Origin of the sequence: Pseudoxanthomonas kaohsiungensis (assembly GCF_010211765.1) — a bacterium.
In the GTDB taxonomy this organism is placed as follows: Bacteria; Pseudomonadota; Gammaproteobacteria; order Xanthomonadales; family Xanthomonadaceae; genus Pseudoxanthomonas; species Pseudoxanthomonas kaohsiungensis.
The window spans coordinates 1-55,757 of the sequence record NZ_PDWO01000013.1 but is presented as its reverse complement, the minus strand read 5'-3'; the positions used below and the strand labels follow the sequence as shown (position 1 = coordinate 55,757).

General features: G+C 71.0%; 49 protein-coding genes (1 of these 49 running past the window's edge). 21 read left to right on the top strand and 28 right to left on the bottom strand.

Annotated features, from left to right (window positions below):
- From CSC66_RS13330 to CSC66_RS13320, 3 genes are all read right to left on the bottom strand, one after another.
- Positions 1-601, bottom strand: the beginning of a protein-coding gene (locus tag CSC66_RS13330) for a hybrid sensor histidine kinase/response regulator (protein WP_379655828.1). 2,024 nt of this gene lie to the left of the window's left edge; the window shows 601 of its 2,625 coding nt (coding positions 1-601); the start codon lies at positions 599-601; the stop codon falls past the left edge of the window.
- A complete protein-coding gene (locus CSC66_RS13325; RefSeq protein WP_162377892.1) occupies positions 601-2,460 on the bottom strand; it encodes an EAL domain-containing protein in 1,860 nt (619 codons plus the stop codon). The genes CSC66_RS13330 and CSC66_RS13325 overlap by 1 nt, the downstream gene beginning before the upstream one ends.
- A gap of 73 nt (positions 2,461-2,533) precedes the next feature.
- On the bottom strand, positions 2,534-3,124 hold the full coding sequence (locus CSC66_RS13320) for a DUF4126 domain-containing protein (protein WP_162377891.1): 591 nt from the start codon (positions 3,122-3,124) through the stop codon (positions 2,534-2,536).
- 123 nt (positions 3,125-3,247) lie between these two features.
- Here CSC66_RS13320 and CSC66_RS13315 point away from each other — a divergent pair, with 123 nt between their 5' ends.
- Genes CSC66_RS13315 through CSC66_RS13295 form a run of 5 tightly spaced genes read left to right on the top strand, consistent with a single transcriptional unit; the run spans position 3,248 to position 6,697 of the window.
- The gene (locus CSC66_RS13315; protein ID WP_162377890.1) at positions 3,248-3,979 is read left to right on the top strand and encodes a DUF6776 family protein; all 732 of its coding nucleotides are present in this window, start codon (positions 3,248-3,250) and stop codon (positions 3,977-3,979) included.
- A 2-nt stretch (positions 3,980-3,981) separates the two neighbouring features.
- Positions 3,982-4,419, top strand: coding sequence for a bactofilin family protein (locus tag CSC66_RS13310; RefSeq protein ID WP_162377943.1), 438 nt, complete (start codon positions 3,982-3,984; stop codon positions 4,417-4,419).
- 40 nt (positions 4,420-4,459) lie between these two features.
- Positions 4,460-4,819 carry an iron-sulfur cluster insertion protein ErpA gene (erpA, locus tag CSC66_RS13305; RefSeq protein WP_162377889.1) on the top strand — a complete coding sequence of 120 codons (360 nt, stop codon included), beginning with the start codon at positions 4,460-4,462 and terminating at the stop codon, positions 4,817-4,819.
- A gap of 5 nt (positions 4,820-4,824) precedes the next feature.
- Positions 4,825-5,754, top strand: a complete 930-nt coding sequence (gene nudC, locus CSC66_RS13300) for an NAD(+) diphosphatase (RefSeq protein WP_162377888.1) — start codon at positions 4,825-4,827, stop codon at positions 5,752-5,754.
- A 52-nt stretch (positions 5,755-5,806) separates the two neighbouring features.
- On the top strand, positions 5,807-6,697 hold the full coding sequence (locus CSC66_RS13295; protein ID WP_162377887.1) for a hypothetical protein: 891 nt from the start codon (positions 5,807-5,809) through the stop codon (positions 6,695-6,697).
- A gap of 140 nt (positions 6,698-6,837) precedes the next feature.
- Here CSC66_RS13295 and CSC66_RS13290 read toward each other — a convergent pair whose 3' ends face one another.
- The 3 genes from CSC66_RS13290 to CSC66_RS13280 all read right to left on the bottom strand — a co-directional run bounded on the left by CSC66_RS13290 (position 6,838) and on the right by CSC66_RS13280 (position 9,694).
- Complete coding sequence (locus CSC66_RS13290) at positions 6,838-7,251, bottom strand: DUF2752 domain-containing protein (protein ID WP_162377886.1); 414 nt, start codon at positions 7,249-7,251, stop codon at positions 6,838-6,840.
- Between the two features lie 6 nt (positions 7,252-7,257).
- Positions 7,258-7,599 (bottom strand): CD225/dispanin family protein, encoded by a 342-nt coding sequence (locus tag CSC66_RS13285; RefSeq protein WP_162377885.1) that lies wholly within the window; start codon positions 7,597-7,599, stop codon positions 7,258-7,260.
- A gap of 184 nt (positions 7,600-7,783) precedes the next feature.
- Positions 7,784-9,694, bottom strand: a complete 1,911-nt coding sequence (locus tag CSC66_RS13280) for an MFS transporter (RefSeq protein ID WP_162377884.1) — start codon at positions 9,692-9,694, stop codon at positions 7,784-7,786.
- 171 nt (positions 9,695-9,865) lie between these two features.
- Here CSC66_RS13280 and ygiD point away from each other — a divergent pair, with 171 nt between their 5' ends.
- Positions 9,866-10,744: a 4,5-DOPA-extradiol-dioxygenase gene (gene ygiD, locus CSC66_RS13275; RefSeq protein WP_238394396.1), complete on the top strand. Its 879-nt coding sequence runs from the start codon at positions 9,866-9,868 to the stop codon at positions 10,742-10,744.
- Between the two features lie 25 nt (positions 10,745-10,769).
- Here the strand turns inward: ygiD and purD are convergent, their stop codons facing one another.
- The 12 genes from purD to cutA all read right to left on the bottom strand — a co-directional run bounded on the left by purD (position 10,770) and on the right by cutA (position 22,808).
- Positions 10,770-12,059 carry a phosphoribosylamine--glycine ligase gene (purD, locus tag CSC66_RS13270; RefSeq protein ID WP_162377883.1) on the bottom strand — a complete coding sequence of 430 codons (1,290 nt, stop codon included), beginning with the start codon at positions 12,057-12,059 and terminating at the stop codon, positions 10,770-10,772.
- An 88-nt stretch (positions 12,060-12,147) separates the two neighbouring features.
- Positions 12,148-12,654, bottom strand: a complete 507-nt coding sequence (locus CSC66_RS13265; RefSeq protein WP_162377882.1) for a GNAT family N-acetyltransferase — start codon at positions 12,652-12,654, stop codon at positions 12,148-12,150.
- Between the two features lie 179 nt (positions 12,655-12,833).
- Entirely contained in the window at positions 12,834-14,417 is a 1,584-nt protein-coding gene (purH, locus tag CSC66_RS13260) for a bifunctional phosphoribosylaminoimidazolecarboxamide formyltransferase/IMP cyclohydrolase (protein ID WP_162377881.1), read from the bottom strand.
- Positions 14,418-14,551: 134 nt separating this feature from the next.
- Entirely contained in the window at positions 14,552-14,827 is a 276-nt protein-coding gene (gene fis, locus CSC66_RS13255) for a DNA-binding transcriptional regulator Fis (RefSeq protein ID WP_162377880.1), read from the bottom strand.
- A gap of 96 nt (positions 14,828-14,923) precedes the next feature.
- The gene (locus CSC66_RS13250; RefSeq protein ID WP_238394395.1) at positions 14,924-15,697 is read right to left on the bottom strand and encodes a DUF3426 domain-containing protein; all 774 of its coding nucleotides are present in this window, start codon (positions 15,695-15,697) and stop codon (positions 14,924-14,926) included.
- Positions 15,698-15,748: 51 nt separating this feature from the next.
- Positions 15,749-16,666, bottom strand: a complete 918-nt coding sequence (prmA, locus tag CSC66_RS13245; RefSeq protein WP_162377879.1) for a 50S ribosomal protein L11 methyltransferase — start codon at positions 16,664-16,666, stop codon at positions 15,749-15,751.
- Between the two features lie 314 nt (positions 16,667-16,980).
- Complete coding sequence (accC, locus tag CSC66_RS13240; protein WP_162377878.1) at positions 16,981-18,348, bottom strand: acetyl-CoA carboxylase biotin carboxylase subunit; 1,368 nt, start codon at positions 18,346-18,348, stop codon at positions 16,981-16,983.
- Positions 18,349-18,438: 90 nt separating this feature from the next.
- Positions 18,439-18,927, bottom strand: a complete 489-nt coding sequence (gene accB, locus CSC66_RS13235) for an acetyl-CoA carboxylase biotin carboxyl carrier protein (RefSeq protein ID WP_162377877.1) — start codon at positions 18,925-18,927, stop codon at positions 18,439-18,441.
- Positions 18,928-18,984: 57 nt separating this feature from the next.
- Positions 18,985-19,425, bottom strand: a complete 441-nt coding sequence (aroQ, locus tag CSC66_RS13230) for a type II 3-dehydroquinate dehydratase (RefSeq protein WP_162377876.1) — start codon at positions 19,423-19,425, stop codon at positions 18,985-18,987.
- 140 nt (positions 19,426-19,565) lie between these two features.
- Positions 19,566-20,159 carry a TlpA family protein disulfide reductase gene (locus tag CSC66_RS13225; protein ID WP_162377875.1) on the bottom strand — a complete coding sequence of 198 codons (594 nt, stop codon included), beginning with the start codon at positions 20,157-20,159 and terminating at the stop codon, positions 19,566-19,568.
- Positions 20,156-22,480, bottom strand: coding sequence for a protein-disulfide reductase DsbD family protein (locus CSC66_RS13220; RefSeq protein WP_238394394.1), 2,325 nt, complete (start codon positions 22,478-22,480; stop codon positions 20,156-20,158). Before CSC66_RS13220 ends, CSC66_RS13225 begins: the two co-directional genes overlap by 4 nt.
- Positions 22,481-22,490: 10 nt before the next feature.
- Positions 22,491-22,808, bottom strand: coding sequence for a divalent-cation tolerance protein CutA (cutA, locus tag CSC66_RS13215; protein ID WP_162377873.1), 318 nt, complete (start codon positions 22,806-22,808; stop codon positions 22,491-22,493).
- A gap of 325 nt (positions 22,809-23,133) precedes the next feature.
- On the opposite strand from cutA, the gene groES reads away from it, so the two are divergent.
- The 5 genes from groES (at position 23,134) to glnE (ending at position 32,761) form a co-directional block, all read left to right on the top strand.
- A complete protein-coding gene (groES, locus tag CSC66_RS13210; RefSeq protein ID WP_052631102.1) occupies positions 23,134-23,424 on the top strand; it encodes a co-chaperone GroES in 291 nt (96 codons plus the stop codon).
- Positions 23,425-23,480: 56 nt separating this feature from the next.
- On the top strand, positions 23,481-25,121 hold the full coding sequence (gene groL / locus CSC66_RS13205) for a chaperonin GroEL (protein WP_162377872.1): 1,641 nt from the start codon (positions 23,481-23,483) through the stop codon (positions 25,119-25,121).
- 958 nt (positions 25,122-26,079) lie between these two features.
- Positions 26,080-27,156 (top strand): 3-deoxy-7-phosphoheptulonate synthase, encoded by a 1,077-nt coding sequence (locus CSC66_RS13200; protein ID WP_162377871.1) that lies wholly within the window; start codon positions 26,080-26,082, stop codon positions 27,154-27,156.
- 140 nt (positions 27,157-27,296) lie between these two features.
- Positions 27,297-29,537, top strand: a complete 2,241-nt coding sequence (locus tag CSC66_RS13195) for an AsmA family protein (RefSeq protein WP_162377870.1) — start codon at positions 27,297-27,299, stop codon at positions 29,535-29,537.
- Between the two features lie 365 nt (positions 29,538-29,902).
- Positions 29,903-32,761 (top strand): bifunctional [glutamate--ammonia ligase]-adenylyl-L-tyrosine phosphorylase/[glutamate--ammonia-ligase] adenylyltransferase, encoded by a 2,859-nt coding sequence (gene glnE, locus CSC66_RS13190; protein ID WP_162377869.1) that lies wholly within the window; start codon positions 29,903-29,905, stop codon positions 32,759-32,761.
- A 7-nt stretch (positions 32,762-32,768) separates the two neighbouring features.
- Here glnE and CSC66_RS13185 read toward each other — a convergent pair whose 3' ends face one another.
- Complete coding sequence (locus tag CSC66_RS13185; protein ID WP_162377868.1) at positions 32,769-33,773, bottom strand: mitochondrial fission ELM1 family protein; 1,005 nt, start codon at positions 33,771-33,773, stop codon at positions 32,769-32,771.
- A 121-nt stretch (positions 33,774-33,894) separates the two neighbouring features.
- On the opposite strand from CSC66_RS13185, the gene CSC66_RS13180 reads away from it, so the two are divergent.
- The 5 genes from CSC66_RS13180 (at position 33,895) to CSC66_RS13160 (ending at position 37,966) form a co-directional block, all read left to right on the top strand.
- Positions 33,895-34,482, top strand: a complete 588-nt coding sequence (locus CSC66_RS13180; RefSeq protein WP_162377867.1) for a malonic semialdehyde reductase — start codon at positions 33,895-33,897, stop codon at positions 34,480-34,482.
- A gap of 50 nt (positions 34,483-34,532) precedes the next feature.
- Positions 34,533-35,117 carry a YceI family protein gene (locus tag CSC66_RS13175; RefSeq protein ID WP_162377866.1) on the top strand — a complete coding sequence of 195 codons (585 nt, stop codon included), beginning with the start codon at positions 34,533-34,535 and terminating at the stop codon, positions 35,115-35,117.
- 210 nt (positions 35,118-35,327) lie between these two features.
- Entirely contained in the window at positions 35,328-35,525 is a 198-nt protein-coding gene (locus tag CSC66_RS13170) for a zinc-finger domain-containing protein (RefSeq protein WP_162377865.1), read from the top strand.
- Positions 35,526-35,556: 31 nt separating this feature from the next.
- The gene (locus CSC66_RS13165; protein WP_162377864.1) at positions 35,557-36,672 is read left to right on the top strand and encodes a glycosyltransferase; all 1,116 of its coding nucleotides are present in this window, start codon (positions 35,557-35,559) and stop codon (positions 36,670-36,672) included.
- Positions 36,653-37,966, top strand: coding sequence for an O-antigen ligase family protein (locus tag CSC66_RS13160; RefSeq protein ID WP_162377863.1), 1,314 nt, complete (start codon positions 36,653-36,655; stop codon positions 37,964-37,966). The genes CSC66_RS13165 and CSC66_RS13160 overlap by 20 nt, the downstream gene beginning before the upstream one ends.
- 99 nt (positions 37,967-38,065) lie before the next feature.
- Here CSC66_RS13160 and CSC66_RS13155 read toward each other — a convergent pair whose 3' ends face one another.
- Positions 38,066-38,989 (bottom strand): LpxL/LpxP family Kdo(2)-lipid IV(A) lauroyl/palmitoleoyl acyltransferase, encoded by a 924-nt coding sequence (locus CSC66_RS13155; protein ID WP_162377862.1) that lies wholly within the window; start codon positions 38,987-38,989, stop codon positions 38,066-38,068.
- Positions 38,990-39,049: 60 nt separating this feature from the next.
- Between CSC66_RS13155 and waaA the strand changes: the two genes are divergently transcribed.
- A complete protein-coding gene (waaA, locus tag CSC66_RS13150; protein ID WP_162377861.1) occupies positions 39,050-40,396 on the top strand; it encodes a lipid IV(A) 3-deoxy-D-manno-octulosonic acid transferase in 1,347 nt (448 codons plus the stop codon).
- A 63-nt stretch (positions 40,397-40,459) separates the two neighbouring features.
- Here waaA and CSC66_RS13145 read toward each other — a convergent pair whose 3' ends face one another.
- The 3 genes from CSC66_RS13145 to CSC66_RS13135 all read right to left on the bottom strand — a co-directional run bounded on the left by CSC66_RS13145 (position 40,460) and on the right by CSC66_RS13135 (position 43,371).
- Complete coding sequence (locus CSC66_RS13145) at positions 40,460-41,824, bottom strand: TolC family outer membrane protein (RefSeq protein ID WP_162377860.1); 1,365 nt, start codon at positions 41,822-41,824, stop codon at positions 40,460-40,462.
- A 90-nt stretch (positions 41,825-41,914) separates the two neighbouring features.
- A complete protein-coding gene (locus CSC66_RS13140; RefSeq protein ID WP_162377859.1) occupies positions 41,915-42,577 on the bottom strand; it encodes a protein-L-isoaspartate O-methyltransferase family protein in 663 nt (220 codons plus the stop codon).
- A 140-nt stretch (positions 42,578-42,717) separates the two neighbouring features.
- Positions 42,718-43,371: a TetR/AcrR family transcriptional regulator gene (locus CSC66_RS13135; RefSeq protein WP_162377858.1), complete on the bottom strand. Its 654-nt coding sequence runs from the start codon at positions 43,369-43,371 to the stop codon at positions 42,718-42,720.
- A 79-nt stretch (positions 43,372-43,450) separates the two neighbouring features.
- On the opposite strand from CSC66_RS13135, the gene CSC66_RS13130 reads away from it, so the two are divergent.
- Entirely contained in the window at positions 43,451-44,578 is a 1,128-nt protein-coding gene (locus CSC66_RS13130; RefSeq protein ID WP_162377857.1) for an efflux RND transporter periplasmic adaptor subunit, read from the top strand.
- A gap of 3 nt (positions 44,579-44,581) precedes the next feature.
- The gene (locus CSC66_RS13125; protein WP_162377856.1) at positions 44,582-47,746 is read left to right on the top strand and encodes an efflux RND transporter permease subunit; all 3,165 of its coding nucleotides are present in this window, start codon (positions 44,582-44,584) and stop codon (positions 47,744-47,746) included.
- Positions 47,747-48,126: 380 nt separating this feature from the next.
- Here the strand turns inward: CSC66_RS13125 and CSC66_RS13120 are convergent, their stop codons facing one another.
- Positions 48,127-49,002 carry a LysR family transcriptional regulator gene (locus CSC66_RS13120; protein WP_162377855.1) on the bottom strand — a complete coding sequence of 292 codons (876 nt, stop codon included), beginning with the start codon at positions 49,000-49,002 and terminating at the stop codon, positions 48,127-48,129.
- Between the two features lie 152 nt (positions 49,003-49,154).
- On the opposite strand from CSC66_RS13120, the gene leuC reads away from it, so the two are divergent.
- Together leuC and leuD are read left to right on the top strand one after the other, a co-directional pair.
- Positions 49,155-50,582, top strand: coding sequence for a 3-isopropylmalate dehydratase large subunit (leuC, locus tag CSC66_RS13115; protein WP_162377854.1), 1,428 nt, complete (start codon positions 49,155-49,157; stop codon positions 50,580-50,582).
- 13 nt (positions 50,583-50,595) lie between these two features.
- Positions 50,596-51,243: a 3-isopropylmalate dehydratase small subunit gene (leuD, locus tag CSC66_RS13110; RefSeq protein ID WP_162377853.1), complete on the top strand. Its 648-nt coding sequence runs from the start codon at positions 50,596-50,598 to the stop codon at positions 51,241-51,243.
- A 65-nt stretch (positions 51,244-51,308) separates the two neighbouring features.
- On the opposite strand, the gene gdhA is transcribed toward leuD, so the two are convergent.
- The 4 genes from gdhA to CSC66_RS13090 all read right to left on the bottom strand — a co-directional run bounded on the left by gdhA (position 51,309) and on the right by CSC66_RS13090 (position 55,729).
- Positions 51,309-52,649 (bottom strand): NADP-specific glutamate dehydrogenase, encoded by a 1,341-nt coding sequence (gdhA, locus tag CSC66_RS13105; protein ID WP_162377852.1) that lies wholly within the window; start codon positions 52,647-52,649, stop codon positions 51,309-51,311.
- An 84-nt stretch (positions 52,650-52,733) separates the two neighbouring features.
- A complete protein-coding gene (leuB, locus tag CSC66_RS13100) occupies positions 52,734-53,792 on the bottom strand; it encodes a 3-isopropylmalate dehydrogenase (protein WP_162377851.1) in 1,059 nt (352 codons plus the stop codon).
- 61 nt (positions 53,793-53,853) lie between these two features.
- Entirely contained in the window at positions 53,854-54,042 is a 189-nt protein-coding gene (locus CSC66_RS13095; RefSeq protein ID WP_162377850.1) for a hypothetical protein, read from the bottom strand.
- Positions 54,043-54,202: 160 nt separating this feature from the next.
- Complete coding sequence (locus tag CSC66_RS13090) at positions 54,203-55,729, bottom strand: 2-isopropylmalate synthase (protein WP_238394399.1); 1,527 nt, start codon at positions 55,727-55,729, stop codon at positions 54,203-54,205.
- Positions 55,730-55,757: the final 28 nt, after the last annotated feature.

Below are 55,757 nucleotides of genomic sequence, written 5' to 3'. Positions count from 1 at the left end.
GGCGTTGCATCAGCTGCATCACCGCTTCCAGCAGCTCGCGCAGGTTGAAGCTGGTGATCTCCAGCTCCAGCCGGTTCGCCTCGAGCTTGGAATAGTCGAGGATGTCGTCGACGATGCGCAGCAGCTGCTGCGAGGACTCGTGCGCGGTGCGCAGCATCTCGCGCTGGTCCGGGGCCAGGCTGCCGCGCGCGATCAGGTCCAGCATCGGGATGATGCCGTTGAGCGGCGTGCGGATCTCGTGGCTCATGGTGGCCAGGAACTCGCCCTTGGCCATCGCCGCGGACTCGGCCGCACGCTTGGCCTGCAGCAGCTGCTGCTCGAGCTGGTCGTGGCGGTTGACGTCGCGCTGCAGCAGGTTGCACTCGTCCTCGGCGGCGGTCGCGCGCGCGCTGGCCTCGTTGAGGTCGCGCGCCAGCGCGGCATTGGAGAACAGCGCGAACATCGCCGACACCATGGTCAGCAACGCCAGTCCGGCCGACACCAGTCCCCAGGACGTGCCGCCGTTGCCGCTCAGTCCCAGGCCCATGGCCAGCAGCGTGCAGGCCCCGGACATGGCGGTGACCACGGGCCAGAATCGGCGCTGCGCCGGCATCGCCGCCATCACAGCACCGCGTTCTGGAAATCGAAGTCCAGTTCGCTGCCCACCGAGCTGACCAGGTTGCCCTGGATGTAGTCGATGCCGCCCATCCACATCGCCGCGGCGGCCTGCGGATCCTCGATCTGCTGCCCGATCACCTGCAGGCCCAGGCGATGGGCCTGGTCGATGACGCCGCGCAACTGGTCGCGCAGGGTGGCGTCGGCATGGGCGCCGGCGAAGCGGGCGGCCATGCGCACGTAGCCCAGCGGCAACTGGTTGAGCAGGGCGTCGGCCTCGGTCCCGGGCTCGAACTGGCTCAGGCAGAACTGCACCCCGGCTGCCATCAGCCGGCGGCAGAATTCGCCCAGGGTCACGCTGTGGATCAGCGCGTCGCCCAGGCGCAGGTCGATCACCACCGAGGTGCCGTCGATCCCGCGCTGCGCGATCGTCTGCAGCAGCCAGTCGGCGAAGGCTTCGCGGGCCAGCGTCCTCGGCGACTGCGAGACGAACAGGCGCAACGGCCGGCCTTCGGCGCCGCGCTGCGCGATCATGTCCAGCGCGTGCTCCATCACCTGCTGGTCGAGGTCGGCGATGCGGCCGCTGGCCTCCGCGGCCGGCACGACCTGGCCGGCGGACAGCAGGGTGCCATCGGGCCGGCGCAGGCGCAGCAGCACCTGGTACTGGGCCTGTTCGTTGCCGGCCACGGCCACGATCGGCTGGTAGGCCAGCTCCAGCTGGCCTTCGAGCAGGGCCAGGCGCTCCTGCGCCTCGGTGTCGCTGGGCGGCACGTAGGCGGCCACGCCTTCGCTGTGCAGGCGCGCCTGCAGCGCGCTGCGCTCGGTCGCCTCCAGCGCCGAGCCGGCGTCCTCGAATCCGAGGGAAAGCGCGGTATAGCCGACCGCGCTGCGCAGCTGCACCTGTTCGTCCTCGCGTACGGCGAAGCCATGTTCGGCCAGGCCTGCGCGCAGGCGTTGCGCATGGGATTCGAGCGCCGATTCGTCCAGCCCGCGGGCCAGGGCGAGGAAACTGTTGTCGTTGAGGCGGGCCAGGGGCGCGCTCGCGTCGATCCGCGCCAGGCACATGCCGGCCTGGGCCATGAGGCGCTCGAAGGCCGCATAGCCGTAGCGCTCGCGCAACCCCAGGGCGCTGGCGATCTCGATGAAGAACAGGCCGCCGCTGGCACCTGCGCGCAAGGCTTCGTCGACCTGCTGCAGCAACCAGCCGCGCGTGGCCAGTCCGGTTTCCGGGTGGCTGCGCAGCACCGCGCTGGCCTGCGGCGACGGCTGGCGCTGCTGCGCCCGCGAGCGCTGGATGCGGTTGGATACCGCGGCGATGAGGTGGCGCGGCCGGATCGGCTTGGTCAGGAAATCATCGGCCCCGCTCTCGAGCACTTCGAACTGGCGTTCCGGATCCGGGTCGCCGGTCAGGAACACGATCGGCAGCAGCTGGAACTCCGGCTGCTGCCGGATCAGGGTGGTCAGGCGCATGCCGTCCAGGCCGGGCATGTGCAGGTCCATCAGGATGAGGTCGGGGTCGAAGCGGCCGATCGCATCGATCACGCCGTCCGGCTGCATCTGCACCTCGGCCTTCATGCCGGCGCCGTGCAGCACGCTCTGCGCGAACAGGGCCTGGGTGCGGTCGTCCTCGACGATGAGGATGCGGAAGGGCGATTCGGCGTTGCTGTCGCGCGGCGCCTCGCCGCCCGTGGAAGCGGCTGCAGCCGGTGCCGGGGGAGTCGGGTCGGCGGCGGGCGTTGCCGCGGCCGGCATCGTGGCCGCGTCCCCGGTCCAGCGCCGCCAGTAGTGCGGGGGCGGCGCTTCCGCGCGCATGCGCTGGCGCGCGGCCGCATCCTCCGGCAACGAAGCGGGTTCTCTCACGGCCATCAGTCTTCCCCCTGCTGGGACCGCATTATGTGACCAACTGCGCGGGTGAGGACAAGTGCGCGGGGCATGCGCTTCAGGCCGGTGGCGAGGCGAACAGGCGCCGCACGCCGCGGCTGAGGGTGCGCCAGACCCACCACACCAGCAACGCGCCCAAGAGGCTGGCGCCGACCACCAGCAACAGCGCGATCCACGGATGGGCGATGGCCAGGGCCAGGCCGCCGACCACCACCGTGTCCTCGGCGGCCGATGCGACCCAGTTGCTGGCCGGCTCGGGCGAGGTGTTCAGCAACGCGCGCGTGCCGGACTTCAGGCCATGGCTGACCAGGGCCACGCCGGCGCCCGCCGCCAGCGCGCCCGCCCCCAGCTGGCCGTCGGGCGAGAGCGTGGCCGCGGCCAGGAAGGCGCCGGCGGGTACCCGGGCCAGGGTCTGCAGCAGGTCCCAGACCGAATCCACGCCCGGGATCTTGTCGGCGAAGAACTCGGCCAGGGCCAGCGCGCCGGAGGTGCCCAACACCCACCAGGACTGGGTCGGCGCCAGCGCCGGCGGCAGGTCGACCCAGCCCATCAGGCCGGCCAGGCCGACGCCGAACACCGTCAGGTAGGCGCGGATGCCCGCCATCCAGGCCAGCAGGATCCCGATCACGTAGATGTGGGCATCGGTCATGGGCACTCCTCCCGGGTCCGCCGCGGTCGCGGGGTGGGGTCAGGAAACACGGGCTACACTAGCCGGCCCGGTCGATCCGCAGTATAGGCAGAATCGGTCCGACGCCGGCCTGCCCAGTCCCCCATGACAGAACCCGTTCCCCGCTTCCGCGTGGTTCCGCGCCATCCCGGATTCCCGGCCCGCGGCTGGATCATCGCCATCGCCATCGCCTGGCTGTTGTCGCTGGCGGGCGCCTGGGCATTGGCGACCTGGTTCGCCGCCCCGGGCCTGGGCGACACCCGCGGCCAGTTGCGCACGGCCGAGCGCACCGCCGCCCAGCAGCAGCGCCAGCTGGAGGAACTGAGCCAGCGCATGGTCACCCTGTCGCGTTCGGACCAGATCAGCCGCGCGGCCAACACCGAGCTGCAGTCGTCCCTGGCCGAGCGCGACGAGGAGATCGCCGCGTTGCGGGCCGACGTGGCCTTCTACGAGCGGCTGGTCGGCGCCACCGCCCAGCGCAAGGGCCTGAACGTGCACTCGATCGAGTTCGCGCCCACCGAGGCCGGCAGCTGGAACTACCGCGCGGTGCTGACCCAGAACCTGAACCGCGGCGCGATCAGCCAGGGCCAGCTGCGCTTCTCGATCGAGGGCGTGCGCGCCGGCAAGCTGGCCACCCTGGACTGGGGCGACCTCAACCAGCGCGACGACGCGCCCGGCCAGGACTATTCGTTCCGGTATTTCCAGGAACTGACCGGCAACGTGATGCTGCCCAAGGATTTCACCCCGCAGCATGTGCGAGTCTCGCTGCGAGGCGGCGCGGGGGGCACCGAGCAGACTTTCGACTGGAAACTCGCGGGTAGCGGGGGAGCGAGATGAACATGTTCAAGAACAAGTCCACCCAGCGCGACGGCTTCGCCATCGACACCCTGATCGGGCCGGAAGTGGTCATCCGGGGCGACCTGGAGTTCAGCGGCGGCCTGTACGTGGAGGGCCGGATCCTGGGCAAGGTGGTCGCGGCCGAGGGCAAGCCGGCCAGCCTGCTGCTGGCCGAGCAGGGCACGGTCGAGGGCGAGATCCGCGCCCCGGTGGTGATCATCAACGGCACCCTGGTGGGCGACGTCCATGCCGGCGAGCGGATCGAACTGGCGCAGAAGGCGCGGGTCGAGGGCAACGTGCACTACTCGGTGGTGGAGATGAGCGCCGGCGCCCAGCTCACCGGGCGGCTGGTCCATGTCCAGTCGCAGGAGGCGCGCGCGCTGCAGGCGCAGGACACCGGCGCCACGCCGATCACCGCGGCCAAGGCCGCCAAGGCGTGAAAGACTTGATCGGGGCGCCCGCCGCCCCCATCTTGGCGCCATGGAAATCCTGCCCAGCTACCAGCAACTCGAGCAGCCGCTGCGTTTCAGCCTGGCCGCCGCCTCCAAGGTCCGCGAGCTGATCGCCGAGGAAGGCAACGGCGACCTCAAGCTGCGCGTCTACATCCAGGGCGGCGGCTGCTCCGGCTTCCAGTACGGGTTCGAGTTCGACGAGAACCAGGCCGAGGACGACATGGCCGTCAACACCGACGGCGTGACCCTGCTGGTCGACCCGCTGAGCCTGCAGTACCTGATGGGCGCCGAGGTGGATTACAGCGAGGGCCTGAGCGGCGCCCAGTTCGTGATCCGCAACCCGAACGCGAAGACCACCTGCGGCTGCGGCAGCAGTTTCAGCGTCTGAGCCGCATGGGCGACGCGGTGCCATTCCCGCAGCGCCTGGATGGATTTGCTTTCGCGGGCTCCCCCGCGTTCGATCGCGCCGATGCGCTGCGCGCCGATGCCGCGGCCCTGCGCGGCCTGTGGCCCGATGCGCGGCTGCTGGTGCTCGATGGCGAAGGCCGTGCCGCCGCCGATGCCGAGGGCAGGGTGCTCGACCTGGGCGGCGCGCGGCTTGGCGGCGGGCCGGGGGCCTCGACTTTCCTCGGCCTGTCCGCGGGACAGGCCTGGTTCGCGCTGGAGGCGGCCACCCTGTCGGGCGTGGACGTGCCGCGCTGGATCGACCTGCGCAGCGCCGCGGCGCAGTGGCCCGCCGACCTGGCCAGCCTCTTCGCCTATGCGCGCGGGATGCTGTACTGGCATGCGCGCAACCGCTATTGCGGGGTATGCGGAGGCAGCGTGGCCTTCGATCGCGCAGGCTTCCTCGGCCACTGCGCCAAGTGCGGCAACGACCACTACCCGCGGGTCGACCCGGCGGTGATCGTCGCGGTGAGCGATGGCGAGCGCCTGCTCCTGGGCCGCCAGCCCGGGTGGCCGCCACGGCGCTGGTCGGTCGTGGCCGGCTTCGTCGAACCCGGCGAGGCACCCGAGCAGACCGTGGTCCGCGAAGTCCATGAAGAGACCGCCGTGCGGGTGCGCGCCTGCCGCTACCTCGGGGCCCAGCCGTGGCCATTTCCCGGTGCGCTGATGCTCGGGTTCGAGGCACTGGCCGAAGCGGACGAGCCACGGGTCGACGGCGAGCTGGAGGATGCGCGCTGGTTCACCCGCGAGGAGATCGGCGAGGCGCTGTCGCGCGACGGATCGGAACCCGAGGGCCTGCTGCTGTCGCCGCCGATCTCGATCGCGCGGTCCCTCATCCGCCATTGGCATGCGAACGGGGCGATGCTCACGCGCGCTTAGCTTCCGCGATACCGGCCTGCGGCTAGAATCGGCGCAGGGAGGGTCCACACCGATGTTCACTACGCTGGTCGCCGTCATCGCTGCGCTGGTGCTGGGGCATGTCGCACCGGCGCTGGCCCGGTCGCTGCGCGAACACCCCTGGTACGCCCGGTGGCTGCTGTGGCTCGGGTCGCACCCTGATGACGGTGGCCTCTGGTACGGCCGGCATGGGATCTGGCTGGCGTTGCTGCCACTGGTGCTGCTGGTGGGCGCCGTGCAGCTTGCCCTGTCCGGTTGGCTCATGGGACTTCCGGCCCTGCTGTTCGGCGTGGTCGTGCTGGTCTGCACCTGGGGTCCGCGCGACCTGGACATCGACGTCGAGTCGGTGCTCGATGCCTCCGATCCGCAGGCACGTGCCGAGCGCCTTGCACGGTTGGCACCGGAACCGGGCGTCGCGGTCGTCGAAGGCCCGGCGTTGCCGGGCGTGGTGATGCGCAGTGCGCTGCGCCGCTGGTTCGCGCCGCTGTTCTGGTTCCTGCTGCTCGGCCCGGCCGGCGCGGTGCTGTACCGCCTGGTCGAGCGTGCGGTGGTCGTCGATGGACCGGTGCTCCCGGCGGAGAACGCGGCCGGTGCACGCGTCCTGTTGCAATGGCTGGAGTGGCCGGTGGCGCACCTGATGACGCTGGCCCTGGCGCTGGCCGGCAATTTCGACCTGGTGTTCCGCGCCTGGCGCGCGGCCGGCGGCGACCGCTGGCAGCCGGCGAGCGGTTTCCTCGAGGCCAGCGGCCGCGCCGCGGTGCGCGGCGAGCTGGCGGAGGAGATCGAGGATTACCGCAGCGAAGGACTGGTGCCGGTGATGGGCGAGCTGGTCGAGCTGCGCGATGCGATGAGCCTGGTCTGGCGCATGCTGCTGCTGTGGCTGGCCCTGCTGGCGCTGCTGGTCATCGCCGGCTGGGTGAGCTGATTGCGCTCATGCCGATCGAGCCGGGTCCGGTCCGGCTATCCACGCATTGATGGAAAGGTGGTGCGTGCGGGCAGCGGGGCGAGCCCCGCTCTACGTGGTACGGATCGAGCGTGCCGCCGCAGCGCGTGCGATGCCGCGCCTCAGCCCGGTGCCAGCAGGGTGAACGGAAGCCACGGCAGGTTGCGCGCCACCCAGTAGCCCGGCAGCACCCACAGCCACAGCTTCGGCTCCATCGCCACATCCATCAGCGGGCGCAGCACGCGCGGTTGCCAGCCCTGCGACCAGGCGACCATCAGCGCCATCAGTGGCAGCATCAGCACGCCGAGTGGGTTCATGGCCATGGCGCCGGCGAGGTCGCCGTGCACCAGCGCGTGCAGCGCGCGGGTCAGCCCGCAGCCGATGCAGTACAGGCCGGTGAAGGCATGGAACATGCACGGCGGGAAGGGACTTCCCGCCGCGTTGGGGTCGAACGTCCGCAACAGCCAGACGCCGGCACCGGCCGCGACCGCGGCCGATGCCACGCCTGCAATGCGCAGCGTGCGCGAGACTGCCATGGACCGTTACTGCATCGACTCGATCTGCTCGAGCATCTGCTGGTACTCGGCCATGCCACCGGTCGAGAAGAAGTAGATGTTCATCAGCAGGCCGATGATGGCCAGCGCGGTGGCGACCCAGCACCAGGTCTTGGCGTTGGCCGAGGCGCGGCGCGCGCCGTCGAGGTCGCCCGCGCGCAGCAGGCCGTTGACCTTGGCCGAGAACACGATGGCGACGATGCCGACCAGGCCCAGCGGGCAGCACAGGCAGGTCGCCAACACCGTGGACACGATCGCCCAGGCCAGGTGGTTCGGGATCGGCTCGTGGACCGGCGCGGCGTTCGGAGTGGGCGGCGGGACGTAACTCATGGCAGTGCCTCCTGGCGGTTTCGGGTGATGGAATCGGGCGCTACGGCGGTGCGTCCGCGCCGCCGCGTGGTGCGACGGGCGGGTAATCCATGGCGCCGGGCCCCCCGGTCGCCGCTCCGCGTCCCCTGGCGCGTCCTGGCAAGCCTAACCGACCGGCTGCCGGCGGCAAAGGCGGGCGCGCCGTTCAGGCGGCATCGCCGCGCAGTTCGCGCACGCGCGCTTCGATCTCCTGGGCCGACGGTTGTCCGTCCAGAGGTACGCCGGCGACCACTTCCACCTGCGCGCGGAAGCGGCGCGGCACGCGCATGCGGCCCAGCCGGCCGTCGCGCCGGCTCCACATGCTCGACCACATGCCGCGCAGGGCCATCGGCACGACCGGCACCGGCCGGCCGGCCTGGGCGGCGCGCTCGAGGATCTTCTCCACGCCGGACTTGAACGGGGCGATGGCGCCGTCCTTGGTCAATGCGCCTTCGGGGAAGATGCACACCAGTTCGCCTTCGGCCAGGGTCGCGTCGATCTCGTCGAACGCGCGCTGCATCAATGCCGGGTCTTCGCGCGCGCCGGCGATCGGGATGGCCCTGGCGGTGCGGAAGATCCAGCGCATCACCGGGATGTTGAAGATCCGGTAGTACATGACGAACCGCACCGGCCGCGGGATGCTCGCCGCCAGGATCAGCGCATCCATGTAGCTGACGTGGTTGCACACGATCAGCGCGGCGCCCTCGTCGGGTACGTTGTCCTCGATGCCGCGGGGCCGCATGCGGTACAGCGCGCGCACCATCAGCCAGCTGAGGAACCGCATCAGGAACTCGGGCACCAGGGCGAAGATCCAGCCCGCGACCACGAGGTTGGCGATGGCCAGGGCGAGCAGCACCTGCGGAATCGTCCATTCCAGCACCTGCTGCAGGGCGATGCCGACCAGCGCGGCGGACACGATGAACAGCGAGTTCTGGATGTTCACCGCGGCGAACACCCGCGACATCTCCGATGCGGGGGTCCGGCTCTGGATCAGCGCGAACAGCGGCACGACGAAGAGGCCGGCGAACAGGCCGATGCCCATCAGGTCGACCACGATGCGCAGGCTCCCCGGTTGCGCGAGGAAGCCGGCCAGGTCGAGCCCGGCCACCGGTGCCGCGCCGGAGCGGGCGAAGTACAGGTCGAGCAGGAACGCGCTCATCCCGAACGCGCCCAGCGGTACCAGTCCGATCTCGACCGTGCGCGCCGACAGCTTCTCGCACAGCAGCGAACCGGCGCCGGTGCCGATCGAGAACAGGGCCAGCGCACCGATGTACAGCGCCGCCGAGCCGGATGCGCCGCCCAGGTTCACTTCCGCGTAGGCCGGCAGCTGCGAGGTCAGCAGCGTGCCGAAGAACCAGAACCAGGACACGCCGAGGATCGCGTTGCGCACCGCCGGCTGGCGCCGGGCCATGCGCAGCACCGCCAGCGATTCGGGCAGCGGGTTCCAGTGCACCTTCAAGCCGGGGGCGCCGGCATCCACGCGCGGGATCCGCCGCGCGACCAGGTTGCCGGTGACCGCCAGCAGCACGATCGCGGTGGCGGCCACCGCCGGGCCCTGCGCGCCGGCCAGCTGGAAGATCAGGCCGCCGAAGATCATGCCGAACAGGATCGAGATCGACGTGCCCATCTCGACCAGGCCGTTGCCGCCGGTCAGCTCCTCGGGCTTGAGGATCGCGGGCAGCACCGAGTACTTGACCGGGCCGAACAGGGTCGACTGCACGCCGGTGCAGAACAGCGCCACCAGCAGGACCGGCATGTTCTGCAGCAGGAAGCCGGCCGCGGCCAGCGACATGATCGCGATCTCCATGGCCGTGGTGATCACGATCAGGCGTTGCTTCTCCAGCTTCTCGGCGACCTGGCCGGCGATGGCCGAGAACAGGAAGTAGGGCAGGATGAAGATCGCCGGCGCCAGCATCGCGTACAGCGAACGCTGTTCGGTGGTCACCCCGAGGAAGAACAGCAGGCCGATGATCGCCTGGCGGTAGACGTTGTCGTTGAAGGCGCCCAGCGCCTGCACGATGAAATAGGGCAGGAAACGGCGCTGGGTCAGCAGCGCGAACTGGCTGTGGCCGGACATGCAGGTCTCCGCGGGGCTGCGCGGAGCCTAGCAGACCGCAATGGCCGCGGTGCGTCGGCGGCGGGGCACCGGCCGCGCGCGGCCGGACTGGCACGGTGCGTTGCGCCGCGCATGCGCCCCGCGGCCGCGCGTTTGGCTAGAGTGGTGGCCCCCATGCGTCGCGAGGTTCCCATGAGTATCCCGACCACGGCCGCAGCGCGGCCGATGCCGGCCGCGTTCCTCGGCCACGGCAGCCCGATGAACGCGCTGGAGCGCAACCGCTTCACCGAGGCCTGGCGCGCCTTCGGCGCGGCGGTGCCGCGGCCGCGCGCGATCCTGGCCGTGTCGGCGCACTGGTACGTCAACGCGACGGCGGTGACGGCGATGGCGCGGCCGCGCACCATCCACGACTTCTACGGCTTCCCGCAGGCGCTGTTCGACGTGCAGTACCCGGCGCCGGGCCTGCCGGACCTGGTGGACGAGGTCGCCGATGCGGTCAGTCCCGACCATGTCGGCGCCGACGTCGACGGCTGGGGCATCGACCATGGCACCTGGTCGGTCCTGGTGCATGCCTTCCCCGAGGCCGACATCCCCGTGGTGCAGCTGTCGATCGACGCGCGCAAGCCGCCGGAGTGGCACCTGGCGCTTGGCGCGAAGCTGGCCGCGCTGCGCGAGCATGGGGTCCTGGTGGTCGGCAGCGGCAACGTCGTGCACAACCTGCGCGCGATCGACTGGCAGCAGCCCGACGGCGCGTTCGACTGGGCCCGCCGCTTCGACGAGCATGCGCGCCAGCTGATGCTCGAGCGGCCGCACGACGTGCCCTCGCTGGGCTCGCACCCGGACTTCCGCCTGGCGGTGCCCACGCCGGACCATTTCCTGCCGTTGCTGTACGTGGCGGGGCTGTCCGCGGCGGCCGGGCGGGCCGCCGAGGTGCTGGTCGACGGGTACGCGTACGGCTCGCTGTCGATGACCGCCTACACGCTCGACGCGCGCTGCCCGGAAACCGCTGCCGATGCCCCCGGCGCAGCGCCGCTGGCCACGGGCCTGCCTCCCGAGGACGCCAACGTCTGAATGCCTGCGTGGCGGGCGCCGCGGCTCAGCCGCGCTCGCGCCCGATCGCGCGCCAGCCGATGTCGTTGCGGTGGAATTCGTTGGCCCAGTGGATGGCGTCGACGCCGGCGTAGGCGCGCCGCTGCGCGTCGCCCACCGAGTCGCCCAGCGCGGCCACGCACAGCACCCGGCCACCGGCGCTGACCACGTTGCCGGACGCATCCAGCGCGGTGCCGGCATGGAAAACCTTGGCCCCCGCCGGAACGGCGTTCAGCCCGTTGATCACGTCGCCGGTGACTGGCGTTTCCGGATAGGGCCGCGCCGCCATCACCACGCCCAGCGAGGGGCGCGGGTCCCATTGCGCCCGGGCTTCGTGCAGGCGGCCATCGATCGCCGCCTCCACCAGTTCGACCAGGTCCGACTGCAGGCGCAGCATCACCGGCTGGGTCTCCGGATCGCCGAAGCGCACGTTGAACTCGATCACCTTCGGCGCCCCGGAGGCGTCGATCATGAGGCCCGCGTAAAGGAAGCCGGTGAACGGGACGCCGTCGGCGATCATGCCCTGGACGGTCGGCTCGACCACCTCGCGCATCACCCGCGCGTGCACCGCGGGCGTGACCACCGGCGCGGGCGAGTAGGCGCCCATGCCGCCGGTGTTGGGGCCGGTGTCGCCGTCACCGACACGCTTGTGGTCCTGGCTGGTGGCCATCGGCAGCGCGGTGCGGCCGTCGACCATGGAGATGAAGCTGGCTTCCTCGCCCTCCAGGAACTCCTCGATCACCACGCGGGCGCCGGCGTCGCCGAAGGCGTTGCCGGAGAGCATGTCGCGCACCGCGTCCTCGGCTTCCTCCAGGGTCATGGCCACGATCACGCCCTTGCCGGCGGCCAGGCCGTCGGCCTTGACCACGATCGGCGCGCCCTTGGAGCGGATGTAGGCAAGCGCGGCGTCGACATCGGTGTGCACCGCGTAGAACGCGGTCGGGATGCGGTGGCGGGCGAGGAAATCCTTGGCGAAGGCCTTGCTGCCTTCCAGCTGCGCGGCCGCCGCGGTGGGCCCGAAGATGCGCAGGCCGGCGGCGCGGAAGCGGTCGACCACGCCGGCCACCAGCGGCACCTCCGGGCCGACCACGGTCAGGCTGACACCTTCGTCCCGGGCGAGCGCCAGCAGTCCCTCGATGTCGGTGACCTTGACCGCCACGTTGCGGCAGCGCGCCTCGGTGGCGGTGCCCGCGTTGCCCGGGGCGACGATCACTTCGGTCACCCGCGGCGACTGGGCGAGCTTCCACGCCAGCGCGTGCTCGCGGCCACCGGATCCGATCACGAGGACTTTGGACATGCGGGCGGGCTCGATGGCTGGGGAGGGAGCGCGATTCTACCGTGCCCGCCCGTGCCGCCCAGCCGCCGCGGCGAGGCCGTCGATCGTTTCAGTCGTACTCGTGGTGGCCGAACGCCGCGTGCAGCACCACCTCGCCGGCCGAACCGGCGTCGGTGAACCGCAGCGCCTGGAAGGCGCCGTCCGGTGCGGCGGGCAGGGTCAGCAACGGGTCGGGCCGGAAACCGAAGCGCGCGTAGTACGCCGGATCGCCCAGCACGACGCAGCCATTGGCCTCGCGCTCCTCGAGGATGCGCAGGCCGGCGCGCACCAGCGCGGCGCCGATGCCATGGCCCTGGTCGGCGGGGTCGACCGCGATCGGGCCGAGCACGTACCAGCGATCGCCATCGCGCGAGGGCCGCGCCGGCGAGAAGGCGACATGGCCGGCGATGCGGCCGTCGATGTCGGCCACCAGCGACACGGCCAGCGCGTGGTCGGCGCGCAGCGTGTCGACGGTACGGCTTTCCAGCTTGCCTTCGCCCGGATAGGCGGCGAACGCCTTGCGCACGAGGTCGTGGATCGCATCGACGTCGTCGGGGCCTTCCTCGCGGATCCACATGGCGCCGCCTCCCTGGATGGACAGGCAGCCAGCCTAGCCGGTCCGGCGTCAAGGCGCGTTATGCGCCCGGCGGACGGGCACGCCATGTGCGCGCAGTCGCTGGCCGCGCGCCGGGCCGGCGCTGCCGCCGCAGCGCGCCGAAGATGAACCCGCGTCGCGACCGTGCCGCGTTCGCCGCCTCAGTGGCGGAAGTGGCGCACGCCGGTAAACACCATGGCGATGCCGTGCTCGTCGGCCGCGGCGACCACCTCGGCGTCGCGCATCGAGCCGCCCGGCTGGATCACCGCCTTGATCCCGGCCGCGGCCGCGGCATCGATGCCGTCGCGGAACGGGAAGAACGCATCGGACGCCATCACCGAGCCCTCCACCACCAGGTCGGCGTCGGCCGCCTTGATCCCGGCGATGCGCGCCGAATACACGCGGCTCATCTGGCCGGCGCCCACGCCAATGGTGCGCAGGTCCTTCGCATAGACGATCGCGTTGGACTTGACGAACTTGGCCACCCGCCAGGCGAACAGCAGGTCGCCCAGTTGCGCGTCGGTCGGTGCGAGCTTCGTCACCACCTTCAGTTCGCCGGCGCTCATGCCGCGGTTGTCCGAGGACTGCAGCAGCAGCCCGGAGCCGACGCGCTTGGAGTCGTAGTTGTTCAGGCCGGCGCCGTGGGGGATGCGCAGCACGCGCACGTTGGCCTTCTTCTTCGCGTAGTCCAGCGCGCCTTCCTCGTAGTCCGGCGCGATCAGCACCTCGACGAACTGGCGGTCCAGGATCGCCTTGGCGGTGGCCGCGTCGAGCGTGCGGTTGAACGCCAGGATGCCGCCGAACGCCGAGGTCGGGTCGGTGGCGTAGGCCAGCTCGTAGGCCTGGCCCACGTCGGCGGCCACGGCCACGCCGCACGGGTTGGCGTGCTTGACGATCACGCAGGCCGGCACGTCGAACTGGCGCACGCATTCCCAGGCCGCGTCGCTGTCGGCCAGGTTGTTGTAGCTCAGTTCCTTGCCCTGCAGCTGGGTGAAGGTGGCCAGCGTGCCGGGCACCGGGTACAGGTCGCGGTAGAAGGCGCCGGACTGGTGCGGGTTCTCGCCGTAGCGCAGGTCCATGACCTTGACGAAGGTGGAGTTCATCTGCGCCGGATACTCGGCGCGCACCGGTACCTGTACGGCGGTGTCGGTCACCGCCGACAGGTAGTTGCTGATCGCCGCGTCGTACTGGGCGACGCGGTTGAACGCGGCCACCGACATCGCGAAGCGGGTCGCCGCCGACAGCGCGCCGTTGTTGCCCTGCAGTTCGGCCAGCAGCGTCGCGTACTGGTCCGGCGAGGTGGCCACCGCCACGCGGGCGAAGTTCTTGGCCGCCGAGCGCAGCATCGCCGGGCCGCCGATGTCGATGTTCTCCACCGCATCGGCCAGCGTGCAGTCGGCCCTGGCGGTCACCGATTCGAACGGGTACAGGTTCAGCACCAGCAGGTCGATCGCGCCGATGCCGTGCTGGGCCATCACCGCATCGTCCACGCCGGCGCGCCCGAGCAGGCCGCCGTGCACCAGCGGGTGCAGGGTCTTGACCCGCCCGTCCATCATTTCCGGGAAGCCGGTGACGTCGGCCACGTCCTTCACCGCCAGGCCGGCTTCGCGCAGCGCGCGGGCGGTGCCGCCGGTGGAGAGCAGTTCGACGCCAAGCGCGGCCAGGGCGCGGGCCAGTTCAAGCAGGCCGGTCTTGTCGGAAACGGACAGCAATGCCCGGCGGACGGGCAGGAAATCGGCGGTCATGGGGAAGGGGGCAGCGGAACGGGGCCGGTATTGTACCGGGCCGGATCGCTCCGCTCCGCTGGACATGGCTACCGTTGGGGCCGGGGTCGCCTGGCCGGAATCGCCGGCAGGGGCCCAGCCCGGCAAGCCGGGCTCTACGCCAGGCCGTAGTCCTTCAGCTTCTTGCGCAGCGTGGCGCGATGGATCCCCAGCAGCGCCGCGGCGCGGCTCTGGTTGCCTTCGCAGTGGTTGAGCACTTCCACGAACAGCGGGATCTCCATCTCGCGCAGCACGATTTCGTACACGTCGTTCGCGTCGACGCCATCCAGGTCGCGCAGGTAGCGGCGGACCGACTGGGCCACGTGCTCGCGCAACGGCGGACGGGAAGCGGTGCGGCCGGTATCGGCGCGGGCGGAGGCGTTCTGCTGCACGGGGGTTCCGGGAAAGTGCTGGCCGCGTCGAAGCGGGCAGGGGAGTCTAGCGCGGGATTCCCGCCGCTGCCATTGGCCGGATGCGCTTGCGCGCGTTCAGCGGAACTCGAACGAGAAGGCGACCGTGCCCGGCGACGGTTCCTGCACCAGAAAGGTGACTTGCGCACTTTGTCCAGGCGACAGCAACGTCCCCGGCTCGGCGCCGAGGTAGTCGCCGGGCGCGAACACCCGGCTGCCGAGCACGCGCCCGTCCGCATCCGACAGGGCCAGCTGCAACGCCGGCCAGGCTTGCGGCCAGCGCGCATCGTTGCGGAACGTCGCGTCCACGCGCAGCGCTCCGGGACGCCCGGCTTCGGGCCGCACTTTGCGGTCGAGCATGGTGAACGCGGTCGGCTCGTGCCAGGCCGGCAACTCGCAGCCCAGCGCGTCGCAGAGCGTTCCGACAAGCGGACGCCAGCGCGGGTCGGCGGCAAGGTTGGCGCGGTCGGCCAGCAAGACCTGCAAGGCCAGCAGCAGCGCGAGCAGGGCGACCAGCGGCCACTGCCAGCGTTCCCAGCCCCGGCGGTGCAGTCGTCCTGCGAAACCGGTGCCGGCTGCAGGCGCGGGCGCCGCCGGGTTGGCCTGCGCTTCGGTCGCGATCGATGCCTCGCCGGGCACCGCATCGGCGTCCCGGCCGGATCCGGGCATCGGCGCATCGACGGGCGCGGCGCTGTCCTGCGCCTGTCCGTCCAGTGGCCCCTCGCTGGTGCCAGGTGTCGTGTCGATGTCCTCCTGCAACGGCCGGCCGCAGCGCGGACATTGCGCAGGCAGCGGCCGCGACTGCGGGTGGTAGGCGACCAGGAACTGGCAGTGCGGGCAGGGGAAGAACATGCGGCTATTCAAGCATGTCGACGCCGCTTCCCGCACCCGTTTGCCGGCAGGTCAGCGGCGGACGCCGTCGATCCGTACCCAGTCACCGTCGACGGCGACCTGCAGGTCGTCGAACCAGGCGGCGTAGCGCTGCAGCAGCTCCGGCTCCTGGCCTTGCAGGATGCCCGACAGGGCGATGCGCCCGCCGGGAGCCACGCGTGCGGCCAGCACTTCGGCCAGCGCGTCCAGCGCGGTGGCCAGGATGTTGGCCACCACCACGGGGTATGTCGAAACCGGCTCGTCCTGCGGCAGGTACACGGCCAGGTGCGCGTCGACCGCGTTGCGCTGCGCATTGTCGTGGGTGGCGAGCACCGCCTGCGGGTCGTTGTCCACGCCGACCGCGGCCGCGGCCCCGAGCTTCAGCGCGGCCAGGGCGAGGATGCCCGAGCCGCAGCCGAAGTCGAGCATGCGCGCATCGCGCAGCAGGCCATCGCCGGCCAGCGCATCGAGCCAGCGCAGGCACAGCGCGGTCGTCGGATGGGTCCCCGAGCCGAATGCCAGGCCCGGGTCGAGCCTCACCACTGCCGCGCCGGGGACGTCGGCCTCCGCCGGCAGTTCATGGTTCCAGGGCACGATCCAGGTGCGATCGCCGAAGCGCATCGGCTGGAACTGGTCCAGCCAGGCGCGCTCCCAGTCCTCGTCCTCGACCTTGCGGAACCCTGCACTGGCCCAGTCCAGCCCGGGGTCGAAGGCCTCCAGCGCCGCCAGCAGGGCCAGTGCGTCGGTGTCGGCGTCGAACAGCGCGGTCAGCACCAGCGATTTCCAGATCGGGGTCTCGCCCACGCCCGGTTCGAGGATCGCGCGCTCGTTGGGCGTGTCGGCGTCGGCGTCGAGCAGGGTCACCGACAGCGCGCCGACGTCCTCGAGTGCACGCTCGTAGCGCGGCTGCTCGGCCTCGGTGCTGCGCAGGCTCAGTTCGAGATAGGGCATGTCGGCGGCAGTGCGGGGGGGCGGGCGCCGATTGTCTCACGCGGCCCGCCCGCCGATCTGCTGTAGGAGCCCATCCTCATGGTCGACACGGGCGCCTGGAGCGCGGGCGGCGTCGCCTGTGCCTGCGGCGTCGGGTCGCCGATGAATCGGCTCCTACCCAGGGCCGCCATGTCGGCATTTGTGTAGGAGCCCATCCTCATGGGCGATACGGGCGCCTGGATCGCGGGCGGCATCGCCTGTGCCCGCGGCGTCGGGTCGCCGATGAATCGGCTCCTACAACAGCGTACGCGGGGAGCTGGTCCCCGCTACACCGCTCAGCCCAGCGCGATCGACTTGTTCTTGCGCTCGGCCAGGCGCTTTTCCAGGTAATGGATGTTCTGGCCGCCGGCCTGGAACCCCTGGTCGCGCATGATCCGCTGCTGCAGCGGGATGTTGGTCTTGATCCCGTCCACGACCATCTCGCTCAGCGCCACGCGCATGCGCGCGATCGCGGTGGCGCGGTCGGGCGCGTGCACGATCAGCTTGCCGACCATCGAGTCGTAGTTCGGCGGCACGCGGTAGCCCTCGTAGATGTGGGTGTCCACGCGCACGCCCGGGCCGCCGGGGGCATGGAAGTGCTGGATCAGGCCGGGGCTGGGGATGAAGGTCTCCGGGTCCTCGGCGTTGATCCGGCATTCGATCGCATGGCCTTCCAGGACCACGTCCTCCTGCCGGATCGACAGCTTGTTGCCGGCGGCGATGCGCAGCTGCTCGGCGACCAGGTCGATGCCGGTGACCATCTCGGTGACCGGATGCTCGACCTGGATGCGGGTGTTCATCTCGATGAAGTAGAAGCGCCCGTCCTCGTACAGGAACTCGAACGTGCCCGCGCCGCGGTAGCCGATGCGGATGCAGGCCTCCACGCAGACCTTGCCGATCTGCGCGCGCTGCTCGGCGGTGATGCCCGGCGCCGGCGCTTCCTCGACCACCTTCTGGTGGCGGCGCTGCATCGAGCAGTCGCGCTCGCCCAGGTGGATCGCGTTGCCCTGGCCGTCGGCCAGCACCTGGATCTCCACGTGGCGCGGATTCTCCAGGAACTTCTCCATGTAGACTTCGCCGTTGCCGAACGCGGCCTTGGCCTCGGTCTTGGTCGTGGTGATGGCGTTGGCCAGCGCGGCTTCGGAATGGACCACGCGCATGCCGCGGCCGCCGCCGCCACCGGCGGCCTTGATGATCACCGGATAGCCGATCTCGCGGGCGATCTTGGTGTTGGCGACGATGTCCTCGCCGAGCGGGCCGCCGGAACCCGGCACGCAGGGCACGCCGGCCGACTTCATCGCGCGGATCGCCTCGACCTTGTCGCCCATCAGGCGGATCGTGTCGGCCTTGGGCCCGATGAAGACGAAGCCGGACTGCTCCACCCGCTCGGCGAAGTCCGCGTTCTCGGACAGGAAGCCGTAGCCGGGATGGATGGCCTGCGCGTCGGTGACCTCGGCCGCGGCGATGATCGAGGCCATGTTGAGGTAGCTGTCGGCCGAGGGCGCAGGGCCGATACAGACCGACTCGTCGGCCATGGCCACGTGCTTGAGGTTGCGGTCCACCGTGGAATGCACGGCCACGGTGCGGATGCCCATGGCGTGGCAGGCGCGCAGGATCCGCAGGGCGATCTCGCCACGGTTGGCGATGACGACTTTATCGAGCATGTTCGTTTCCCAGTTCGTTCTTCCAGCCCGCCGGCCAGCAGGCCGGTGGGCGTTCGCGGGCTCGGCGCCGGTGGCGCGCGAACGTCCCGCTTACCCGATCACGAACAGCGGCTGGTCGAACTCGATCGGCTGGCCGCTTTCGCACAGGATCGCGACCACCGTGCCGGCGACGTCGGCCTCGATCGGGTTGAACATCTTCATCGCCTCGATGATGCCCAGGGTCTCGCCAGCCTTGACCTGCTGCCCGACGGTGACGAAGGCCGGCTTGTCCGGCGCCGGCGCGGCGTAGTAGGTGCCGACCATCGGTGCGCGCACGACATGGCCCGGCGGCAGGTCGGCGCCGGCCTTGGCGGTGCCGCCGGTGGCCGATTCGGTGGGCGAGCTCATCGGCATCGGCGCGGCGGCCGGCGCGGCGGCCGCCGGCGAGCGCACTTCCAGCGCGGCGGCCGGGGCGGCCACGGCCACGCCGGTCGGGATGCGCGACAGGCGCACGCTCTCCTCGCCCTCCTTGATCTCGATCTCGGCGAGGTTGGATTCTTCGAGCAGGTCGATGAGCTTCTTGATCTTGCGCAGGTCCATGGTGGCCTCTGTGGTGGGAGCGTCGCGCCGGGGGCGCGCGGTTTACAGGGGGAAACGTCAGCCGGTCAGCCGCGCCAGCGCGGCATCGAGGGCGTAGCGGTAGCTGTCGGCGCCGAAACCGCAGACCACGCCGACCGCCTTGTCGCTGAAGTAGCTGTGCTGGCGGAACGGTTCGCGGGCATGCGGGTTGGACAGGTGGATCTCGATGAACGGGATCGCCACCGCCGCCAGCGCGTCGCGCAGGGCGACCGAGGTATGGGTGAAGGCGGCGGGATTGATCAGGATGAAGGCGGTGCCGTCGCCGCGGGCGGCCTGGACCCGGTCGACCAGGGCGTGCTCGGCGTTGGACTGGAACGACTCCAGCACATGGCCGGCCGCGGCGGCCTGTGCGCTGAGGCCGGCATCGATGTCGGCCAGCGTCGTGCGCCCGTAGACCTCCGGCTCGCGGCTGCCGAGCAGGTTGAGGTTGGGGCCGTGCAGGACCAGCAGTCGGGCCATCGGGGTTGCGGGACCGGAAAGGGCGGCAGTCTGCGCGAAGGCGCCATTACTGTCCAGTTCGGCGAAGTTAAGCGCGTTTCAAGCGAATGATTGAATCCGGGTGAACTGCGGACGGGTGCGCACTCCGCCTGCGCAGGCCGTCAATGCACCGCCCAGTCCGCGACCTCGCCCTCGGCGAACGGACCTAGCTTCTGCTTCCGCACCCGCCCCTGGGCGTCGACCAGGACGGTGTACGGCAGCAGGCCACGGGTGTTGCCCAGCCAGACGCTGGCATCGGCCGGTCCCGGCGTCTCCAGCAGGATCGGGTAGTCCACCGGCACCCGCGCCAGGAAGCCGCGCACGCCCTCCGGCGTGTCCAGGGCCAGCCCCACCACCTGCACCCCATCCGCATGCTGGGAGCGGGCGAAGCGCTGCAGCTCCGGCATCTCGTCCACGCAGGGGCCGCACCAGCTGGCCCAGACATTCACCAGCAGCGGCCGGCCCGGCGCGATCGAGGCCAGATCGACGGCGTTGCCGTCCAGGTCCGGCAGGCGGATCGGCGGCAGCGGATCGCCCGGACGTGCCGGATGTACCCCGGCGGGCGGGGCCGGCGCGCTGGCGTTGGCGGCCGCCTGCAAGGCGCGCTGCCCCGCTTCGCTGTCCTGCAGCGGGCTGCGGCCGTGCCACAGGCCGGCCACCAGGCCGAGCGCGGCGGCCGCGGCGGCGACCACCAGCAGGCGGCGCCCGGGCGTCATCGCGCCGCCGCGCGCAGCAGCGCGTCCTCGACGATGGCCGGGGTCAGCACGGGCGGCAGGACCGCCGGCGGCGCGCCGGGTCCGTAGACCACGTACAGCGGCACGCCGACCGCGTGGTGCTGTTCGAGGAACGCGCTGATCGCCGGGTCGGTGTTGGTCCAGTCGCCGCGCATGTAGACCGCCTGCGTGCGCTCGAGCAGGCCATGGAAGGCGTCGCTGGAAAGCACGTTGCGTTCGTTGGCCTTGCAGGTGACGCACCAGTCGGCGGTCATGTTGACGAACACCACGCGGTTGCCGGCGCGCAGGCGGTCGAGCGCGTCGGCGGAGTAGGCGACGACGCCGTCGGCCGGCGTCGCGGCGGCCGCCGGGGCGATCCGGGTCACGCCCCACACCGGCACCAGGGCCAGCAGCGCCAGCGCCGCCGCCAGCGCGGTACCGGCCCGGCGCCCCTGCCAGCGGCTGCGCTCGAACCACCACAGCGCCAGTGCCAGCAAGGTCGCCCCGGCCAGCACCAGCGCGATCGCATCGGCGCCGCGCTGGCGGCCCAGGATCCACAGCAGCCAGATCGCGGTCAGGTACATCGGGAAGGCGAGCAGCTGCTTGAGCGTTTCCATCCACGCGCCAGGCTGCGGCAGGCGGCGGGCCAGCGCGGGCACGAAGCCGATCAGCAGGAACGGCAGCGCCAGGCCCAGGCCCAGGGCCAGGAAGACCAGCATCCCCGTCCATGCCGGTGCGGCGAAGGCGTACGCCAGCGCCGGGCCCATGAACGGCGCGATGCAGGGGCTGGCGACGACGCAGGCCAGCACCCCGGTGAGGAAGTCGCCGGCCGGTCCGCTGCGCGTCGCCGCCAGTCCGCCGCCGATCCCGCCGCCGAGGGTGAACACGCCCGACAGGCTCAGGCCGACGGCGAACATCAGGTAGGCCAGCGCGGCCACGAACCAGGGCTGCTGCAGCTGGAATCCCCAGCCGGCCGCCTGCCCGGCGGCCCGCAGGCCGACCACCAGCGCGCCGACCGCGGCGAAGGCGACCAGCACGCCGGCCGTGTACCAGAGGGCATGGCGGCGCGCGCGGTGCGCGCTCTCGCCGCTCTGCGCCAGGCCCAGCGCCTTGAGCGAGAGGATCGGCAGCACGCACGGCATCAGGTTCAGGACCAGGCCGCCGAGCAGGGCCAGCAGCAGGATCCCGGCCAGTCGCGGCGCCTGGACCGGCGGCGGTGCGCGCGTGCGTTGCGCGTTGCCGGCGGATGCATCCATCGACGGGCCGGTCTCTGCCTCGCCTGCGGTGGCGGCGACCGGTTCGCCTTCGCCGGCTTGCGCGGCCGGCGCCGTATCAGGCGCATCGGCCGGGGCAACGGGACCGGCCTGCACCGGCACCAGCGCGGCGGCATCGATCCGTCCGGCCGGAAGGTCGACCGGCAGGCGGCGCGTCATCGGCGGGTAGCAGATGCCATCGGTCTGGCATCCCTGGAAAGTCGCCACCAGGGTGGCCTGGGCCGGGTCGGCATGGGCCCGCCGCACGGGCACCTGGACCTCCACCGGGTCGAAGAACACCACCACTTCGCCGAAGTGTTCGTCGTGGTGGCGCGTGCCTTCGGGCCAGCGCGGCGCCTGCGCCGCCAGGCCCGGATCCCCCTCCAGCACGAACCGGCTGCGGTCACGGTAGAGGTAGTAGCCAGGGGCCGGTTGCATCCGCACCAGGATCCGGTTGCCACCGTCGGCGATCGCCTCCACGACAAAGGCCTGGGCGTCGGGCAGCGGCGCCTGGCCGGGCAAGGCCAGACCGCGTGGCGCACCGGCGGCGGTGCCGCCGAAAGCGGCCAGGCCGGGCAGGCCCGACGGCGTCCCCTGCGCCGGCCCGGTGGATGCGGCCGCGGGCAGCGCCACCTGCAGGCGCCGCGTCTGCGGCGGGTAGCAGATGCCCACGTCGGCGCAGCCCTGGTACTTGACCTCCAGCTGCACCGGGCCGTCGCCCAGCGCCTTGCCGTCGAGCGTGGCGACCAGTTCGCGGCGGTAGGTCTCCACCGGGCCGAAGAACTCGTCGGTGTGGCGGGTGCCGTCGGGCAGGCGCAGGGCGCCGCCGCTGAAACCGCCGCTGGCCGTGACCGCGGTCCGGTGCCGGTACAGGTAATAGCCGTCGGCGATCTTCCAGCGCACGTCGATGCGGTCGCGCGAGGGGGCGCTGGCGGTGAGGACGAAGGCCTCGTCGACCGGCAGCAGGTCGTCCTGGTCGATCGCGGCGGCGGGCAGCGCCGCCAACAGCACGGGAGCGGCCAGCAGGCAGTGGAGCAGGACCGGGATCAGGCGACGGAACGTGGATGGCATGGGGCGGGGTTCACTCGCGGGTGGCATCGGCCACCCAGTCCAGGTAGGCGGGCAGGCCGGCGGCGGCTTCGACCGCCACGATCTCGGGGAGTTCATAGGGATGCAGCTCGCGCAGCCGGCTGACCAGGGCCGGCGTGCGGTCGGCCGCGGTCTTGGCCAGCAGCAGGACCTCGTCGGCCTGCTCGATGGCGCCCTGCCAGCGGTATACCGAGCGCATCGGCGGCAGCAGGCTCACGCACGCGGCCAGCCGGGCCTCGACCAGGGCGGCGGCCAGGCGCTGGGCGGTGTCGGAGTCGGGGCAGCTGCAGAACACGAGGTGGACCGGCATGGCGGAAGTGTACCGGGCCGGGCGCGCGGGGCTCGCCCGCGGGCGCCCGGCTTGCCGGCAACGCTGGGCCGTGGGCGCAGGCGACGCGCGCGGCCTTCCCACCGCCCCGGCCGGGTCCTCCACGGGAGCCGGCATCACCCCGGACCGTCCGGGAGAAACCTCGCCGGGCTGCCCTTGAAAGCCCGGCGTCCGCGCCCCATCTGCCCTTTCATCCCGGTCCCCGATCCGGGTTTTCTGCGCCCGCGGTGCTGGCAGTCGCAACAGGCGAGTGCTAGAGTTACCGCCCTTTTTCCAACCCAGTCAATCACTTGAGAGGGATTGAAACATGAGCAACATCAAGCCGCTGTACGACCGCGTCGTCATCAAGCGCACCGAGGAAGAGAAGGTCTCCGCCGGTGGCATCGTGATCCCGGATTCGGCCACCGAGAAGCCGATCAAGGGCCAGGTCGTCGCCGTGGGCGAGGGCAAGGTGTTCGACAACGGCAACGTGCGCGCGCCGAAGGTCAAGGTCGGCGACCAGGTGCTGTTCGGCAAGTACGCCGGCACCGAGGTCAAGCTCGACGGCACCGAGTACCTGGTGGTGAAGGAAGACGACATCTTCGCCGTGCTGGGCTGAGCCCGCCGCTTCGCCGCATCCCAAACCCGCAATCACAGAACTGAGGTAATTCCGCAATGGCTGCCAAGGATATTCGTTTCGGTGAAGACGCCCGCGCCCGCATGGTCCGCGGCGTGAACGTGCTCGCCAACGCCGTCAAGGCGACCCTGGGCCCGAAGGGCCGCAACGTCGTGCTCGAGAAGAGCTTCGGCGCCCCGACGATCACCAAGGACGGCGTGTCCGTCGCCAAGGAGATCGAGCTGGCCGACAAGTTCGAGAACATGGGCGCGCAGATGGTCAAGGAAGTCGCTTCCAAGACCTCCGACAACGCCGGCGACGGCACCACCACCGCCACCGTGCTGGCCCAGGCGTTCATCCGCGAGGGCATGAAGGCCGTGGCCGCCGGCATGAACCCGATGGACCTCAAGCGCGGCATCGACAAGGCCGTCGTGGCCGCCGTCGCCGAGCTGAAGAACCTGTCCAAGCCGACCGCCGACGACAACGCGATCGCCCAAGTCGGCACGATCTCGGCCAACTCCGACGAGTCGATCGGCAACATCATCGCCGAGGCGATGAAGAAGGTCGGCAAGGAAGGCGTGATCACCGTCGAGGAAGGCTCGGGCCTGGACAACGAGCTGGACGTGGTCGAGGGCATGCAGTTCGACCGCGGCTACCTGTCGCCGTACTTCATCAACAACCAGCAGTCGCAGAGCGCCGACCTGGATGACCCGTTCATCCTGCTGCACGACAAGAAGATCTCCAACGTGCGCGACCTGCTGCCCGTCCTCGAGGGCGTGGCCAAGGCCGGCAAGCCGCTGCTGATCGTCGCCGAGGAAGTCGAGGGCGAGGCGCTGGCCACCCTGGTGGTCAACACCATCCGCGGCATCGTCAAGGTCGTGGCCGTGAAGGCCCCGGGCTTCGGCGACCGTCGCAAGGCGATGCTGGAAGACATGGCCACCCTGACCGGCGGTACCGTGATCTCCGAGGAAGTCGGCCTGCAGCTGGAAAAGGCCACGATCAAGGACCTGGGCCGCGCCAAGAAGGTGCAGGTTTCCAAGGAGAACACCACCATCATCGACGGCGCCGGCGACACCGCCGCCATCGAGTCGCGCATCAAGCAGATCAAGGCGCAGATCGAGGAGACCTCCTCGGACTACGACCGTGAGAAGCTGCAGGAGCGCGTGGCCAAGCTGGCCGGCGGCGTGGCCGTCATCAAGGTCGGCGCGGCCACCGAGGTCGAAATGAAGGAAAAGAAGGCACGCGTCGAAGACGCCCTGCACGCGACCCGTGCGGCGGTAGAAGAAGGCGTGGTCCCGGGCGGCGGCGTCGCCCTGATCCGTGCCAAGGCGGCCATCGAAGGCCTGAAGGGCATCAACGAAGACCAGAACCACGGCATCCAGATCGCCTTGCGCGCGATGGAAGCGCCGCTGCGCGAGATCGTCACCAACGCCGGCGAAGAGCCGTCGGTGATCGTGAACCAGGTCAAGGCCGGTTCGGGCAACTTCGGCTACAACGCCGCCAACGGCCAGTTCGGCGACATGGTGCAGTTCGGCATCCTGGACCCGACCAAGGTCACCCGCACCGCGCTGCAGAACGCCGCTTCGATCGCGGGCCTGATGATCACCACCGAAGCGATGGTGGCCGAGGCCCCGAAGAAGGACGAGCCGGCGATGCCGGGCGCCGGTGGCATGGGCGGCATGGGCGGCATGGATTTCTGATCCGCTCCGCCTCTGTTGCAAGCACCACGGAAAACCCCGCCACCTGGCGGGGTTTTTCTTTGCCTCTTCTCACGGTTGCGGCGCGTTGCGGCCGGAGGGCGGATGCGCATGCGTTGCCGGGCCGGATCGAAATTTGTTGGGGGGCGATCTAGCTCCGGAGCGGGCCGCCGTCCTGCCGCCATGGGGGTCGTCGCTCGCGCCGGCGTCCTGCCTCAGCTCGCGACCGCGGCACATCCCTGTGCCGCTCGACCCGCATGGCGACAGGACGGCGTCCTTTCGGCGCGTCGAGCGCGTGGCTTCGCTCTTCCTTGCACAGCCCGCACTCGCAGGGCGACCGGCGGCGTGGCTCTCATTACCCTCTGCTTCCTCCGTGGCCATATGCACCTGAAGCCACGCTCTGCGGACCCGCACCCGACGCCCGGCGTCGCCCCGAATCCGGATCGAAGCCGCGACCTCGAAGATCGCGAAGGACGCCGCACCCCGGGGCCATGGACCAAGTGGCACAGGGATGTGCCACGGCCCTTCGTAAAGACAGGATGTCGTCCCGAAGGGTGGGCCATGGCCCCGGGGTGCGGCGGCCCCTTCCGGAGCTGGCGCTTCAGCAGCCAGCCACGCCCTAGCCGAAAGTCGGAGTCGGAAGCCTCGACCAGCCCTGGTGGCCAACGCCCCGCATTAGAAGGCCGCCTTTTCTACGCGCAGACGTTCGCTCGCACCCCGGCCACGTTGCCGCTGAAACGGTTGCGCGCCCCGGAACCGACTGTTATCAATGGCGCCGTGAACACGCAGCGCGCCCGCTTTTACTTCTGGTATTACTTTCCGAAGCCACTGGCGGAGGAAGGGGTACGCGCGTTCTGAGTTGATCCGAAGAACACATCCCCTGAAAGCCGCCAGAGATCCTGGCGGCTTTTTTGTCGCCAGCCTCCGGCGGGAAGCGAACACGATCCCAGGAGTTTCCCCCATGGCCCCCCACACCGACGACCTGCGCATCCGCCGCATCGATGCACTGGTTCCACCCGCCCAGCTGATCGCAGAACTGCCGTGCTCGGAGACCGCCTCCGAAACGGTGGACGGCTCGCGCCGGGCGCTGCACCGCATCCTCCATGGCCAGGACGACCGCCTGGCGGTGGTGATCGGCCCATGTTCGATCCACGATCCGGACGCCGCGCTCGAGTACGCGCGCCGCCTGCGCCCGCTGCGCGACGCGCTGGCCGGCGAACTGGAGATCGTGATGCGCGTGTACTTCGAGAAGCCGCGCACCACGGTGGGATGGAAGGGCCTGATCAACGACCCCGACCTGGACGGCAGCTTCAACATCAACAAGGGCCTGCGCGTGGCGCGCGGCCTGCTGGAGCGGATCAACGAACTGGGCCTGCCGGCGGGCGTGGAGTTCCTCGACGTGATCTCGCCGCAGTACATCGCCGACCTGGTGGCGTGGGGCGCGATCGGCGCGCGCACCACCGAGAGCCAGGTGCACCGCGAGCTGGCGTCGGGCCTGTCCTGCCCGGTCGGATTCAAGAATGGCACCACCGGCGACGTGAAGATCGCCGCCGATGCGGTCGGCGCGGCCTCGCATCCGCACCACTTCCTCTCGGTGACCAAGGCCGGCGGCACGGCGATCGTGGCCACCCGCGGCAATCCGGACAGCCACGTCATCCTGCGCGGCGGCAAGGCCCCCAACTACGACGCCGCCAGCGTGCAGGCGGCCAGCGACGTGCTGGTCAAGGCCGGGATCGCGCCGCGGATCATGATCGATGCCAGCCACGCCAACAGCGGCAAGAACCCGGACAACCAGCCGGCCGTGGTGGACGACATCGCCGCCCAGGTCGGTGGTGGGGACGGGCGCATCATCGGGGTGATGGTGGAAAGCCACCTGGTCGGTGGCCGCCAGGAACTGGTCGACGGCCGCGCGCTCGTCTACGGGCAGAGCATCACCGACGGCTGCCTGGACTGGGAACGTTCGGTGCAGGTGCTCGAGCGCCTGGCCGCGGCGGTGCGCGAGCGCCGCATGCAGGCCGCAGCTGAGGCGGCGGCCTGATCGCTGTCGGGTTGCGGCGCGACGGCGGCCGGCGGTCCGGGTCGCCACCGGGCCGTCGCGCCAGGCGCTTCCACGCAGGTGCGCGTCGCCCGCATTCGCGGTAGCGTGCGCTGGCCCCCGCTGCAGGAAGGTCGCCGGCCATGGAAGCACGCACGCGGACGTTCGATTCGATAAGCGGAGCGATCCGGCGGGGATGGGCCGGCTGGCTGGATTTCTGGCGTAGCCGGCCACGTTGGCTGCGGCGCACGCTGTGGACGCTGCTGGTCGTTTACGGCGTCTACCTGCTGCTGGGCAACCTGTTCCTCAACACCCCGCTGGGGCCCTGGACGGCCAACCGCCAGCCGGAAAAGTTCCAGGCGCAGTGGGGCCGGGCATTCACCCTCTATCCGGGCCATGTCGTGGCGCGCGACGTGCGCCTGCAGGGCCAGGTCCGGCAGATCTACTGGGACGTCCAGGCGCAGCGGATGCGCGGCCGGCTGGCGTTGTGGCCGCTGCTGCGCAAGGAGATCCGCGTACCCGAGGTGGTCGCCTCGGGCGTCACCGGCGGGGCGCGCCACGTGGAGCGCAACGGCGAGCCGCCGCCACCACGCCCGGGCGGCTGGACCCTGCTGTTCGACCGGATCGCCGCCGACCACGTCCTGCGCGGCCATTTCGACGAACTGGTGCTGGAAGGCGATGGCCAGGCGGTGTTCGGCTTCTCCAAGCAGCTGCGCGGCGGACCGATGCAGATCCTGCCCTCGTCGCTGCATTTCGACGGCGCGCGCCTGCTGGCCGACGGCGACCCGTTGCTGGACCGCATCCGGGTCGACGGCAGCTTCGCGATGAAGCGCCATACCCGCGCCCAGGCGCCTGGGATGCGCAAGCTGCTGCTCACCGACGGCAGCGTGTCGATCGATGGCGAGGGCTCCTCGCTGCGGGGCTACTTCGACCCGCAGGGGCGCTTCCATGTCGCCACCACGCCCGGCGGCGGCCAGCTGCATGCGCGCCTGGAAATGCGCGATGGCGTGCTGCAGCCGGGCGGAACGCTGAGCTGGACCGCACCGATGCGGGGCGTCGGCATCACCGGTGCACCGCTGGGCGGCCAGCTGCAGGTGCAGGCCAGCGTCGACGACGACATTGCGCTGCGCCTGCAGGTGCCCCAGCGCGACGGTGGCGTCCTCGACGTCGACGCGGAGATGCGGCTGCAGGGCCGCGAGCTGCCGACCCAGGGCGGATTGCCCGCCGTGCTGCCGCGCGCCTCGGGACACGTCGTCGGCCACTGGCGCTTCCCGTCGCTGGCCTGGGTGACCACGATGTTCAACGCGCCGGACTGGCTGCAACTGGACGGCTCGGGCGACCTGGTCGCCGACCTGCGGCTGGACCAGGGCCGGCCGGCGCCGGGCAGCCACGTGGAGCTGCCGCAGGTGGCGGTGACGGCGGTGGTCATGGACAACCACATCAGCGGCCAGGGGCGGGTGCGTGCCGACCTGGTCGCCCAAGGCGACGGTCCGCTGCAGACCCGCCTGGCGGTGCAGCTGGACGGGTACTCGATCGCCGGCGCCGCCGGTACCGGGGCGCCCTATGCGAAGGGCGACGACCTGCAGCTCGACCTCACCATCGAAGGCCGGCCGATGCAGGGCGCGGCCATGGGTGCGACCAGCGCGCACCTGCGCTTCACCGACGCGCAGGTGCCGGACCTGCGCGTCTACAACCGCTTCCTGTCCGAGCAGATGCGGATCGACGGCGGCAGCGGCACTGCCAGCGCCGACCTGCGGCTGGACGGCGTCGGCAACATCGGCCACGGCACGGTGGGCGTGGAAGGCCATGCAGCGCGCATGTCGATGGGTGGACGGCAGCTCAAGGGCGACGTGGCGCTCGACGCGCAACTGCGGCGCGCCGACCTGGCCCAACGCGAGTTCGTCCTCGACGGCAGCCAGGTGCGGCTGCGCAACGTGAACTTCCAGTCCGCGGACGGGAAGGCGCGGCAGGGCTGGTGGGCCAACGTCGACCTGCCGAGCGCGCGGATCGACCTGGCCGCGCCGGACTCGGTGTCCGGCAAGGTCAAGGTGCAGGCGCGTGACGTCGGTTTCCTGCTGGACCTGTTCGGCAGCGGGCAGGGGTATCCACGCTGGATGGACCGGCTGGTCGACTCGGGCCAGGTCCAGGCGCGCGCGCAGGTGCAGTGGCAGGGCGACACCCTGGTCCTGGACAGCGTGCATGCCAGCAACGACCGCTACGAAGTGCAGGCGCGCCTGCGCCTGGCCGATGGCCAACGCCAGGGCCAACTGCTCGCGCGGATGGGCCTGCTGTCGGCGGGTGTCGACCTGCGTAACGGACAGCGCGACATGCACCTGGTCCGCGCCCAGGAGTGGTTCAAGGGCCAGCCGGCCATGCTGCGCTAGTGCGGCTGGTATCCGTGGCACCGGTGTCATCCCGGCGGTTGTCCGTATTCAGTTTTGCCCGGAAAAAAGCGGGAAATTGAACCTCCCGGTGCTGTTTTGCAGTGCAGCGTGCAAAGCGCCTAACGGCTCCTTCACGATGGCCCCGCATCCCGACGTGGGGGAGGGAGCAGGCCCGCTGGCAGTTCGCTGCAAGCGGGCTTTTTTTGTTGCCTGGCGCCTGCGGGGCGCACAGGCGCAGGGTGGCGTCCCGCAGTGGGCGCGTCTAGAAGTAGCGGCGCCGATGCACGCCGAAGCGTGGTCCGGCGCCCGGTGCGGGCCGCGGCGCGCGGCGGAGGGCCGCGGAGGCGCGTGCCACAATCGGCGCGATGAGCCTGCCACCCGACGACGCTTCCGCAACGCCATCCGCCAGTCCTGCCGTGCTGCGTGAGCGCATCGGTGCCCGCGCGCTGGCCACCCTTGGCGCCACTTCGCCGCAGGTGGAATTGCTGCTCGAAGATCCCGGCCTGCGCGAGCGGATCGCGCGGGTGGCACTGGCCAGCGACTTCGCGATCGAAACCCTGCGCCGCCAGCCGGCGCTGCTGGCGCACCTGGCGGCGGCCGATCCGGGCCCGTGGCCGGAGCCGGAGCTCGATCCGGCGCAGCCGCTGGCCTGGCCCACCCTGTTGCGCCTGTACCGCACCGCCGAATCCACCCGGCTGGTATGGCGGGACGTGCTGGGCCTGGACGACGTGGATGCGACCCTGGCCGGCAGCACCCGCCTGGCCGAATCGTGCCTGCGCCTGGCGCTGGCGGCGGTCGAGGGCGAATTCGAGGAACGCCATGGCGTGGTCCGCGATGCCGACGGCCGTGCGCAGCGCCTGGTCGTGTTCGGGCTGGGCAAGCTCGGCGGCGGCGAACTGAATTTCTCCTCCGACGTCGACCTGGTCTACGCCTACCCGCACGACGGCGAGTCGGACGGACGCCGCGCGCTGGCGGCCGAGGACTATTTCGCGCGCCTGGGCCAGCGCCTGGCGAAGCTGCTCGACGAGGCGACCGCCGACGGTTTCTGCCATCGGGTCGACCTGCGGCTGCGTCCGTTCGGCAACGCCGGCCGGGTGGCGTGGTCGTTCGCGGCGATGGACCAGTACTTCCAGCGCGAGGGCCGCGACTGGGAGCGCTATGCCTGGCTCAAGGCGCGTGCCGTGGCTGGCGACACCGCCGCCGGGGAAGCATGGCTGGAGACCTTGCGTCCGTTCGTCTACCGCCGCTACCTGGACTACACCGCCCTGGACGGCCTGCGCACGATGAAGGCGGCGATCGTCGCCGAGGTGCAGCGCCGCGACATGGCCGACGACCTCAAGCGCGGTCCGGGCGGGATCCGCGAGATCGAGTTCCTGGTGCAGTCGCTGCAGCTGATCCGCGGCGGTCGCGAACCGGAACTGCGCGGCCGGCGCCTGCTGCCCGCGCTTCGCGCGCTGGTCGCGGCCGGGCAGATCGCGCCGGACCACGGCCGGGACCTGGAAGACGCCTACCGCTACCTGCGCCGGCTGGAGAACCGCGTGCAGATGCTGCGCGATGCGCAGACGCACGCGCTTCCGGCCGACGCGGAAGACCGCTCGCGGGTGGCGCTGGCGCTCGGTTACGACGACTGGGATGCGCTGGCCCGGGCACTGGCGCGATGCCGCGCGCAGGTGTCGGCCGAGTTCGACGCGCTGCTGGTGCCGCGCCGCGGCGAAGCCGCGCCGGACGCGCTCGAGAGCTACTGGCGCGGCCTGCCGGAAGCGGGCCAGGCGCAGGTGCTGGCCGATGCGGGCTTCGGCGATGCGGAAGGGGCGGACGCGTCGCTGCGCGACTTCGCCCGCGGCAATGGCGTGCGCGCGCTGTCCGATGCGGCGCGCAAGCGGCTCGACCGCGTGGTGCCGGCCCTGCTCGCCGCGGCGGCGCGCTCGGCGCAGCCGGAGGCTGCCCTGCGGCGCCTGCTCGGATTGCTGCAGGCGATCCTGCGCCGCGCGAGCTACCTGGCGCTGCTCGACGAGCAGCCCAGCGCACTGGCGCGGCTGGTCGACGTGCTCGCACGCAGCGCGCTGCTGGCCGAGCGCATCGCCAGCTATCCGCTGTTGCTGGACGAGCTGCTCGATGCGCGCGTCGCCGGCACCATGCCGGACGAGGCGGCGATGCGCGCCGCCTGCGTGGCCGCGGTCAAGGCGCAGGACGAGGGCGATCCGGAAGCGGCGTTGCGCGCGCTCAACGAGGTGCGGCAGGCCCTGAGCTTCCGCATCGCGCTGGCCGCGCTGGATCGCCGCCAGCCGGCAGAGGACAGCGCCCGGCAGCTGGCGGCCCTGGCCGATGCGGTCGTGGACGAGGTGCTGCGCATGGCCGAGGCCGAGGTGCTCGCCGCGCATGGCGCGCTGCCCGGCGGCCGCTTCGCCGTCATCGGCTACGGCAGCCTGGGCGGACGCGAGCTGGGTTTCGGCTCCGACCTGGACCTCGTTTTCCTCTACGACGCCGATCCGGCCGCGGTCTCGGAAGGCAGGCGCCCGCTGGAGGCGTCGCGCTGGTACGCGCGGCTGGCGCAGAAGGTCGTCGCCCTGCTCGGCGCGGTGACCAGTGCCGGCCGGCTCTACGAGACCGACATGCGCCTGCGCCCCGACGGCGGCAAGAGCCTGCTGGTCTCGACCCTGTCCAGCTACGAGGACTACCAGCGGCAACGTGCCTGGACCTGGGAGCACCAGGCCTTGGTGCGGGCGCGACCGGTGGCAGGCGATGCTTCGCTGCGCGAAGCGTTCGAGCGGGTGCGCGCGCAGACGCTCGGCCGCCACCGCGACGTCCCGGCGCTGGCCGGCGACGTGATGCACATGCGCCGGCGCATGCGCGCCGAGCTGGACCGCAGCGATGCGGCGCGCTTCGACCTCAAGCAGGGCGCCGGTGGGCTGGTCGACCTCGAGTTCCTTGTGCAGTTCGGCGTGCTGGCGCAGGCATCGGCCCATGCCGGCCTGCTGCAGCCGCGCGACACGCCGGCGTTGCTGGACGCGCTGGCCGCCTGCGGATGGCTCGCGCCGGACATCGCCCGTTCGCTGCACGCGGCGCACGCGGTACTGCTGGACGTGGGCCTGGCCTGCACCCTCGACCGGCGCCCGCGCCTGGCCGCGCCCACCGAGGCGATCGCGCAGGCACGCGCGGCGGTGGACGAGGCGTTGCGCGCATGCGGTCTCGATTTCGAGCCGGCCGCCGGTAGCGACGCCTGAGCTTCGCTCAGCAGCGCCATGCCCCGTCGCCGTCGACCGGCTGCGGCCACAGCCGCCTGCGCACTTCCGCGGCCACCCGCGCGGTCTCGCGCAGCGCCGGTGCGGCGAACGATGGCAGGCTCCCGTCGCCAACCGCGCGGACCCGCCCCCGGTCCTGCAGCGCCCCCAGGAACTGGCCGATCCGGCCGCTCGCGCAACCGGGATCCAGCACGAACACCGGGGCCGCGGTGGCGCAGGCCTCCGAGAGCATGTTGACCGAGTCCGGGGTACACACCAGCCGGTCGGCGCAGGCGAGCAGGCCCGCATAGGGATTGTCGCCGGCACCGTCCCACAGCAGGCCGGGCATGTCGCGCAGGCCTTCGCGCAGGCAGGCGGCCACCGGAGCCGGCGTGCGCCGCGAGACCGTGGCGAGCAGGCTGCCACCCTCGGCGCGTATCCGCTCGCGCAACCGCGCCAGCAGCACCTGCAGCGCCGCGGTGGTCCAGGGCGCGTGCCGGGTGGGTCCGCCCACGAGCAGCACGATGCGTGGCCGCGGCAGCGCCAGCAGCGCGGGGAAACGCGCGCTCGCGTCGGCCAGCCAGGCGTCGTCGACCGGATTGAGGCTACCGAGCATCGGGACCACGTTGGCGCCGCGCAGGCGGTCGTGGCTGGGCGCGACCACCAGGTCCCAGTGCCGCGGATCGATGCGTGGATCCAGCACCTGCACGGTGCGCGCGCCACGCGCGCCCACCAGCCGCGTGGCCAGCGCGCCCTGGCGGCCGCAACCGATGGCCAGCGCGGGGATCGTTCCGGCCAGTGCTGCCGCGAATGCCGGGCCGAAGGCGCGAGCGGCCCCCGGCAGGCGCCGTGGCGCCAGCCAGCGCCAGGGTGCGGCGGGGTCCAGCGCCGGCGTCACTGGCGCGGCGACGCCCAACGCACGGGCCAGCGCCGCGGCCTGGCGGACGTTGCCGGCATGTCCGTCAGTCAGCAGCCAAGTCGTGGAATCCAGTGCTTTTTGTTGCGGAAACGACATCAATTCGTTCCGGAATGGGTTCACAAAATCATGGATGCAACACTCTACACTGGCCGCCTGCCTGGAGGCCGGGCAGGGGACGCACCACCGGCCTCCCGACCCGCCATTCCAAGGACCGATCATGCCGCACCCGTTGAACGATGCCGCGCTGGACCAGCTGTTCCGCACGGCCCGCACCTACAACGCCTTCACCGGCGACGTCAGCGACGCCACCCTGCGCCAGCTCTACGACCTGTTGAAGTTCGGCCCGACCCAGGCCAACACCACCCCGGCCCGGTTCGTGTTCGTGAAGTCCGCCGAGGCCAAGGCCAAGCTCGGCCCGGCGCTGGCGGAAGGCAACTACAAGAAGACCATGGCCGCGCCGGTGACCGTCATCATCGGCCGCGACGAGGACTTCCACGAAAAGCTGCCGTACCTGTTCCCGCACGCAGACGCCAAGTCCTGGTTCGACGGCCCGCGCGAAGGCCGCGAAAAGCCGTCGCTGCGCAACAGCTCGCTGCAGGCCGCCTACCTGATCGTCGCCGCCCGCGCGCTGGGCCTGGACGCCGGCCCGATGACCGGTTTCGACAACGGCAAGGTCGACGAGGCGTTTTTCGCCGGCACGAACATCAAGTCCGACATCCTGGTCAATCTCGGCCAGGGCGATCCCGCCAGCATCTACCCGCGCTCGCCGCGCCTGTCGTTCGACGAGGCCGCGCGCATCGAGTGACGCGCGCGCCGCCTCGACCCACCCCGTCCGCTTTACACAAGGAGCATCCCATGCGCATCCGCCTGCTTTCCGCCGCCGCCCTGCTCGCTTTCGCCGCCGCCCCGGCGTTCGCGGCCCCGGTGACCTACAAGATCGACCCGACCCACACCACCGTGCTGGCGCAGTGGAACCACTTCGGCTTCTCCAACCCCTCGGCCAGCTTCGGCAACGTCCAGGGCACGCTCGTCTACGACGCGGCCGACGTCGCCAGGTCCAGCGTCGAGGTGACCCTGCCGCTGTCGGGCCTGGAAGGCTTCAGCGCCAAGTTCAACGAGCACCTGCGCAGCGCCGACTTCTTCGACGCGGCCAAGTTCCCGAAGGCGACCTTCAAGAGCACCAAGGTCGAGGCGGCGGGTGAAGGCAAGCTCAAGGTCACCGGCGACCTGACCGTCAAGGACATCACCCGCCCGGTCGTGCTCGATGTGACCCTCAACAAGGCCGCCGACCATCCGATGACCAAGGCGCCGACGATCGGCTTCGATGCGACCACCACGCTCAGCCGCACCGAGTTCGGCGTCGGCAACTACGCCCCGGCGGTCAGCGACGAAGTCGAGCTGCGCATCACCACCGAAGCCTCGGTGCCGAAGGCCAAGTAAGCCGGTCCACGCAAGCCGGCGGGTTCTCCCTCCCCACCGCCGCGCGCCAGCCCGTTCGACGGGCTGGCGTTTTTTATGTCGCGGCGGAACGGTTTTCGCCGGCGGCAGCGGGCACCGGCATCGCGGCCGCGCCTTTTTCCCGGGCACCGGCCCACCGCGACCGGCGGGGGGCTAGAATTGGCGCCTGCTCCCGCATCGTCGACCCCCGCCATGACCACCACCGCCAACGCGCCCGCCAATGCCGAGAAGCGCTACACCGTGCACCGCGCCGACCTGCCGCTGAGCTGCCCGACGCCGGAAATGGCGCTGTGGAATTCGCACCCGCGCGTGTACCTGCCGATCCAGGACGACCCGGACCACCAAGCGCAGTGCCCGTACTGCGGCGCGGTCTACCAGCTGGCCGACTGAGGCCGCGGCCCGGACGCAGGCCGGCCACCCCGTGCCACGCCGCCTGACTGTGGTCCAGCTGCTGCCGGCGCTCGAGTCCGGCGGGGTCGAACGCTCCACCCTGGAAATCGCCGCCGCGCTGGTCGCCGCCGGGCACCGCGCCATCGTCGTTTCCGCAGGCGGGCGGCTGCTGCCGGCCTTGCGCGAATGCGGCGGCGAACACGTCGCCCTCGACATCGGCCGCAAGTCGCCGGCGGTGCTGCGGCATGTGCCGGCACTGCGCGCGTTGCTGCTGCGCGAAGCCGCCGACATCGTCCACGCGCGCTCGCGCCTGCCGGCCTGGCTGGGCCGGATCGCGCTGCATTCACTGCCTGCCCGGCGGCGTCCGCGCTGGGTCACCACCGTGCACGGGCTGAACTCGCCGGGCCGTTACAGCTCGGTGATGGCCAGCGGCGAACGCGTGGTCTGCGTGTCGCAGACCGTGCGCGAGCACGTCCTGCGACATTACCCGGCCGTCGAGCCGGCCAGGCTGCGGGTGATTCCGCGCGGCATCGATCCGTTGCAGTTCCCGCGGCGCACGCATCCGGATCCGGCGCGCGCGCGGGTAGCAGAAGATCATCCCGTGCTGGCCGGGCAGGGACCACTGCTGCTGTTGCCCGGCCGTGGCACCCGCCTGAAGGGCCACGCCGACGCACTGCACCTGTTGGCCGCGCTGCGGGCCGGGCCCTTCCCCGGGGCGCGGCTGTGGTTGCCCGGCGCGCGCGAGGCCGGGCGCGACGCATACGTAGGCGAGCTCGAAGCGCTGGCCGCGCAGCTGGACGTGGGTGACGCCGTGCTGTTCACCGCGCCCACCTCGCGCATCGCCCAGGCGTACGCGGCCAGCGACCTGGTGCTGCAGCTCTCGCGCAAGCCGGAAGCCTTCGGCCGGACCGTGCTCGAGGCGCTGTCGGTCGGTCGTCCGGTGCTGGGCTGGGCGCACGGCGGCGTCGGCGAACTGCTCGGGCAACTGCAGCCGCAGGGCGCGGTCGCGCCGTTCGACGCGGCGGCGCTGGCCGTCACGGCGACCAGCCTGCTGCGCGCACCGCCGCGCCCGCCGGACACCCTTCCCTACACGCTGCAGGCGATGCAGCACGCGACACTGGAGCTGTATGCCGAACTGGCCGGCTGAGCACGACACCGCGCGCCTGCGCGCGTTCGCCTGGACGCCGTACTGGGTACTGGCATTCGTCGCGCTGTGGCCGTTACCCGGGTCGGCCGAGGGCGTGCTTGCGCTCGGCGCGCTGGCAGTGCTGGTGCAGCTGGCGGTCACGCTCGGCAAGGCCCGCATGTTGCCGCTGGACCGCCGTGCCGCAGGCCTGGCGACCGCGCTGTTCGCCGTGTACTGGCTGCCGGAGCTGCTGTCCGCACCCGACGCGCTCGACCGGGGCCGCGCCTGGAAGGAGGTGGCGGCCGACCTGCGCTACCTGCCGTTCCTGTGGGGGGTGGCGATCGCGCTGCAGGCGCCGGCGGGGCGGCGGCTGGTGTTGAGTGGCCTGGCGGCCATCGTCGCGCTGTGGACGATGGATGCGTTGCTGCAGGCAGCGTCGGGCACCAGTCCGTTGTTCTGGAGCCTGGACGCGCTCAAGCGTGCGACGGCCGGGGCGGGTTTCTGCACCGCCGCCGAGGTCGCCGCGGTCGACCGCCTGGGTGGCGTGTTCGGTCCGTGCAACCTCAAGCTCGGACTGGTGCTGGCGAGCCTGTCGCCGTTCGCGCTGGAAGCGGCGTCGCGGCGCTTCGGCGTGGCGGGCTGGTGCGTGGCCGCGCTGGCGCTGGGCATCGCCATCCTGCTCGGTGGCGCGCGCGCGGCCTGGGTCGCCTATGCATTGGTGCTGCTGTTCTCCGGCTGGCGCGCGCTGGGTGGTCGCAAGCTGCTGGCCTTCGCCGCGGCCGGCCTGGTCGGCCTGGTCGCGCTGTATGCGGCGTCGCCGCAGCTGCAGCAGCGCGCGGAGCGGACTGCGCTGGCGTTCCAGTCCGGGCAGGGCGCCGGCGTCGATGGCGCGCTGTCCGGCCGCGGCAGGATCTGGACCGGCGCGGCCTGCATGATCGAAGCGCATCCGTTCAATGGCGTCGGCGTGCGCGGCTTCCGCGTGGCCTGGCCCGCTTGCGATCCGGCACCGGGACAGGCGCCGGCCTGGGGCGGTGGCGAGGCCTACCACGCCCACCAGCTGCTACTGGAACTGCTCAGCGAGACTGGCGCGATCGGCCTGCTGCTGTGGTTGGCGGGCGCCTGGATGGTGTGGCGGAGCTGGCGTCGCGCCGACGCCGTCGCCCGCGATCGCGCCCGTCCCGCGCTGCTCGCGCTGGCGGTCACCGTGTTTCCGCTCAACACCCACCTTGCGTTCTACTCGACCTTCTGGGGTGGGCTGGCGCTGCTGCTGGCGGGGCTCTATGCCGGCGCCCTTCATGGGCGCGAGCGCCCGTAGAGCGGGCCTTGGCCCGCTGCCCGCAGGTCCGCCGATCACTTCACGGTGAAATCAGCGGGGCAAGCCCCGCTCTACGGAGCACGGTTGCCGCGGCGAGGCTCAGTCGCGCTCGTAGAACGTGCTGCGTCCTTCCGGCTGGCGCTTGAAGCGGCGGTGGATCCACAGGTACTGCGCGGGCGCCTCGCGCACCATCGCCTCGATCGCCGCGTTGACGCGGCCGGTATCGGCAACCACGTCCTCGCCCGGGAATGCCGGCAGCGGCGGCGCCACGCGCAGGATGTAGCGCCCGCCTTCGCGGCGGTGGAAGAACGGCACCACCGCGCACCCGGTCAGCCGCGCGAGCTGGTGGGTGGCGGTGATGGTCGAGGCCGGCATGCCGAAGAACGGCGCGAATACCGTGTCCTTGCCGCGCATGTCCTGGTCCGGGGCGTACCAGAGGAAGCCGCCGCGCTTGAGGTGGCGCACCGCGCCGCGGATGTCGCCGTTGCCGAACATCGCCGATGCGTAGCGCAGGCGGCCGCGCTTGACCGCCCATTCCATCACCGGATCGCGGTGGCGGCGGTACATGCCGGCCAGCGGCACGTGGTCGCACATCAGCCGGCCACACATCTCCAGGGTCATGAAGTGTCCCGACACCAGCAGCACGCCACGGCCTTCGGCCTGCAGTGCGCGCAAGTGCTCCAGTCCTTCGATGCGAAGGTCGCGGCGCATCGGTCCGATGCCACCCCACCAGGCGCGGGCGAACTCGAACAGGCCGATGCCCAGCGCATCGAAACTGTCGCGCAGCAGCCGGGCGCGCCACTGCGGGGTTTCGGCCGGGAAGCACAGCTCGATGTTGACCTGCGCCGCGCGCCGGCGGGTACCGGCCAGGTGCAGCGCCAGCCAGCCGACGCCGCGGCCGATCGCGCGCTGCCACAGCCAGGGCAGGCGCGCGGCCACGATCATCACGCCCAGGCCCAGCCACATCGGCCAGTGGCGCGGGGTGAGGGGCGGACGCGGCGGCGGGGTGTCGGGCGCGGTCATGGGGCCGATTCTACGGCTTCGTGCACAGCCCGCGCCCATCGCCTCGGCTATGCTGCGCGCATGCCGAACGTAGCCAAGCGGAAGGAACCGGGCGAGGGCGTGCTGCGCGCGCTCTATTCGTTCGCGCTGTACGTGCTCTCGCCGTTCACCCTGTACCACCTGATCTCGCGTGGATTCCGCGTCCACGAATACTTCCGCCGCTGGGACGAGCGCTACGCCACCTACGGCAGCCAGCCGCGGCGCCCGTGCGTGTGGCTGCATGCGGTGTCGGTGGGCGAGGTCAATGCCGCCGCGCCGCTGGTGAACGTCCTGCTGCGGCAGCGGCCCGACATCCGCTGGGTCATCACCACCATCACCCCCACCGGCTCCGAGCGCGTGCGCGCGCTGTGGGGCGAGCGGGTCGAGCATGTCTACCTCCCCTACGACCTGCCGGGGAGCACCGCGCGTTTCCTGCAGCACTTCCAGCCCAGCCTGGGCCTGATCATGGAAACCGAGCTGTGGCCGAACATGCTCTTCGGCTGCCGCGACCTGGGCATCCCGGTCTACATCCTCAATGCACGGCTGTCGGCGCGCTCGCTGCGCGGCTACCGCCTGCTGCGGCCGTTGATCGGTCGCGCACTGCGCACGGTCAAGTGCGTGGCGGCGCAGTCCGCGGCCGATGGACGCCGCTTCCAGAAGCTCGGGGCGACCGCCGCGCAGGTGCAGGTCATCGGCAACCTCAAGTACGACGTCGCCGTGCCCGACTGCCTGGACGCGGTGCGCGCGGCGTTCTCCGCCGCATTGGCCAGGCCGCGCCCGGTGTGGCTGGCCGCCAGCACGCACGAGGGCGAGGAAGCGGCCGTGATCGCGATCCACCGGCGCCTTCGCGCGCGCTGGCCGGACCTGCTGCTGCTGTGGGCGCCGCGGCACCCCGAGCGGTTCGCGCGGGTCCAGGCGCTGGCCGCCGAGGCTGGCTGGAAGGTCGGCACCCGCAGGGGCGGGCACTGGCCACGGCCGGACGACGACGTGTTCGTGATCGACACCCTGGGCGAGCTGATGGCGTTCTATGGCTGCGCGGACGTCGCCTTCGTCGGCGGCAGCCTGCAGCCGATCGGCGGGCACAACCTGCTGGAGCCGGCGGCCGTGGGCACGGCGGTGGTTACCGGCCCGCACCTGCACAACTTCGCCGAGATCTCCAGGCGCATGGACGAGGCCGGGGCGCTGCGCATCGGCGCGGATGCCGAGGCGGTCGGCGCCGCGCTGGAGGCGCTGCTGGCCGATCCCGGGACGCGCCAGGCGATGACCGAGGCCGGCGCCACCCTGATCGAACAGGGCCAGGGCGCATTGCAGCGGACCCTGGCGCTGGTGGCGGCCGACCTGCCTGCCTCCGCCGACGAGCTTGCCGGCGCGGCGGTCACCGCCTCCTGAGCACCCATGAACGACGAGGCCGCCCTGAGGCGGCCCCGTGGTACGGACGGCTGTCGTCCGCGCTTACTGCTGCGACGGCGGGTTGGCCAGCTGGGCCTCGGCGTCGACGGTCAGCATCGCGTTGATGTTGCGCAGCTGCTCGATGTCGAGGTCGCCGGTGGCCTGGGTCAGCAGCAGGCGGTTGAGCAGGAAGTTGTAGCGCGAGCGCGCGTACTCGACCTGCGCCTGGAACAGCGTGCGCTGGTTCTGGACCACGTCCAGCACCGTGCGGGTGCCCACCTCGAGGCCCACCTGCGAAGCGTCGAACGCGCTCTGCGCCGACACGACCGCCAGGCGGCGCGCCTCCACTTCGCTGACGCCGGCGACCAGTGCCTGGTACAGGTTGCGGGTATTGCGGTCCAGCGCGCGGCGCTGCTGCTCGTAGCCGTCCTGGGCCTGGTCGCGCTGGGCCAGCGCCTGGCGCACGCGCGACTGGGTCGCGCCGCCGCTGAAGATCGGCACGCTCAGGGTCAGGCCGATGCTGGTGCCGGTGCTGTCGCCGGTGGCGCCGCCACCGCCGCCGATGCTGTCGCCCCACGCCGCGTCCTTGCCCCAGCCGCCGCCCAGCGACAGGGTCGGGTAATGGCCGGCGCGCGCGATCTGCACGCTGGTCTCGGCCGCGTCGGTCTGCAGCTGCGAGGCGCGCAGGGCCGGATTGTTCTCGACCGCGCGGGTGACCCAGCCGTCGGCGTCGGCATGCACGGCCGGCAACTCGGGGCGGAAGTCGGCCGGCAGGCCGCGCAGGTTCTGGACCGGCTGGCCGGTGAGCTCGGCCAGCGCCTGGTAGGCGTCGGCCAGTGCGTTGCGCACGAGGATGGTGTTGGCGCGGGCGTCATCGTACTGGGCGCGCGCTTCGTGCACGTCGGTGATCGGCGCCAGGCCGACCTCCAGGCGCTTGTCGGCGTAGTCGAACTGGCGCTTGCCCGCGGCCTCGTTGGCCTCGGCGGCGGCCAGCGACTCGATCGCCACCAGCACGTCGAAATACGCCGCGGCGGTGCGCACGACCAGGTCGTCGTTGGCCGCTTCCAGGGTGAAGTCGGCGGCCTGGCTCAGGGAGCGCTGCGCGCGCAGGCTGGAGAACTGGCCCCAGTTGAACAGGGTCTGGGTCGCGTTGACGCCGTAGCTGCGCGAGGTGGTGGTGAAGGTCCCGCTGGTGCCTTCGTACTCGGTGCGGGACCTGCGCAGCGACGCGTCACCGGTAACCTGCGGCAGCAGGGCGGCGCGCGCCTGGACCTCGCCTTCCTTGTCGTACAGGGTGGAGGATTCGGCGATCGCCAGCTGCGGGTCGCCATTGCGTGCCATCTCGTAGGTCTCGAGCAGGTCGGTGGCCTGCGCGGAGCCGGAGGCGAGGGCGGCGGCCAGTGCCAGGGCGAGGGAACGGCGGATCATCAGCGGCTTCCTTTCTAGGTGTGCGGCCAGCGCTGGGTTGCCGGCCGTCGAGGGGGAATGTCGGTGCTGGCCACGCCGCCTGGCGCGACCTCAGAACAGGAACTTGGGGACCGGGCCGGCGCCGTGCAGGTAGCCCAGCTCGGTCTCGAACAACGATTCGGCGGCCACGGCGTTGACCGCCTCGCCCTTGACCAGGCGCACGGCTTCCATCGACGGGGCATGGCCGCGGACCACGAACAGGCGCCCGCCGGGACGCAGCCACTGCAGGAAGCGCTCCGGCACTTCGGCCACCGCGCCGGTCACGCAGACCGCATCGAACTGGCGGCTGCCGTCGTAACGCAGCGCGTCGGCGACCTCGATGCGGACATTGTTTCCCAGGCCGGTGGCGTCCAGGCGCGCGCGCGCGGCGGCGGCCAGCTCCGGCACCAGCTCCAGGCTGACGACCTCGCGGGCCAGCATGCCCAGGCAGGCGCTCAGGTAGCCGCTGCCGGTGCCCACTTCCAGGACGCTGTCGCCGGGGCGCAGCTGCAGTGCCTGCAGCGCGCGGCCCTCGACCACCGGCTTCATCATCTTCTCGCCATGGCCCAGCGGCAGCTCGATGTCGGCATAGGCCAACGCCTGGTGTTGTTCGGCCACGAAGGCTTCGCGCGGCAGGCGCCCGATCACGTCGAGCACGGCCATGTCCAGCACGTCCCAGGGGCGGACCTGCTGCTCCACCATCAGTTCGCGGGCGCGGGCGTAATCGATCGTCATGTGGGGGTCATCCAACGCGGGAGGCCGGGCATTCTACCGGGCCCGGCCGCGGCTTGCCGGCAAGGATCGCCGTGGGCGCCGGGCGCCTCGCAGTGCCGGAAGTCACCGCGACCTCCGTCCCCGAGGCCTGCGTGGCCGGCTCAGGCCGCATAGGCGCGCAGGAAGAACTCGACCGTGGCATCGATGTGCCGCGCGACCTCCGCCGGGGTCGGCTGCGTGCACAGGCCGCAGGCCATCATCGGGTGCAGCTCGCCCTTGAGCAGGCTGAAGAACTGCGACGAAGCCAGCGCGGTGTCGTCGATCCGCAGCTGGCCCTGGTCGATCCGCGCCTGCAGGAACTGCGCGAACACCTCCTGCACGCGGCGCGGACCGGCATTCCAGAACAGCTCGCGCAGCGTGTTCTCCGTGGTGCCGGGGGTGTTCATCATGCGGTGCATGCTGATCGCCTCCTCGCTGGTGATCAGCCGGAAGAAGGCATGGCCGATGGCGCGCAGCTGCTCGTCCAGCGGGCCTTCCGGCGGGCGCACGAACAGGTCGTCCGGCAGCACTTCCTGGCACTTGTCGGTAATGGCCGCGGAGAACAGCGACTCCTTGTCGCCGAAGTGGCTGTAGACGGTCAGTTTGGAAACGCCGGCGGCGGCGGCGATCTGGTCCATGCTCACGCCCTGGTAGTCCTGTTCAAGGAACAGACGCTTGGCGGCGGCGAGGATCGACGCGCGCTTGCCCAGGTCCTTGGGGCGGCCGGGGCCGGGGGACCTGGCAGGAGGGGGCGTGGTGGCGTGCTTCGGGGTCATGCGGGAATACTAGACTACTCGGTTTTCTATTTATACCATACCCGTTGGTTCAATATTGAACAGCAGGATGGCGGCGGTGATGAAGAACGGATTCCAGGCCCTGCGCGGCACGGCCCTCGCGGTGATGGTGGCACTGATGTCCGCCTGCGGCAGCGACCATGCGCCGGTCGATGCGCGACGTCCCGTATGGGTGGTCCAGCCCCAGCCCGGCGGCGGCGCGGCCCTGGCCTTTCCCGGCGAGGTGCGTGCGCGCGAGGAAAGCCCGCTGTCGTTCCGTGTCGGCGGCAAGCTGGTGCGGCGGGCGGTGGACGCCGGCGCGCGGGTCGAACGCGGCCAGGTGCTGGCCGAACTGGACCCGGCCGACCAGGCGCTGCAGGCGCAAGCCGCGCAGGCGCAGCTGGCGGCGGCCGAAGCCGGGCTCGTGCGTGCCAAGGGTGACCTGGACCGCTACGCACGGCTGGTCGACCAGCAACTGGTCAGCCGCTCCACCTACGACGCGCAGAAGGCCGCCTACGAGGCCGCCGTCGGCCAGGCCCGCGCCGCGCGCGCGCAATGGGAAGTGACCCGCAACCAGGCCGGCTACGCCGAACTGCGCGCCCCGGACGCCGGGGTGATCGCATCGCGCCAGGCCGAGGCCGGCCAGGTCGTCGCCGCCGGGCAGACGATCTTCGTGATGGCGGCCGACGGTGGCCGCGAGGTCGCGATCGACCTGCCCGAGGATCGCATCCGCCAGTTCAAGGTCGGCGATGCGGCGCAGGTGGAGCTGTGGAGCGCACCGGGCCGGCGCCTGCCAGGCACGATCCGCGAGATCGCCCCGGCCGCCGACGCCCAGACCCGCAGCTTCGCCGCGCGCGTCGCGCTGGATGCGGGCGCCCGGGACCAGGTGGAACTCGGCCAGAGCGCGCGCGTCTACCTGGCGCAGGCCGGCGGCGACGGCAGCCTGCACGTGCCGCTGTCGGCGCTGCAGCGCGGGGAAGGCGATGCGGCGGCGGTATGGGTGGTGCGCCAGGGCAAGGCGTTGCGCATCCCGGTGACCGCCGGCACGTTCGGCAGCGACAGCGTGCCGGTCAGCGGCGGGTTGCAGGCCGGCGACTGGGTGGTGGCCGCCGGCGGCCACCTGCTGCGCGAGGGCGAGGCGGTGGCACCGGTGGACCGCGACAACCGTCCGGTCGCCGGGGCCGCCGCTGCGCAGCCGAAGGCGGACTGAGCCATGCGCCGCTTCAACGTTTCCGAGTGGGCGCTGCACAACCGCGGCCTGGTGCTGTACTTCATGGTCGCGCTGGCGATCATCGGCAGCTGGTCGTACCTGCGGCTGGGGCAGAGCGAGGATCCCCCGTTCACCTTCAAGGCGATGGTGGTGCGCACGTTGTGGCCGGGCGCCACCGCCGAGGAGGTGTCGAAGCAGGTCACCGAGCGGGTCGAGAAAGCGGTGATGAACACCGGCAAGTACGAGTTCGTTCGCTCGTACTCGCGGCCCGGCGAGTCGCAGGTGATCTTCATGGCGCGCGACTCGATGCCTTCCAAGGACGTGCCCGACCTGTGGTACCAGGTGCGCAAGAAGGTCGGGGACATCCGTCCGACCCTGCCCGAGGGCGTGGTCGGTCCGTTCTTCAACGACGAGTTCGGCGACACCTTCGGCAACATCTACGCGCTGACGGGGCCGGGTTTCGACTACGCGATCCTCAAGGACTACGCCGACCGCATCCAGCTGGACCTGCAGCGGGTGGCCGACGTGGGCAAGGTCGAGCTGGTCGGCCTGCAGGACGAGAAGGTCTGGATCGAGATCGACAACACCAAGCTGGCCACCCTGGGCATCCCGCTGCAGGTGGTGCAGCAGGCGCTCGAAGGCCAGAACGCGGTCGTGCCGGCCGGCTTCTTCGAGACCGCCGGCGAACGGGTGCAGCTGCGCGTGGACGGCCCGTTCCGCAGCGTCGAGGAAATCCGGGCGTTCCCGATCCGCGCCGGCGGCCGCACCATCCGCCTGGAGGACGTGGCGCGGGTGCACCGCGGCTTCTCCGATCCGGCCGCGCCGCGGATGCGCTTCATGGGCCAGGATGCGATCGGCATCTCGGTGGCGATGAAGGACGGCGGCCACATCCTGCGCCTGGGCGATGAGCTGGAGGCGCGTTTCGCCGATCTGCAGGAAACCCTGCCCGCCGGCATGGAGCTGCGCAAGGTCTCCGACCAGCCCGAGGCGGTGCGCGATTCGGTCGGCGAGTTCGTGCGCGTGCTGGCCGAGGCGGTGACCATCGTGCTGCTGGTCAGCTTCTTCTCGCTCGGTTTCCGCACCGGCCTGGTGGTGGCCGTGTCGATCCCGCTGGTGCTGGCGATGACCTTCGCGGTGATGCACTACTTCGGCATCGGCCTGCACAAGATCTCGCTCGGTGCCCTGGTGCTGGCGCTCGGCCTGCTGGTGGACGACGCGATCATCGCCGTGGAGATGATGGCCATCAAGATGGAGCAGGGCTTCGACCGCCTGCGCGCGGCCAGCTTCGCCTGGGAGTCGACCGCCTTCCCGATGCTGACCGGCACGCTGATCACCGCCGCCGGCTTCCTGCCGATCGCCACGGCCGCCTCGAGCACCGGCGAATACACCCGTTCGCTGTTCCAGGTGGTGACGATCGCCCTGCTGGTGTCGTGGATCGCCGCGGTGCTGTTCATCCCGTGGCTGGGCGACAGGATGCTGCCGGACCTGGCCCATCCGCAGCCGCCGAAACCCGGCAGCCTGGCCGCGCGCCGCCGTGCGTTCCGCGAACGGCTGGCCGACCGCTGGCCGCAGTTCGCCTTCGCCCTGGCGCCGGCGCCGCTGGACGCGCACCACCACGACCCCTACCAGCGCCCGTTCTACCAGCGCTTCCGGCGCCTGCTCGATGCCTGCCTGCGCCGGCGCTGGCTCGTGATCGGCGCGACGATCGGCCTGTTCGTGCTGTCGCTGGTGCTGTTCCGTTTCGTGCCGCAGCAGTTCTTCCCCGATTCGACCCGTCCTGAACTGATGGTCGACCTGGAACTGGCCGAGGGCGTGTCGTTGCGCGCCACCGAGGCGCAGGCGAAGAAGCTGGAGACGCTGCTGGAGGAGCGCGCCGACATCCGCAACTACGTGGCCTACGTGGGCACGGGTTCGCCGCGCTTCTACCTGCCGCTGGACCAGCAGCTGCCGGCGACCAACTTCGCCCAGTTCGTGGTGCTCGCCGAGGACACCCGTGCCCGCGAGGAACTGCGCAACTGGCTGCTCAAGGACGTGGTGCCGCAGTTCCCCGAACTGCAGATGCGCGTGACCCGGCTGGAGAACGGCCCGCCGGTCGGCTACCCGGTGCAGTTCCGCGTGTCGGGCGAACACGTCGAACAGGTCCGCGCGATCGCGCGCCAGGTGGCGGAGAAGGTGCGCGCCAACCCGCATACCACCAACGTCAACCTCGACTGGGACGAGCCGAGCAAGGTGGTGCGGATGGAGGTCGACCAGGACCGCGCCCGCGCGCTGGGCATCAGCAGCGCGCAACTGGCGCAGTTCCTGAGCGCGCAGCTGTCCGGCTACACCGCCAGCACCTACCGCGAGGGCAACGAGCTGGTCGGGATCATGCTGCGCGGCGGTGCCGGCGACCGCGACCAGCTCGAGCTGCTCGGCAGCCTGGCGGTGCCGACCGGCGATGGCGGCAGCGTGCCGCTGTCGCAGGTGGCACGCCTGCACCAGGTGTTCGAGGACGGCATCATCTGGCACCGCGACCGCCTGCCTACCATCACCGTGCGCGCCGACCTCAGCGACGAGCTGCTGCCGGCGGCGGTGACCGCGCAGATCGACCCGACCCTGGACGGGATCCGCGCCGGGTTGCCGCAGGGCTACCTGCTGCAGGTCGGCGGCTCGGTCGAGGACTCGGCGCGCGGCCAGAACTCGATCGCCGCCGGCATGCCGCTGTTCCTGATCGTGGTCACCACGCTGCTGATGCTGCAGCTGCGCAGCTTCTCGCGCACGGTGATGGTGCTGGTCACCGCGCCGCTGGGGCTGATCGGCGCGACCTGGTTCCTGCTGATCTTCCGCATGCCGTTCGGCTTCGTGGCCATGCTCGGCACGATCGCGCTGGCCGGCATGGTGATGCGCAACTCGGTGATCCTGGTCGACCAGATCGAGCAGGACATCGCCGCCGGCCACGACCGCTGGCACGCCATCGTCGACGCGACCGTGCGCCGGTTCCGGCCGATCGTGCTGACCGCGCTCACCGCGGTGCTGGCGATGATCCCGCTGTCGCGCAGTGCGTTCTACGGTTCGATGGCAGTGGCGATCATGGGCGGCCTGATCGTGGCCACCGCGCTGACGTTGCTGTTCCTGCCGGCGCTGTACGCGGCATGGTTCCGGGTGAAGCCGGAGGAAGCGGCGGGCTGACTGGAGCCGAAAGGCCAGCGAAAGCGAAGCCCGGGGAGGTGGCGGCGGCACTCCGATGCGATGCCTGCCGCCGCTCGTGTCCCCCGGCATCGGCCTGCGGCCGCTGCCTCCTCCTTTACCTCCCGTCGACAGGCATCGCACCGGAGTGCTTGGAGGCGGCTGGCGGTTTCCCAGCGACTGACCACGATTGCCGCATCCGTTGTCGGCGCTTTGCGAGCAGGGCGCAAGCCACGTTGGGAAGGTCTGCCGTGATGCCTCCTGACCGGAAGTAAAGGAGGAGGTGCCGACCGGCGGTCGGCACCGGGGGACATGGAGGTCAGGAGGCATCACGGCAGACCCCCAGCCAACCTCGCCGCCCTTTTGCCCGGACATCCCGAAAATCAGGACGACGAAGCCTCCACCTGCAGCAGCCCGATGAACGCCTGCGCCGCACGCGACAGCGTGCGGCCGCCGTGGACGACGTAGCCGAGCCGGCGCGACAGTTGCACCCCGGCCACCGGCAGCACCTGCACCTGCGCGTCGACCATCGTCTGCGGCAGCGCGCTCCAGGCCAGGCCCACGGAGACCATCATCTTGATCGTCTCCATGTAGTTGGTGGTCATCCGCAGTTGCAACGACAGGCCACGGCGGGCGAAGACGTCGGCGACGATGCGATGGGTGAACGTGCCCGGGTCCGGCAACACTGCCGGGTGCGCGGCGATGTCGGCCAGGGTCGCCTTCGGCAATCGCGCCAGCGGATGATCGGGCGCCACGGCGAAGTGCAGGGGGTCGTCCCAGACCATGGTCGCGTGCAGCGGTGCTTCGGTGGGTCCGAGCGTGGTCACCGCCAGCTCGACCTCGCCGTGCAGCACCTGCGCGTAGGCCTGCTCCGAATCCATGAAACGGATGTCCAGCGCCGCGCGCGGGTGCAGCGCGGTGAAGCGTCGCAGCGGTGCCGGCAGCCGGTGCAGGCCGATGTGGTGGCTGGTGGCCACGCTCAGCCGTCCGCCGATGTCCTGGCCCAGGTCCTGCAGCGCGCGGCGCGCCGCCTCGGCTTCGGCCAGCATCTGCCGGGCGCGCGGCAACAGCAGACGCCCGGCCTCGGTGAGGACCACCTGGCGGCCGAGCCGGTCGAACAGGCGTGCCTGCAGCGACGCCTCCAGCAAGGCGATGCGCTTGCTGATCGCCGGCTGGGTCAGGTGCAGCTGGCCGGCGGCGGCCGAGAACCCGCCATGGTCGGCCACGGCGACGAACGCGGAAAGGCTGGCCCAGTCCATCCCGGCTCCCGATCAACCGATTCCCTGTTGGAATCCAATGGATGAAAAATATCCATTTGAGTTATCGATGGCAAGGGGGCAGGATGGCCTTCCAGCCGGTGGCCCGGCGCCCTCGTGGCCGCCTGCCACCGCCAGACGATCCGAGGCAGCGCATGGCCGGCAAGACCCTGTACGACAAGCTGTGGGAGATGCACGAGGTGACCCGTCGCGACGACGGTTCCTCGCTGATCTACATCGACCGCCACATCCTCCACGAGGTGACTTCGCCGCAGGCGTTCGAGGGCCTGCGCCTGGCCGGGCGCAGGCCGTGGCGGGTCGACGCCAACATCGCCACGCCCGACCACAACGTGCCGACCACGCGCACCGAGCGCGCCGGCGGCCTGCAGGCGATCGTCGACGAGGTCTCGCGCCTGCAGGTGCAGACCCTGGACGAGAACTGCGACGACTTCGGCATCCTCGAGTTCAAGATGGACGACGTGCGCCAGGGCATCGTCCACGTGGTCGGCCCGGAACAGGGCGCGACCCTGCCGGGCATGACCGTGGTCTGCGGCGATTCGCACACCTCCACGCACGGCGCGTTCGGCGCGCTGGCGCACGGCATCGGCACCTCCGAGGTCGAGCACGTGCTGGCCACCCAGTGCCTGGTCGCCAAGAAGATGAAGAACATGCAGGTCCGGGTCGAAGGCACGCTGGGCCCGGGCATCACCGCCAAGGACATCGTCCTGGCGGTGATCGGCAGGATCGGGACCGCCGGCGGCAACGGCCATGCGCTGGAGTTCGCCGGCAGCGCGATCCGCGACCTGTCGGTCGAGGGCCGGATGACGATCTGCAACATGGCCATCGAGGCCGGCGCACGGGTCGGCATGGTCGCCGTCGACGACAAGACCATCGACTACGTGAAGGGCCGCCCGTTCGCGCCCATGGGCGCCGATTGGGACAGCGCGGTCGCGCTGTGGCGCACGCTGGTGTCCGATCCCGACGCGCATTTCGACACCGTGGTCGAACTCCGCGCCGAGGACATCCGCCCGCAGGTCAGCTGGGGCACCTCGCCGGAGATGGTGCTGGCGGTGGACCAGAACGTGCCCGATCCCGAGCGCGAAACCGATCCGGTCAGGAAGGACTCGATCATGCGCGCGCTCAAGTACATGGGCCTGCAGCCCAACCAGCCGATCACCACGATCCGGCTGGACCGGGTGTTCATTGGTTCCTGCACCAACTCGCGGATCGAGGACCTGCGCGCCGCGGCGGCGGTGGCCAGGGGACGCAAGGTCGCCGCGAGCGTGAAGCAGGCGCTGGTCGTGCCCGGTTCGGGGCTGGTCAAGGCCCAGGCCGAGGCCGAGGGCCTGGACAAGGTGTTCCTCGATGCGGGCTTCGAGTGGCGCGAGCCGGGCTGTTCGATGTGCCTGGCGATGAACCCGGACAAGCTGGGCAATGGCGAGCATTGCGCCTCGACTTCCAACCGCAACTTCGAAGGCCGCCAGGGCGCCGGCGGGCGCACCCACCTGGTCAGCCCGGCGATGGCCGCGGCCGCCGCGGTGGCCGGCCGCTTCGTGGACGTGCGCGAGCTGATGGGCACTTGAGGAGACCGTCGAGATGAAAGCCTTCACCACCCATGCCGGCCTGGTCGCGCCGCTGGACCGCGCCAACGTCGACACCGACCAGATCATCCCCAAGCAGTTCCTGAAGTCGATCAAGCGTTCGGGTTTCGGCCCGAACCTGTTCGACGAGTGGCGCTACCTCGACGTCGGCCAGCCCGGCCAGGACAGTTCGAACCGGCCGATCAACCGCGACTTCGTGCTGAATTTCCCGCGCTACCGTGGTGCCAGCGTGCTGCTGGCGCGCGAGAACTTCGGCTGCGGTTCCTCGCGCGAGCATGCGCCGTGGGCGCTGGACGAATACGGCTTCCGCGCGATCATCGCGCCGAGCTTCGCCGACATCTTCTTCAACAACAGCTTCAAGAACGGCCTGCTGCCGATCGTGCTGAAGGACGAGGAAGTCGATGCGCTGTTCGCCCAATGCGAGGCGACCGAGGGTTACGAACTGACCGTCGACCTGGCCTCGCAGACCGTGACCCGGCCCGATGGCGTGCAGTACTCCTTCGAGATCGACGCCTTCCGCAAGCACTGCCTGTTGCACGGCCTGGACGACATCGGCCTGACCCTGCAGGAACGCGATTCGATCGCCGCGTTCGAGACCCGGCACCGCGCCGCGCAGCCCTGGTTGTTCCAGTCCGGTCGCTGAGGCCTGGAAACGAAGACGCCGCCCGCGGGCGGCGTCTTCGCATGTCCCCACAGCCAGGCGGATGATCAGTACACGCCCTGCGCCAGCATCGCGTCCGCGACCTTGACGAAGCCGGCGATGTTGGCGCCGTCGACGTAGTTGATGCTGCCGTCGCGGCGCCGGCCATGGCGCACGCAGTGGCTGTGGATGTCCTTCATGATCGCGTGAAGGCGCTCGTCGATCTCGGCGTGGTGCCATGACAGGCGCAGGGCGTTCTGGGACATTTCCAGGCCCGAGGTGGCCACGCCGCCTGCGTTGGACGCCTTGCCCGGTGCGTATAGCGTTCCGGAGGCCAGGAACACCTCCACCGCTTCGAGCGTCGACGGCATGTTCGCGCCCTCGGCCACGCAGATCACGCCGTTGTCGACCAGCGTGCGCGCGTCCTGGGCATCGAGTTCGTTCTGGGTGGCGCAGGGCAGCGCGATCTGGGCGGGGATGTGCCAGGGACTCCGACCGGGAAGATATTCGAAGCGCGCATCCTCGCCCAGTTCGGCCAGTCGACCGCGGCGGACGTTCTTCAATTGTGCAATCTGCGCGATCGCTTCGGCATCGAAGCCGTCGCGCGCGTACAAGGTTCCGTCCGAGTCGCTGAAGGTCAGTACCTTGCCGCCCAGGTCATTGGCCTTGATGGCGGCATATTGGGCGACGTTGCCCGAGCCGGACACCAGTACGCGCGCGCCATGGGTCGGTCGGCCAGCATGGTGCAGCATCTGTTCGACGAAATAGACGGTGCCGTAACCGGTGGCCTCCGGCCGCATCAGGCTGCCGCCGTAGGCGATCCCCTTGCCGGTGAACACGCAGCCGGCATCGTTGGACAGCTTCTTCATCATGCCGGCCATGTAGCCGACCTCGCGCGCGCCCACGCCGATGTCGCCGGCCGGCACGTCGGTGTCCGGCCCCAGGTGTCGGTACAGCTCGAGCATCAGCGCCTGGCAGAAGCGCATGACTTCGCCTTCGCTCTTGCCCTTGGGGTCGAAGTCCGCACCGCCCTTGCCGCCGCCCATGGGCAGCGTGGTCAATGCGTTCTTGAAGGTCTGCTCGAACGCCAGGAACTTGAGGATCGACAGGTTCACGCTCGGGTGGAAGCGCATGCCGCCCTTGAACGGACCGATTGCCGAATTGTGCTGCACCCGCCAGGCGCGGTTGACCTGCACCTGGCCGCGGTCATCGACCCAGCTCACCCGGAACTGGATCACCCGTTCCGGCTCGACCAGTCGCTCCATCAGTCCCGGTTCGGCGTACTGGGGCTGTCGCTCAAGCAATGGCCACAGGCTGGCGGTCACTTCCTCCACCGCCTGCAGGAACTCCGGCTGGTGCGGGTCGCGGCGGCGGATGCGTTCCAGAAACCTGTTCCTGGAATCGGTCATGACGATCCTCCCTGAATCACGGATCTCCTCGCGTGCCGACTTCCGCGGTAGTGCCAGGAAATCCCGCAGAGGAAATGTTTCCGCTCACGCCAGCCGTTCGATCACCGCCTGGGCGGCCTGTGTGGTGTTGACTGCTTGCCCGGCGGGCGCCAGATCAGCGGTAAATACTTTGGCATCCAGCGCGGCCGATACCGCCGCTTCGATCGATGCGGCTTCGGCCTCCAGCCCCAGCGAGTGGCGCAGCAGCAACGCGGCGCTGAGGATGGTCGCGTAGGGATTGGCGATGCCCTTGCCGGCGATGTCCGGCGCCGAGCCGTGGATCGGCTCGTAGATGCCGACCTTGCCGTCGCCCAGCGACGCCGAGGCCAGCAGGCCCAGCGAGCCGGCCAGCATCGAGGCCTCATCGGTGAGGATGTCGCCGAACATGTTCTCGGTCACGATCACGTCGTAGGCGCGCGGCTTGGACAGCAGGTGCATGGCCATCGAGTCGACCAGCTGGTGCTCGACCGCCACGTCGGGAAACTCCTCGCGCATCACCCGGCTGGTCACGTCGCGCCACAGCCGCGAGGTCTCCAGCACGTTGGCCTTGTCCACCGAGGTGAGGTGGCCGCGCCGCTGGCGGGCGAGCCGGCCGGCGCTGCGCACCACGCGCTCGATCTCGGCCACGGTGTAGCGGCACAGGTCGGTGGCGTCGGTGGCGCTGCGGGTCTTGTCGCCGAAGTAGATGCCGCCGGTGAGTTCGCGCACGACCAGGATGTCCACGCCTTCGAGCAGGTGCGGCTTGATCGGCGAGGCGCCCAGCGCGGCCGGATGTGGCTTGGTCGGGCGCAGGTTGGCGAACAGGCCCAGGCCCTTGCGGATCGCCAGCAGGCCCTGTTCCGGGCGCACCTTGGCATTGGGATCGGACCATTTCGGGCCGCCGACCGCGCCCAGCAGGATGGCGTCTGCCTTGCGCGCGGCTTCGAGCGTCGTATCCGGCAGCGGCACGCCGTGGCGGTCGATCGCGATGCCGCCGATGTCGTGCTCTTCGAACTCGAAGGTGTGGCCGTGGCGCGCGGCGACGGCTTCGAGCACGGGCAGGGTGGCCGCGATGATTTCCGGACCGATGCCGTCACCGGGCAGGACGACGATGTTGGCGTGCATGGGGCCTCGTGGATGCGTGGGTAGGGAAGGCGGCCGGCGCGGACGCGCGGCGGAGCGCCGGTTACTCGGCCGGCGGGGTGGCCGGTGCGGCGGCGGCGTCAGCGTCGCCGTCGCCACGCAAAGGCGCGGGGGAGGCCGCGTGCGCGCCGTTGTGCGGATAGGGCGTATCGGACAGGCGTCGCGCGAGCGCGCGGTTCACTGCCGCGTCGAAGGTCAGCGCGGCGGCCTGGTTGGTGTCGGCGATCGGCATCGGGAACGTTCCTGGCGGCGGATGTCGGGGCGACGTCCGGAGAAGCGGTGGATTGGGAAGTGTCGGCCATCCCCTGGCCGGGTGTGGGCGCGGCACGCGCTGCGGGCGACCGTCGCCGGCGGCAGGGACCGCCGGTCCGGTGCAAGAAGCGTGCCGCCGCTCAGGCGGTGGCGAGCTGTTCGCTGCCGGCCACCACGCGCCGTTGGCGCAACAGCCGGTTGGCCACGTCCAGCCAGGCCAGCGCACTGGCCTCGATGATGTCGCGGCTGGTGCCGGTGCCCTCGTACTCGGCCTCGCCGTGGCGCACGCTCAGGCTGGCCTCGCCACGCGCGTCGGCACCCAGGCCGACGCTGTGCACGCGGTAGCTCTCCAGCGCCAGGCGCACGCCGGTGGCCGCCGACAGCGCCGCGAACAGCGCGTCGACCGGGCCGTCGCCCTCGGCGCTCTCCAGCACGCGATTGCCTTCCGGGTCGGACAGCTCGACCGTGGCGATCGCGCGCTGGCCGCGGTCGCTGACCGTCATCGAGGCCAGCCGGTAGCCCTCGGCGTCGCCGGTGTCCTGCATCAGTGCCTGCAGGTCGGCGTCGGTGACCACGCGCTGCTGTTCGCACAGCGCCTTGAAGTCGGCGAACACCAGGTCCAGTTCGCCCTCTTCCAGGTAGTAGCCCAGCGCGCGCAGGCGCTGCTCGACCGCGGCGCGGCCGCTGTGCCGTCCCAGCACCATCTGCGTATCGGGCCAGCCCACGTCCTGCGGACGCATGATCTCGTAGGTGCCGCGGTGGCGCAGCATGCCGTGCTGGTGGATGCCCGACTCGTGCGCGAACGCATTGGCGCCGACCACCGCCTTGTTGCGCTGCACGTGCATGCCGACCAGCCGCTGCAGCAGCTGCGAGGTCGGCACCAGCCGGCGGGTGTCGATCCCGGTGTCGGCGTTGAAGAACGCGCCGCGCACCTTCAGCGCCATCACGATCTCCTCCAGCGCGCAGTTGCCGGCGCGCTCGCCGATGCCGTTGATGGTGCACTCGACCTGGCGCGCGCCGCCCTCGATCGCCGCGAGCGTGTTGGCCACGGCCAGGCCCAGATCGTTGTGGCAGTGCGCGCTGAAAACCACGTCGCCGGCACCCGGCACGTTGGCGATCAGGCGCTGGAACAGCCCGCGGATCTCCTCGGGCGTGGTGAAACCGACGGTATCGGGCACGTTGATCGTGGTGGCACCGGCGGCGATCGCCGCGGCGACCACCTCGTGCAGGAAGTCCTCCTCGGTGCGGGTGCCGTCCTCGGTCGAGAACTCGATGTCGTCGATGTACTGCCTGGCGTGGCGGATGCTGTCCACCGCCATGTCCAGCACCTGCTGCCGGCTCATCCGCAGCTTGTGTTCGCGATGCAGCGGACTGGTGGAGACGAACACGTGCAGGCGCGGACGCGCGGCTGCCTCCAGTGCGCGCAGCGAGGTGTCGACGTCGGCGCGCAGGCAGCGCGAGAGCACCGCCAGCACCGGTTCGCGCAGCTCGCGGCCGATCATGGCCATGGCCTCGCGGTCGGACTGCGAGCTGGCCGGGAAGCCGGTCTCGATAATGTCGCAGCCCAGCTCGGCGAGGGCGCGCGCCATCACCAGCTTCTGCGGCGGGGTCATGCTGCAGCCGGGCGACTGCTCGCCATCGCGCAGGGTGGTGTCAAACACCCGGATGCGGGCCGGGGAGACCTGGGGGTGGGCG

What these genes read in the sequence shown, in the direction of transcription:
- CSC66_RS13325 (WP_162377892.1), bottom strand. Translation starts at nt 2,460, where the DNA reads ATGGCCGTGAGAGAACCCGCTTCGTTGCCGGAGGATGCGGCCGCGCGC.
- CSC66_RS13320 (WP_162377891.1), bottom strand. Translation starts at nt 3,124, where the DNA reads ATGACCGATGCCCACATCTACGTGATCGGGATCCTGCTGGCCTGGATG.
- CSC66_RS13315 (WP_162377890.1), top strand. Translation starts at nt 3,248, where the DNA reads ATGACAGAACCCGTTCCCCGCTTCCGCGTGGTTCCGCGCCATCCCGGA.
- CSC66_RS13310 (WP_162377943.1), top strand. Translation starts at nt 3,982, where the DNA reads ATGTTCAAGAACAAGTCCACCCAGCGCGACGGCTTCGCCATCGACACC.
- erpA (WP_162377889.1), top strand. Translation starts at nt 4,460, where the DNA reads ATGGAAATCCTGCCCAGCTACCAGCAACTCGAGCAGCCGCTGCGTTTC.
- nudC (WP_162377888.1), top strand. Translation starts at nt 4,825, where the DNA reads ATGGGCGACGCGGTGCCATTCCCGCAGCGCCTGGATGGATTTGCTTTC.
- CSC66_RS13295 (WP_162377887.1), top strand. Translation starts at nt 5,807, where the DNA reads ATGTTCACTACGCTGGTCGCCGTCATCGCTGCGCTGGTGCTGGGGCAT.
- CSC66_RS13290 (WP_162377886.1), bottom strand. Translation starts at nt 7,251, where the DNA reads ATGGCAGTCTCGCGCACGCTGCGCATTGCAGGCGTGGCATCGGCCGCG.
- CSC66_RS13285 (WP_162377885.1), bottom strand. Translation starts at nt 7,599, where the DNA reads ATGAGTTACGTCCCGCCGCCCACTCCGAACGCCGCGCCGGTCCACGAG.
- CSC66_RS13280 (WP_162377884.1), bottom strand. Translation starts at nt 9,694, where the DNA reads ATGTCCGGCCACAGCCAGTTCGCGCTGCTGACCCAGCGCCGTTTCCTG.
- ygiD (WP_238394396.1), top strand. Translation starts at nt 9,866, where the DNA reads ATGAGTATCCCGACCACGGCCGCAGCGCGGCCGATGCCGGCCGCGTTC.
- purD (WP_162377883.1), bottom strand. Translation starts at nt 12,059, where the DNA reads ATGTCCAAAGTCCTCGTGATCGGATCCGGTGGCCGCGAGCACGCGCTG.
- CSC66_RS13265 (WP_162377882.1), bottom strand. Translation starts at nt 12,654, where the DNA reads ATGTGGATCCGCGAGGAAGGCCCCGACGACGTCGATGCGATCCACGAC.
- purH (WP_162377881.1), bottom strand. Translation starts at nt 14,417, where the DNA reads ATGACCGCCGATTTCCTGCCCGTCCGCCGGGCATTGCTGTCCGTTTCC.
- CSC66_RS13250 (WP_238394395.1), bottom strand. Translation starts at nt 15,697, where the DNA reads ATGTTCTTCCCCTGCCCGCACTGCCAGTTCCTGGTCGCCTACCACCCG.
- prmA (WP_162377879.1), bottom strand. Translation starts at nt 16,666, where the DNA reads ATGCCCTATCTCGAACTGAGCCTGCGCAGCACCGAGGCCGAGCAGCCG.
- accC (WP_162377878.1), bottom strand. Translation starts at nt 18,348, where the DNA reads ATGCTCGATAAAGTCGTCATCGCCAACCGTGGCGAGATCGCCCTGCGG.
- accB (WP_162377877.1), bottom strand. Translation starts at nt 18,927, where the DNA reads ATGGACCTGCGCAAGATCAAGAAGCTCATCGACCTGCTCGAAGAATCC.
- aroQ (WP_162377876.1), bottom strand. Translation starts at nt 19,425, where the DNA reads ATGGCCCGACTGCTGGTCCTGCACGGCCCCAACCTCAACCTGCTCGGC.
- CSC66_RS13225 (WP_162377875.1), bottom strand. Translation starts at nt 20,159, where the DNA reads ATGACGCCCGGGCGCCGCCTGCTGGTGGTCGCCGCCGCGGCCGCCGCG.
- CSC66_RS13220 (WP_238394394.1), bottom strand. Translation starts at nt 22,480, where the DNA reads ATGCCATCCACGTTCCGTCGCCTGATCCCGGTCCTGCTCCACTGCCTG.
- cutA (WP_162377873.1), bottom strand. Translation starts at nt 22,808, where the DNA reads ATGCCGGTCCACCTCGTGTTCTGCAGCTGCCCCGACTCCGACACCGCC.
- groES (WP_052631102.1), top strand. Translation starts at nt 23,134, where the DNA reads ATGAGCAACATCAAGCCGCTGTACGACCGCGTCGTCATCAAGCGCACC.
- groL (WP_162377872.1), top strand. Translation starts at nt 23,481, where the DNA reads ATGGCTGCCAAGGATATTCGTTTCGGTGAAGACGCCCGCGCCCGCATG.
- CSC66_RS13200 (WP_162377871.1), top strand. Translation starts at nt 26,080, where the DNA reads ATGGCCCCCCACACCGACGACCTGCGCATCCGCCGCATCGATGCACTG.
- CSC66_RS13195 (WP_162377870.1), top strand. Translation starts at nt 27,297, where the DNA reads ATGGAAGCACGCACGCGGACGTTCGATTCGATAAGCGGAGCGATCCGG.
- glnE (WP_162377869.1), top strand. Translation starts at nt 29,903, where the DNA reads ATGAGCCTGCCACCCGACGACGCTTCCGCAACGCCATCCGCCAGTCCT.
- CSC66_RS13185 (WP_162377868.1), bottom strand. Translation starts at nt 33,773, where the DNA reads ATGTCGTTTCCGCAACAAAAAGCACTGGATTCCACGACTTGGCTGCTG.
- CSC66_RS13180 (WP_162377867.1), top strand. Translation starts at nt 33,895, where the DNA reads ATGCCGCACCCGTTGAACGATGCCGCGCTGGACCAGCTGTTCCGCACG.
- CSC66_RS13175 (WP_162377866.1), top strand. Translation starts at nt 34,533, where the DNA reads ATGCGCATCCGCCTGCTTTCCGCCGCCGCCCTGCTCGCTTTCGCCGCC.
- CSC66_RS13170 (WP_162377865.1), top strand. Translation starts at nt 35,328, where the DNA reads ATGACCACCACCGCCAACGCGCCCGCCAATGCCGAGAAGCGCTACACC.
- CSC66_RS13160 (WP_162377863.1), top strand. Translation starts at nt 36,653, where the DNA reads ATGCCGAACTGGCCGGCTGAGCACGACACCGCGCGCCTGCGCGCGTTC.
- CSC66_RS13155 (WP_162377862.1), bottom strand. Translation starts at nt 38,989, where the DNA reads ATGACCGCGCCCGACACCCCGCCGCCGCGTCCGCCCCTCACCCCGCGC.
- waaA (WP_162377861.1), top strand. Translation starts at nt 39,050, where the DNA reads ATGCCGAACGTAGCCAAGCGGAAGGAACCGGGCGAGGGCGTGCTGCGC.
- CSC66_RS13145 (WP_162377860.1), bottom strand. Translation starts at nt 41,824, where the DNA reads ATGATCCGCCGTTCCCTCGCCCTGGCACTGGCCGCCGCCCTCGCCTCC.
- CSC66_RS13140 (WP_162377859.1), bottom strand. Translation starts at nt 42,577, where the DNA reads ATGACGATCGATTACGCCCGCGCCCGCGAACTGATGGTGGAGCAGCAG.
- CSC66_RS13135 (WP_162377858.1), bottom strand. Translation starts at nt 43,371, where the DNA reads ATGACCCCGAAGCACGCCACCACGCCCCCTCCTGCCAGGTCCCCCGGC.
- CSC66_RS13130 (WP_162377857.1), top strand. Translation starts at nt 43,451, where the DNA reads ATGAAGAACGGATTCCAGGCCCTGCGCGGCACGGCCCTCGCGGTGATG.
- CSC66_RS13125 (WP_162377856.1), top strand. Translation starts at nt 44,582, where the DNA reads ATGCGCCGCTTCAACGTTTCCGAGTGGGCGCTGCACAACCGCGGCCTG.
- CSC66_RS13120 (WP_162377855.1), bottom strand. Translation starts at nt 49,002, where the DNA reads ATGGACTGGGCCAGCCTTTCCGCGTTCGTCGCCGTGGCCGACCATGGC.
- leuC (WP_162377854.1), top strand. Translation starts at nt 49,155, where the DNA reads ATGGCCGGCAAGACCCTGTACGACAAGCTGTGGGAGATGCACGAGGTG.
- leuD (WP_162377853.1), top strand. Translation starts at nt 50,596, where the DNA reads ATGAAAGCCTTCACCACCCATGCCGGCCTGGTCGCGCCGCTGGACCGC.
- gdhA (WP_162377852.1), bottom strand. Translation starts at nt 52,649, where the DNA reads ATGACCGATTCCAGGAACAGGTTTCTGGAACGCATCCGCCGCCGCGAC.
- leuB (WP_162377851.1), bottom strand. Translation starts at nt 53,792, where the DNA reads ATGCACGCCAACATCGTCGTCCTGCCCGGTGACGGCATCGGTCCGGAA.
- CSC66_RS13095 (WP_162377850.1), bottom strand. Translation starts at nt 54,042, where the DNA reads ATGCCGATCGCCGACACCAACCAGGCCGCCGCGCTGACCTTCGACGCG.